The 55,201-nt window shown below is 70.0% G+C and carries 56 protein-coding genes (2 of these 56 cut by a window edge); 35 read left to right on the plus strand and 21 right to left on the minus strand.

The window, feature by feature from the left end; all coding sequences use genetic code 11:
- Together OG2516_RS11095 and OG2516_RS11100 are read right to left on the minus strand one after the other, a co-directional pair.
- A protein-coding gene (locus OG2516_RS11095) for a diacylglycerol/lipid kinase family protein (RefSeq protein ID WP_007255763.1) crosses the window boundary here: on the minus strand, positions 1 to 97 show its start. 842 nt of this gene lie to the left of the window's left edge; the window shows 97 of its 939 coding nt (coding positions 1-97); its start codon is at positions 95 to 97; its stop codon lies beyond the left edge, outside the window.
- 11 nt (positions 98 to 108) lie between these two features.
- The gene (locus OG2516_RS11100; protein WP_007255764.1) at positions 109 to 2,586 is read right to left on the minus strand and encodes a vitamin K epoxide reductase family protein; all 2,478 of its coding nucleotides are present in this window, start codon (positions 2,584 to 2,586) and stop codon (positions 109 to 111) included.
- 99 nt (positions 2,587 to 2,685) lie between these two features.
- Between OG2516_RS11100 and OG2516_RS11105 the strand changes: the two genes are divergently transcribed.
- A complete protein-coding gene (locus tag OG2516_RS11105) occupies positions 2,686 to 3,474 on the plus strand; it encodes an efflux RND transporter periplasmic adaptor subunit (protein WP_007255765.1) in 789 nt (262 codons plus the stop codon).
- A 39-nt stretch (positions 3,475 to 3,513) separates the two neighbouring features.
- Here the strand turns inward: OG2516_RS11105 and OG2516_RS11110 are convergent, their stop codons facing one another.
- Complete coding sequence (locus OG2516_RS11110) at positions 3,514 to 4,455, minus strand: substrate-binding domain-containing protein (protein ID WP_040615141.1); 942 nt, start codon at positions 4,453 to 4,455, stop codon at positions 3,514 to 3,516.
- Positions 4,456 to 4,681: 226 nt separating this feature from the next.
- On the opposite strand from OG2516_RS11110, the gene OG2516_RS11115 reads away from it, so the two are divergent.
- From OG2516_RS11115 to OG2516_RS11125, 3 genes are all read left to right on the plus strand, one after another.
- Positions 4,682 to 6,283: an ATP-binding protein gene (locus OG2516_RS11115; RefSeq protein ID WP_083788521.1), complete on the plus strand. Its 1,602-nt coding sequence runs from the start codon at positions 4,682 to 4,684 to the stop codon at positions 6,281 to 6,283.
- Positions 6,284 to 6,353: 70 nt separating this feature from the next.
- Positions 6,354 to 7,655 (plus strand): ATP-dependent protease ATPase subunit HslU, encoded by a 1,302-nt coding sequence (hslU, locus tag OG2516_RS11120; protein WP_007255768.1) that lies wholly within the window; start codon positions 6,354 to 6,356, stop codon positions 7,653 to 7,655.
- Positions 7,656 to 7,702: 47 nt separating this feature from the next.
- Positions 7,703 to 8,926: an MFS transporter gene (locus OG2516_RS11125; RefSeq protein ID WP_040615143.1), complete on the plus strand. Its 1,224-nt coding sequence runs from the start codon at positions 7,703 to 7,705 to the stop codon at positions 8,924 to 8,926.
- Here OG2516_RS11125 and OG2516_RS11130 read toward each other — a convergent pair.
- Genes OG2516_RS11130 through OG2516_RS11140 form a run of 3 tightly spaced genes read right to left on the minus strand, consistent with a single transcriptional unit; the run spans position 8,909 to position 11,180 of the window.
- Complete coding sequence (locus tag OG2516_RS11130) at positions 8,909 to 9,499, minus strand: Smr/MutS family protein (protein WP_007255770.1); 591 nt, start codon at positions 9,497 to 9,499, stop codon at positions 8,909 to 8,911. The genes OG2516_RS11125 and OG2516_RS11130 overlap by 18 nt on opposite strands.
- On the minus strand, positions 9,496 to 10,521 hold the full coding sequence (gene mltA / locus OG2516_RS11135) for a murein transglycosylase A (protein WP_007255771.1): 1,026 nt from the start codon (positions 10,519 to 10,521) through the stop codon (positions 9,496 to 9,498). The genes OG2516_RS11130 and mltA overlap by 4 nt, the downstream gene beginning before the upstream one ends.
- Positions 10,518 to 11,180: a Tim44/TimA family putative adaptor protein gene (locus tag OG2516_RS11140; protein ID WP_007255772.1), complete on the minus strand. Its 663-nt coding sequence runs from the start codon at positions 11,178 to 11,180 to the stop codon at positions 10,518 to 10,520. The genes mltA and OG2516_RS11140 overlap by 4 nt, the downstream gene beginning before the upstream one ends.
- A gap of 130 nt (positions 11,181 to 11,310) precedes the next feature.
- Here OG2516_RS11140 and OG2516_RS11145 point away from each other — a divergent pair, with 130 nt between their 5' ends.
- Both OG2516_RS11145 and secB read left to right on the plus strand, forming a co-directional pair.
- Positions 11,311 to 11,817 carry an FxsA family protein gene (locus OG2516_RS11145; protein WP_007255773.1) on the plus strand — a complete coding sequence of 169 codons (507 nt, stop codon included), beginning with the start codon at positions 11,311 to 11,313 and terminating at the stop codon, positions 11,815 to 11,817.
- Positions 11,818 to 11,879: 62 nt separating this feature from the next.
- Positions 11,880 to 12,443, plus strand: a complete 564-nt coding sequence (gene secB, locus OG2516_RS11150; RefSeq protein WP_007255774.1) for a protein-export chaperone SecB — start codon at positions 11,880 to 11,882, stop codon at positions 12,441 to 12,443.
- A 3-nt stretch (positions 12,444 to 12,446) separates the two neighbouring features.
- Here secB and dnaQ read toward each other — a convergent pair whose 3' ends face one another.
- The 4 genes from dnaQ to OG2516_RS11170 are packed head-to-tail and all read right to left on the minus strand — an operon-like array spanning position 12,447 to position 15,163.
- Positions 12,447 to 13,139, minus strand: coding sequence for a DNA polymerase III subunit epsilon (dnaQ, locus tag OG2516_RS11155; RefSeq protein WP_007255775.1), 693 nt, complete (start codon positions 13,137 to 13,139; stop codon positions 12,447 to 12,449).
- Positions 13,132 to 13,737, minus strand: coding sequence for a dephospho-CoA kinase (coaE, locus tag OG2516_RS11160; protein WP_007255776.1), 606 nt, complete (start codon positions 13,735 to 13,737; stop codon positions 13,132 to 13,134). The genes dnaQ and coaE overlap by 8 nt, the downstream gene beginning before the upstream one ends.
- The gene (locus OG2516_RS11165) at positions 13,734 to 14,567 is read right to left on the minus strand and encodes a shikimate dehydrogenase (protein ID WP_007255777.1); all 834 of its coding nucleotides are present in this window, start codon (positions 14,565 to 14,567) and stop codon (positions 13,734 to 13,736) included. The genes coaE and OG2516_RS11165 overlap by 4 nt, the downstream gene beginning before the upstream one ends.
- Positions 14,564 to 15,163 carry a Maf family protein gene (locus OG2516_RS11170; protein ID WP_007255778.1) on the minus strand — a complete coding sequence of 200 codons (600 nt, stop codon included), beginning with the start codon at positions 15,161 to 15,163 and terminating at the stop codon, positions 14,564 to 14,566. The genes OG2516_RS11165 and OG2516_RS11170 overlap by 4 nt, the downstream gene beginning before the upstream one ends.
- 528 nt (positions 15,164 to 15,691) lie before the next feature.
- On the opposite strand from OG2516_RS11170, the gene rho reads away from it, so the two are divergent.
- The 6 genes from rho to OG2516_RS11205 are packed head-to-tail and all read left to right on the plus strand — an operon-like array spanning position 15,692 to position 22,456.
- The gene (gene rho, locus OG2516_RS11180) at positions 15,692 to 16,963 is read left to right on the plus strand and encodes a transcription termination factor Rho (RefSeq protein ID WP_007255780.1); all 1,272 of its coding nucleotides are present in this window, start codon (positions 15,692 to 15,694) and stop codon (positions 16,961 to 16,963) included.
- Positions 16,964 to 16,993: 30 nt separating this feature from the next.
- Positions 16,994 to 18,262, plus strand: a complete 1,269-nt coding sequence (gene mnmE, locus OG2516_RS11185) for a tRNA uridine-5-carboxymethylaminomethyl(34) synthesis GTPase MnmE (RefSeq protein WP_007255781.1) — start codon at positions 16,994 to 16,996, stop codon at positions 18,260 to 18,262.
- 12 nt (positions 18,263 to 18,274) lie between these two features.
- A complete protein-coding gene (gene mnmG / locus OG2516_RS11190; RefSeq protein WP_007255782.1) occupies positions 18,275 to 20,143 on the plus strand; it encodes a tRNA uridine-5-carboxymethylaminomethyl(34) synthesis enzyme MnmG in 1,869 nt (622 codons plus the stop codon).
- Entirely contained in the window at positions 20,143 to 20,757 is a 615-nt protein-coding gene (gene rsmG / locus OG2516_RS11195) for a 16S rRNA (guanine(527)-N(7))-methyltransferase RsmG (protein WP_040615147.1), read from the plus strand. Before mnmG ends, rsmG begins: the two co-directional genes overlap by 1 nt.
- A complete protein-coding gene (locus OG2516_RS11200; protein ID WP_007255784.1) occupies positions 20,750 to 21,547 on the plus strand; it encodes a ParA family protein in 798 nt (265 codons plus the stop codon). The genes rsmG and OG2516_RS11200 overlap by 8 nt, the downstream gene beginning before the upstream one ends.
- An 18-nt stretch (positions 21,548 to 21,565) precedes the next feature.
- Positions 21,566 to 22,456: a ParB/RepB/Spo0J family partition protein gene (locus OG2516_RS11205; RefSeq protein WP_007255785.1), complete on the plus strand. Its 891-nt coding sequence runs from the start codon at positions 21,566 to 21,568 to the stop codon at positions 22,454 to 22,456.
- Here OG2516_RS11205 and hemW read toward each other — a convergent pair.
- From hemW to rph, 3 genes are read right to left on the minus strand one after another with little or no spacing between them, the layout of a single operon-like run.
- Positions 22,453 to 23,562 (minus strand): radical SAM family heme chaperone HemW, encoded by a 1,110-nt coding sequence (gene hemW / locus OG2516_RS11210; RefSeq protein ID WP_007255786.1) that lies wholly within the window; start codon positions 23,560 to 23,562, stop codon positions 22,453 to 22,455. The two genes, OG2516_RS11205 and hemW, sit on opposite strands and share 4 nt — an antisense overlap.
- 31 nt (positions 23,563 to 23,593) lie before the next feature.
- The gene (gene rdgB, locus OG2516_RS11215; protein WP_007255787.1) at positions 23,594 to 24,202 is read right to left on the minus strand and encodes an RdgB/HAM1 family non-canonical purine NTP pyrophosphatase; all 609 of its coding nucleotides are present in this window, start codon (positions 24,200 to 24,202) and stop codon (positions 23,594 to 23,596) included.
- On the minus strand, positions 24,202 to 24,912 hold the full coding sequence (gene rph, locus OG2516_RS11220) for a ribonuclease PH (RefSeq protein WP_007255788.1): 711 nt from the start codon (positions 24,910 to 24,912) through the stop codon (positions 24,202 to 24,204). Before rph ends, rdgB begins: the two co-directional genes overlap by 1 nt.
- Before the next feature lie 153 nt (positions 24,913 to 25,065).
- Here rph and hrcA point away from each other — a divergent pair, with 153 nt between their 5' ends.
- Together hrcA and grpE are read left to right on the plus strand one after the other, a co-directional pair.
- Positions 25,066 to 26,100, plus strand: coding sequence for a heat-inducible transcriptional repressor HrcA (gene hrcA, locus OG2516_RS11225; RefSeq protein ID WP_217598183.1), 1,035 nt, complete (start codon positions 25,066 to 25,068; stop codon positions 26,098 to 26,100).
- A gap of 10 nt (positions 26,101 to 26,110) precedes the next feature.
- Positions 26,111 to 26,731 (plus strand): nucleotide exchange factor GrpE, encoded by a 621-nt coding sequence (grpE, locus tag OG2516_RS11230; protein WP_007255790.1) that lies wholly within the window; start codon positions 26,111 to 26,113, stop codon positions 26,729 to 26,731.
- A gap of 62 nt (positions 26,732 to 26,793) precedes the next feature.
- On the opposite strand, the gene mutS is transcribed toward grpE, so the two are convergent.
- A complete protein-coding gene (gene mutS, locus OG2516_RS11235) occupies positions 26,794 to 29,442 on the minus strand; it encodes a DNA mismatch repair protein MutS (protein ID WP_007255791.1) in 2,649 nt (882 codons plus the stop codon).
- Between the two features lie 137 nt (positions 29,443 to 29,579).
- Here mutS and OG2516_RS11240 point away from each other — a divergent pair, with 137 nt between their 5' ends.
- Positions 29,580 to 31,841 (plus strand): NADP-dependent malic enzyme, encoded by a 2,262-nt coding sequence (locus tag OG2516_RS11240; RefSeq protein ID WP_007255792.1) that lies wholly within the window; start codon positions 29,580 to 29,582, stop codon positions 31,839 to 31,841.
- The gene (locus tag OG2516_RS11245) at positions 31,838 to 32,704 is read left to right on the plus strand and encodes a ribokinase (RefSeq protein WP_007255793.1); all 867 of its coding nucleotides are present in this window, start codon (positions 31,838 to 31,840) and stop codon (positions 32,702 to 32,704) included. Before OG2516_RS11240 ends, OG2516_RS11245 begins: the two co-directional genes overlap by 4 nt.
- Before the next feature lie 3 nt (positions 32,705 to 32,707).
- Here OG2516_RS11245 and msrA read toward each other — a convergent pair whose 3' ends face one another.
- Positions 32,708 to 33,373, minus strand: a complete 666-nt coding sequence (gene msrA / locus OG2516_RS11250) for a peptide-methionine (S)-S-oxide reductase MsrA (protein WP_007255794.1) — start codon at positions 33,371 to 33,373, stop codon at positions 32,708 to 32,710.
- Between the two features lie 120 nt (positions 33,374 to 33,493).
- Here msrA and OG2516_RS11255 point away from each other — a divergent pair, with 120 nt between their 5' ends.
- Entirely contained in the window at positions 33,494 to 34,390 is an 897-nt protein-coding gene (locus OG2516_RS11255; protein WP_007255795.1) for a D-amino acid aminotransferase, read from the plus strand.
- Positions 34,391 to 34,466: 76 nt separating this feature from the next.
- Here OG2516_RS11255 and OG2516_RS11260 read toward each other — a convergent pair whose 3' ends face one another.
- Entirely contained in the window at positions 34,467 to 35,687 is a 1,221-nt protein-coding gene (locus OG2516_RS11260; protein ID WP_007255796.1) for an argininosuccinate synthase, read from the minus strand.
- Between the two features lie 118 nt (positions 35,688 to 35,805).
- Between OG2516_RS11260 and OG2516_RS11265 the strand changes: the two genes are divergently transcribed.
- A complete protein-coding gene (locus OG2516_RS11265) occupies positions 35,806 to 36,600 on the plus strand; it encodes a hypothetical protein (protein WP_007255797.1) in 795 nt (264 codons plus the stop codon).
- On the opposite strand, the gene OG2516_RS11270 is transcribed toward OG2516_RS11265, so the two are convergent.
- On the minus strand, positions 36,570 to 37,031 hold the full coding sequence (locus OG2516_RS11270) for an NUDIX hydrolase (RefSeq protein WP_007255798.1): 462 nt from the start codon (positions 37,029 to 37,031) through the stop codon (positions 36,570 to 36,572). The genes OG2516_RS11265 and OG2516_RS11270 overlap by 31 nt on opposite strands.
- 71 nt (positions 37,032 to 37,102) lie before the next feature.
- Here OG2516_RS11270 and hslO point away from each other — a divergent pair, with 71 nt between their 5' ends.
- The 7 genes from hslO (at position 37,103) to OG2516_RS11305 (ending at position 45,324) form a co-directional block, all read left to right on the plus strand.
- Positions 37,103 to 38,089, plus strand: coding sequence for an Hsp33 family molecular chaperone HslO (gene hslO / locus OG2516_RS11275; RefSeq protein ID WP_007255799.1), 987 nt, complete (start codon positions 37,103 to 37,105; stop codon positions 38,087 to 38,089).
- Positions 38,086 to 38,667: a CoA pyrophosphatase gene (locus OG2516_RS11280; RefSeq protein WP_007255800.1), complete on the plus strand. Its 582-nt coding sequence runs from the start codon at positions 38,086 to 38,088 to the stop codon at positions 38,665 to 38,667. Before hslO ends, OG2516_RS11280 begins: the two co-directional genes overlap by 4 nt.
- Positions 38,664 to 39,815 (plus strand): CCA tRNA nucleotidyltransferase, encoded by a 1,152-nt coding sequence (locus OG2516_RS11285; protein WP_007255801.1) that lies wholly within the window; start codon positions 38,664 to 38,666, stop codon positions 39,813 to 39,815. The genes OG2516_RS11280 and OG2516_RS11285 overlap by 4 nt, the downstream gene beginning before the upstream one ends.
- Before the next feature lie 66 nt (positions 39,816 to 39,881).
- Positions 39,882 to 41,741 (plus strand): ABC transporter ATP-binding protein, encoded by a 1,860-nt coding sequence (locus tag OG2516_RS11290; protein ID WP_007255802.1) that lies wholly within the window; start codon positions 39,882 to 39,884, stop codon positions 41,739 to 41,741.
- Positions 41,738 to 43,591: an ABC transporter ATP-binding protein gene (locus OG2516_RS11295; RefSeq protein WP_007255803.1), complete on the plus strand. Its 1,854-nt coding sequence runs from the start codon at positions 41,738 to 41,740 to the stop codon at positions 43,589 to 43,591. The genes OG2516_RS11290 and OG2516_RS11295 overlap by 4 nt, the downstream gene beginning before the upstream one ends.
- Positions 43,592 to 44,752, plus strand: a complete 1,161-nt coding sequence (locus tag OG2516_RS11300) for a class I SAM-dependent RNA methyltransferase (protein ID WP_007255804.1) — start codon at positions 43,592 to 43,594, stop codon at positions 44,750 to 44,752.
- 77 nt (positions 44,753 to 44,829) lie between these two features.
- The gene (locus tag OG2516_RS11305) at positions 44,830 to 45,324 is read left to right on the plus strand and encodes a L,D-transpeptidase family protein (RefSeq protein ID WP_007255805.1); all 495 of its coding nucleotides are present in this window, start codon (positions 44,830 to 44,832) and stop codon (positions 45,322 to 45,324) included.
- Between the two features lie 41 nt (positions 45,325 to 45,365).
- Here OG2516_RS11305 and dalA read toward each other — a convergent pair whose 3' ends face one another.
- Entirely contained in the window at positions 45,366 to 45,947 is a 582-nt protein-coding gene (gene dalA / locus OG2516_RS11310) for a divisome-associated lipoprotein DalA (protein ID WP_040615155.1), read from the minus strand.
- Positions 45,948 to 46,126: 179 nt separating this feature from the next.
- Between dalA and OG2516_RS11315 the strand changes: the two genes are divergently transcribed.
- Positions 46,127 to 46,693, plus strand: coding sequence for a L,D-transpeptidase (locus tag OG2516_RS11315; RefSeq protein ID WP_007255807.1), 567 nt, complete (start codon positions 46,127 to 46,129; stop codon positions 46,691 to 46,693).
- A gap of 87 nt (positions 46,694 to 46,780) precedes the next feature.
- Entirely contained in the window at positions 46,781 to 46,987 is a 207-nt protein-coding gene (locus tag OG2516_RS11320; protein WP_007255808.1) for a hypothetical protein, read from the plus strand.
- On the opposite strand, the gene hemH is transcribed toward OG2516_RS11320, so the two are convergent.
- Together hemH and OG2516_RS11330 are read right to left on the minus strand one after the other, a co-directional pair.
- Positions 46,974 to 48,047 (minus strand): ferrochelatase, encoded by a 1,074-nt coding sequence (gene hemH / locus OG2516_RS11325; protein ID WP_007255809.1) that lies wholly within the window; start codon positions 48,045 to 48,047, stop codon positions 46,974 to 46,976. The genes OG2516_RS11320 and hemH overlap by 14 nt on opposite strands.
- 49 nt (positions 48,048 to 48,096) lie before the next feature.
- The gene (locus OG2516_RS11330; RefSeq protein ID WP_007255810.1) at positions 48,097 to 48,924 is read right to left on the minus strand and encodes a methyltransferase domain-containing protein; all 828 of its coding nucleotides are present in this window, start codon (positions 48,922 to 48,924) and stop codon (positions 48,097 to 48,099) included.
- A 29-nt stretch (positions 48,925 to 48,953) separates the two neighbouring features.
- Between OG2516_RS11330 and OG2516_RS11335 the strand changes: the two genes are divergently transcribed.
- From OG2516_RS11335 to OG2516_RS11355, 5 genes are read left to right on the plus strand one after another with little or no spacing between them, the layout of a single operon-like run.
- A complete protein-coding gene (locus OG2516_RS11335) occupies positions 48,954 to 49,667 on the plus strand; it encodes a ComF family protein (RefSeq protein WP_007255811.1) in 714 nt (237 codons plus the stop codon).
- A gap of 30 nt (positions 49,668 to 49,697) precedes the next feature.
- A complete protein-coding gene (gene grxC / locus OG2516_RS11340) occupies positions 49,698 to 49,952 on the plus strand; it encodes a glutaredoxin 3 (protein WP_007255812.1) in 255 nt (84 codons plus the stop codon).
- Positions 49,949 to 50,779: a carbon-nitrogen hydrolase family protein gene (locus tag OG2516_RS11345; protein ID WP_007255813.1), complete on the plus strand. Its 831-nt coding sequence runs from the start codon at positions 49,949 to 49,951 to the stop codon at positions 50,777 to 50,779. Before grxC ends, OG2516_RS11345 begins: the two co-directional genes overlap by 4 nt.
- Entirely contained in the window at positions 50,776 to 51,219 is a 444-nt protein-coding gene (locus OG2516_RS11350) for a MarR family winged helix-turn-helix transcriptional regulator (RefSeq protein ID WP_007255814.1), read from the plus strand. Before OG2516_RS11345 ends, OG2516_RS11350 begins: the two co-directional genes overlap by 4 nt.
- Positions 51,216 to 52,010, plus strand: a complete 795-nt coding sequence (locus OG2516_RS11355; protein WP_007255815.1) for a GNAT family N-acetyltransferase — start codon at positions 51,216 to 51,218, stop codon at positions 52,008 to 52,010. The genes OG2516_RS11350 and OG2516_RS11355 overlap by 4 nt, the downstream gene beginning before the upstream one ends.
- Here the strand turns inward: OG2516_RS11355 and ubiG are convergent.
- Positions 52,007 to 52,753, minus strand: coding sequence for a bifunctional 2-polyprenyl-6-hydroxyphenol methylase/3-demethylubiquinol 3-O-methyltransferase UbiG (gene ubiG / locus OG2516_RS11360; RefSeq protein ID WP_007255816.1), 747 nt, complete (start codon positions 52,751 to 52,753; stop codon positions 52,007 to 52,009). The genes OG2516_RS11355 and ubiG overlap by 4 nt on opposite strands.
- A gap of 66 nt (positions 52,754 to 52,819) precedes the next feature.
- On the opposite strand from ubiG, the gene pip reads away from it, so the two are divergent.
- The 3 genes from pip to OG2516_RS11375 all read left to right on the plus strand — a co-directional run.
- Entirely contained in the window at positions 52,820 to 53,815 is a 996-nt protein-coding gene (gene pip / locus OG2516_RS11365) for a prolyl aminopeptidase (protein WP_007255817.1), read from the plus strand.
- Entirely contained in the window at positions 53,812 to 54,699 is an 888-nt protein-coding gene (locus tag OG2516_RS11370) for an ABC transporter substrate-binding protein (RefSeq protein WP_007255818.1), read from the plus strand. The genes pip and OG2516_RS11370 overlap by 4 nt, the downstream gene beginning before the upstream one ends.
- A gap of 163 nt (positions 54,700 to 54,862) precedes the next feature.
- On the plus strand, positions 54,863 to 55,201 hold the 5' end (the start) of the coding sequence (locus OG2516_RS11375; RefSeq protein WP_156799316.1) for a beta strand repeat-containing protein. 15,627 nt of this gene lie beyond the right edge of the window; the window shows 339 of its 15,966 coding nt (coding positions 1-339); it begins with the start codon at positions 54,863 to 54,865; the stop codon falls past the right edge of the window.

Consider the following 55,201-nt stretch of genomic DNA (forward strand, 5'->3'; position numbering starts at 1 on the left):
GCGAGTTGCGGCCCGACTTCGGGTTGACGAGCAGGCAGATCGGGCCTTCGCTTGGAGCGCTGCCACTCGGTCGCGGCGTCTCGGGGGGCGTGTGCATGTTCACCTCTGTCACCTCACGAACCGCTGCCAGCTGCCGTAGGTCGAGTTGCCCACGTCACCGCGCGGGATGCTCAGCGCGATCAGCGCGAGGCCGAACAGCGCCTCGACGAGCAGCAGGCCGAAGCCGGCGCCGGTCATGAACGGCGCGAACAGCAGCACGACGCCGAGCAGCACGTTGAGGAACCGCGCCAGCCGCGCGACGGCGGCGAGGGCGGCGGCGGAGACGGTCAGCACCAGCGCGCCGACCACGTGGTTGACGGCGGCGAGGCCGTTGTCCCAGCCGATCAGGAGCGGCGACAGCATGAGCAGCACGGCCAGCGCCATCGAGGCGCCGAGGGTCCAGGGGAAGGTCATGCCGCCGGAGAGCATCTCCTTGATGATGACCTTGGGCGGGCGGTTGAAGTCGTCCTCGCTCTGGTCGTCCGGCCCCTCGTCGGTGTCGCCCAGGAAGAACACCTTGAGCCACGGCTGCCCGGCCCGGTGGCGGCGGCGCAGGAACTGGCCCGTCGCGACGAGCTCGTCGACCGAGTAGGGGATCTGGATCAGCATCGCGGCGGCGGCGACGAGGCAGAGCGCGCAATAGGTGCCGATCAGGATCGGCTGGATCACGATGAAGAAGATCGACACCGCGCCCAGCGGCACGATCATGATCCCGAAGATCACCGTCAGCCACGGCATCGTCCGCCAGCGCCGGCTCGAGCCGATCACGCCCACGACGATCTCGAGCGCGTAGGTGAGCGCGCCGAGGCCGGCGTCGGGCACCGGCCACGATTCGGAGACGGAGGAGGTCACGACGGACTCGCTGCCATTCTTGCCCGGCTCCGTGCCGGGGAAGAACGGATCCCACACGCCGTCGATCGTCTCGAGCTGGTAGGCGGTCAGGTAGCGCGAGATCAGCAGGCCGACGATGGCGAGGATGATGACGGGGATGCGCTGGAACCAGTCGGAGGGCGAATAGCTCCAACCCTTGGGAATGGTCGGGCCGGTCATCAGCGCGGTCGGCGAGACGCCCGGCGGCGGGCCGACGGCGAGAGCGAGGATCGGGATCAGCATCCCGATCAGCGTCGCATTGAGATAGCCCGCGCCGTTCTCGGTCCAGAACAGCAGCGGCGCGAACATCACCCACACCCCGACCGCCGCGGCGACCCAGCGCGCGAGCCCGTTGCGCCAGGACAGAGCCAGAAGCGACGCGACGATCAGCACCGTGCCCGCGACCATGTCGCTCAGGATCATGCCGACATGGTTGTAGCCCAGGAGCGGCGGCGAGGTCAGCAGCCAGACGCCGAGCCCCGCATTGACCCAGTGCGCCCACAGCCCCTGCCGGTGCCGCCACTGCACCTCGGCCTCGTAATCCTGCCGCAGCTTGTCGGGATCGTCGACGCGCTCTTCGGCGGAGCGCATCCAGATCGGCAGACGGATCTTGTTGGCGCGATACCAGCCGGGCGGATCGGACTTGAGGTTGGCGACGATCTTCTCGAGCCCATCGCTGATATGGTGCTCGGGCTCCCAGTCGAGCAACTCGCGGGCGCGGTCGATGTCGAGGCTGAAGTGGTCGCTCGCGAGGTCGATCATGAACGGCCGGATGAACGGCGCCTCGCCCTCGTCGAGCGCATCGGGGATCACCGGCTCGGCCCTCGTCTCGATCCAGGCGCCGACCTTCGCGAGCGGCTTGGGCAGGCTGATCGTCCGCCACGTGTCTTCGCCGTGGATCAGCGCGCCGATGCGGTTCTGCAGCGCCCGGTAGCCCATCGGCTGCGGCTCGCCCACGAGGATCGCGCAATCATCGGGCAGCTCGGCGCGGCGGTCGACCACCCGGCGCATGGCGTCGCGCATGTCGTCGGCGTGGATGAAGGCCTGCCCCGCGTCGAGGTTGCCGGCGTAGACGTGGCTCTTGATGTCACGCTCGTAGATCCGCGCGATCTGCTGGGTCAGGGTCGGGACGGCGGTCTCGTCGTCGTAGAGCCCGGCAAGGTGGAGCCGCACCGTCTTGATCCCGCCGCGCTCCTCGCGGATCACCTTCTCGGCCTCCGCCTTGGATTGCGGGTAGGCCCAGTCGGGCGAGACGGGCGTGTCCTCGTCGATCCGCTCGCCGACGTCGCCGGCCTCGTGGATCAGCATGGTGCCGGAATAGACGAACTGCTCGACGTCGAACTCCTGCAGGTGGCGCAACAGCCGCCGCGTGCCCTCGACGTTGACCTCGTCGTAAAGGGGAGACTTCTCGCCGGTGAAGTCGAAGTAGGCGGCGAGGTGGATCACCGAGGCGATCTTGCTGCCGTGCCGCTCCTTCAGCTTGCGGAAGGCGAGCTCCATGGAGGCGTCGTCGGTGAGGTCGCCTTCGACCATCTCGCACGGGTCGGTGTCGTCGGCACTGCGATCGAAGCCGACGACGCGGTAGTCGGGCTCGAGCGCCTCGACGAGCGCCGTGCCGACGGCGCCGCCGGCGCCGGTGATGAAGACGAGGGGTTTTTGCTGGTCGATCTGAGGCATGTCGCCTGACAACGCGGCGACTGGCGGGATGGATGCATGTTGAACCGGCCGATCTGCGAAATTCTTGCGCCGCCGCGTCGGCCCGTGCAACCTCGGCCCATGAAGCCCCTTCTGTTCCTGCTGCTCCCTGGCGCAGCCGCCGCCGCGCCGCTCGACTGCCTGATCGAGCCGCGCGCCATCGTCGAGATCGCCGCGGCCGACGAAGGGCGGATCGAGGAGGTGCTCGTCGCGCGGGGCGACAGGGTCGCGGAGGGCGACGTTCTGGTGCGGCTCGACGACGAGATGCAGCGTCTGCAGCTCGCCACCGTCCGGAGCCGCGCGGAGTCCGACCTCGAGGTCCGCGCCGGCGAGACCCGGCTCGAGCTGCGCGAGACGGAGCTCGCCCGCGCCACCCAGCTCGCCGCGCGCAATGCCGGCGCGGCGACGGCCGTGGACGAGGCGCGCATCGAGGTGGCGCTGACGGAGATCGCCATCGAGGAGGCCCGGCTGGCCCGGACCCTTGCCGGGATCGAGGCGGAGCAGGCGGAGGCCCTGCTCGAGCGGCGGGTGGTGCGCAGCCCCTCCGACGGCATCGTCGTCGCCGTCGAGGCGGCGCGGGGCGAGTATGCCGGCCAGCAGGCGATCCTCGTGACGCTGGCGCAGATCGACCCGCTGCACGTGGAAGTCTTCGCGCCGCCGCAATATTTCAACCGGCTCTCGCTCGGCGACAGTTACATGGTGCGCCAGACCACCCCGCTCGAGGGCGCGTACATGGCGACGGTTTCGGTGGTCGATCAGATCTTCGACGCCGCCTCCAACACCTTCGGCGTGCGGCTCGACCTGCCCAACCCCGACGGCACCATCCCCGCCGGCACCCGCTGCACCGTCGACTTCGACCTGCCCGAGTGAACCGCGCTGGCCGGGCTGAAGCCCGGCCTACGGGCGGTGTCACTGTGTCTGGTAGGCGGCGACGGTGTCGGGGGTGACGAGCTGGGGCGGGATCAGGATAACCCGTTCGACGGGATCGCCCGCCGAGAGGTTGAGCGCCGCGGCGAGGGCGGCGGCCCCCTGCCCGGCCGCGTCCTCGATGACGGTGACGTCGAGATCGCCCTTGGCCACCGCCTCCAGCGCAGCCGGCGTGCCGTCGATGCCGCCGACGATGATGTCCTGCATCGACCACTCCGCCGCCTTCATCGCATCGATCGCGCCCAGCGCCATCTCGTCGTCGTTGGCGACGACCGCGTCGAAGGGCTCGCCTGTCGAGAGCCACGCGGTCATCAGGCCGTCGGCCTCGGCGCGGCTCCAGCCGGCGCTCTGCTCGGCGACGATCCCGAGCATGACGTCGCACGCGCCGTTGCCCAACACGTCGTGGATGTCCTGCGTGCGCACCGCGGCCTCGCCGGAGGGCGCGCCCGTCATCACGTAGATAGGGGCCGGATCGGTGCCCTGCGCGCCGAGCAGGCGGCAGACCTCCGCGATCTCCAGCAGGCCGGCCCCACCCGGGTCGGAGCCGACGTAGGACTGGCTGTCCGGCAGCTGGCCGACATTGCCCGGCTCGCGGTTGACGAAGACGAGCGGCACGCCGGCGGCCTGCGCGACTTCGGTCATGGCCGCCGCGGCGGCAGGCTCGACGATCTGGACGATGACGGCGTCGACGCCGGCGGCGAGGAAGCCGTTGACCTGGTCGAGCTGCGTCGCGGAATCGTTCGCGGCGTTCTCGACGACAAGATCGACGCTCATCAACTGGCCGGCCTGCGCGACCATGCTTTCGCGCAGCATGGTCGGGATGGTGCCGTCGAACTGGGCCATCGACGCGCCGATGGTCTCGGCGCAGGCGGCGCCGCCGGTCACTATCGCGACTGCGGCCACGGAAATCAGCGATCTATGCATGTCGTGCTCCTCGGGGGATCGGCTGTTCAAAATGTGTCGCGATATCGTGGCAGGTCTATGGCGACGAAGGCGCGGCAGACACCTTTGGCGCGACCCGACGCTCTCGAGGACACGCCGGTTCCAATCGTCCGGGGAAACGCTAACCGCTTGATCTTCAAAGGTCTGCAGCCGTTGCCCACCGCGCCCGGCCGGTGCTACCTTGAGGCGAACAGCACCCGGGACCCAGATGTCAGACTCCGTCAACGCGTCGGCCCGCCCTGCCCTTGCGGGCGAGCAATTGAGCGATGCGGAGCGCATTGTTGCGCTCGAGGCGGAGGTCGTCGCGCTCCGGCAGGCCCAGACGCGGCTGAATCGCGCGCTCGAGGCCGCGGAGATCGGCATCTGGGAACTCGAGATCGACCCCGACCGAGCGTGGCGCTCGTCGCAGCACGACAAGGTCTTCGGCTATCCCGAGCTGCTCGACGAGTGGAGCTTCGACCGCTTCCTGTCGCACGTGATCGAGGAAGACCGCGCCTTCGTGCGGGAGAGCTTCAAGTCCCGGGTCGAGGCGGGGCTGCCGTGGGACTTCCAGTGCCGCATCCGGCGCGCCGACGGGCAGATCCGCTGGATCGCGGCGGAGGGCGCGCCGACGCTCGACGGCGACGGCAAGGTGCTGCGGCTGCACGGGGTCGTCGCCGACATCACCCGCGCGAAGGAGGCCGACCAGCGCCTCGCGTCGGCGCAGCGGATGGAGGCGCTCGGTCAGATGGCGGGGAGCCTCGCGCACGACTTCTCCAACATCATCGGCATCATCCGCCTCTCCGCCGAGGTCGCCGGGCTGGCGAAGGACCCGGAGGATGTGCGCGCCCGGCTCAACGCGATCCTCGAGGCCGCCGACCGGGGCAGCGCCCTGACCGCGCGCACCCTCGCCTTCGCCCGGCAGGAGCCGGGCCTCAGCCAGGCGACGCGGCTGCGCGAGCTCGTGGACAATCTCGTCCAGCTGCCCGCGAGCCGCGCCGGCGAGGTCATCGACTACGTCGTCGACATCGATCCGCAGGTCTGCGTCGAGTGCGATCCCGGCCAGCTCGAGAACGCGCTGTTCAACCTCGTGCTCAACGCCCGCGACGCCTTCGCCCGCTCGGGAACGGGCAGCCGCATCACCATCTCGACCGCACCGGGCCCGCGCGAGGGGATGGTGGAGATCGTGGTGCGCGACGACGGCCCCGGCATGAGCGACGACGTCCTCGAGCGGGCGGCCGATCCGTTCTTCACCACCAAGCGCGACGCCGGGGGCACCGGGCTCGGCCTCAGCAGCGTCGCCGCCTTCGCCGCCGCGGCGGGAGGTGCGCTGATCCTGAGCTCGCGGCCCGGCGAGGGCACGGTGGCGCGTTTCTCCCTGCCCGAGGCCCACGCGCAGCGGCGCCCCGCGACGCAGGACGACGCGCCGCCGGCCGCCGAACCCGTCGATCTGCGGATCCTGGTGGTGGAGGACGAGGAGAAGCTCGGGGAGGCGCTCGACATCGCGCTGAGCGGCATGGGCCATCGGGTGCGCGTCGTCTCCGACGGCCCGGCGGCGCTCGCGGCGCTCGGCACCGAGACGTTCGACGTGCTGCTGACCGACATCCTGCTGGCGAACGGTCCCAACGGCTTCGAGGTCGCGTCGGCGGCGCGGGAACGGCAGCTGGGCATTCCGGTGATCTACATGAGCGGCTACGCCGACCACTCCCACCACCCCGACGCCCCCGCGGGGCCGTTCCTGCGCAAGCCCATCGGGCGCGAGCACCTGCGCCGGGCGCTCGCCGAACTGGCCGCCGCGCACGAGGCCGAGCTGCGGTCCCGCTCCGCCTAACACCGTCCCGGCTTGGAATCTCGCGGGCAATGCGTATGTCTCGCAGCGAACATGCGCCCGAAGGAGCCCCATGACCGACCTCACCCCCCGCGAAATCGTCTCGGAGCTGGACCGTTTCATCATCGGCCAGAAGGACGCCAAGCGCGCCGTCGCCGTTGCGCTGCGCAACCGCTGGCGGCGCAAGCAGCTCGGCCCGGACCTGCGCGACGAGGTATATCCGAAGAATATCCTGATGATCGGCCCCACCGGCGTCGGCAAGACCGAGATCAGCCGCCGCCTCGCCAAGCTGGCACGGGCGCCGTTCATCAAGATCGAGGCGACCAAGTTCACCGAGGTCGGCTATGTCGGCCGTGACGTGGAGCAGATCGTGCGCGATCTCGTCGACACCGCGATCATCGACACCCGAGAGCACATGCGCGAGGACGTGAAGTCGCGCGCCCATGCCGCCGCCGAGGAGCGCGTCATCGCCGCCGTCGCCGGCGAGGGCGCGCGCGAGGGCACGAAGGAGATGTTCCGCAAGAAGCTGAAGGCCGGCGACCTCGACGACACGATGATCGAGCTCGAGGTGGCCGACACGTCGAACCCCTTCGGCATGGAGATCCCGGGCCAGCCCGGCATGATGCCGGGGATGAACCTCGGCGACATGTTCGGCAAGGCGTTCGGGCAGCGCACGGTGAAGAAGCGGATGACGGTCGCCGAGAGCTACGAGACGCTGATCGCCGACGAGGCCGACAAGCTGCTCGACGACGAGATCGTCAAGAAGGCCGCGCTCGAGGCGGTGGAGCAGAACGGCATCGTCTTCCTCGACGAGATCGACAAGGTCTGCCGCAACTCCGACGCCCGCGGCGCCGACGTCTCCCGCGAGGGCGTGCAGCGCGACCTGCTGCCGCTGATCGAGGGCACCACGGTGTCGACCAAGCACGGCCCGGTGAAGACCGACCACATCCTGTTCATCGCCTCGGGCGCCTTCCACATCGCCAAGCCCTCCGACCTGCTGCCCGAGCTGCAGGGCCGCCTGCCGATCCGGGTCAACCTGCGGGCGCTGACCGAAGGCGACTTCGTGCGCATCCTGACCGAGACCGACAACGCCCTGACCCGCCAGTACGAGGCGCTGATGGCGACGGAGACGGTGGCGGTGAGCTTCACCGACGAGGGGATCGCGGCGCTGGCCAAGATCGCGGCGGACGTCAACGAGAGCGTCGAGAACATCGGCGCGCGCAGGCTCTACACCGTCATGGAGCGGGTCTTCGAGGAGCTGTCCTTCACCGCGCCCGACCGGGGCGGCGAGACGGTGACGGTCGATGCGGCCTTCGTCGAGGAACACCTGGGCGAGCTGACGCGCTCCACCGACCTGAGCCGATACGTCTTATAAGCGTCCGGGGGCTTCCCTTTCCCGCCGAACAGGCAGAGGAAGCCCCCATGCCATTGTTCAAATTCGTTCGTGAGAACGCGGCATTCCTGCTTGCGGGCATGCTCGTTGCGTTCACCTCGTCCTACGGACAGACCTTCTTCATCTCGATCTTCGCGGGGGAGATCCGGGCCGAGTTCGGCCTGAGCCACGGCCGCTGGGGGCTGATCTACACGCTCGGCACGACGCTGTCGGCGGTGACGATGATCTGGGCCGGGATGCTCACAGACCTGTTCCGGGTCCGCCAGCTCGGCCTCGTGATCTTCCCGATCCTCGCGCTCGCCTGCCTGTCGATGGCGACGGTGCCGGGGGCGGTGCTGCTGATCTTCGTGATCTACCTGCTGCGGCTGATGGGGCAGGGGATGATGAGCCACCTCGCGGCCGTGGCCATGGCACGCTGGTTCGTGCGGCGGCGCGGAACGGCGCTGTCGATCTCGTCGATGGGCTTCGCGCTCGGGCAGGCGATCCTGCCGATCATCTTCGTCGCGCTGCTCGCGGTCTGGGACTGGCGGACGCTCTGGCTCGTCGCGGCCGGCCTGGTGCTGCTGGCGCTCCCGGTGGTGCACCGGCTGCTGCGGCTGGAACGGACCCCGCAGGCGATCGCCAAGGAAAGCGAGGCCTCGGGCATGGACGGGCGGCACTGGCGGCGCAGCGAGGTGCTTCGGCACCCGCTGTTCTGGCTGATGGTCCCGGCGCTAATGGGGCCGCCGACATGGGGCACGGCGCTGTTCTTCCAGCAGGTCCACCTGGCAGAGGTGAAGGGCTGGTCTCTGGCGGCTTGGGTGTCGCTGATGCCGCTCTTCACCGTGACGCTGATCGCGGCCAACTTCGCCTCCGGCCTCGCCGTCGACCGCTTCGGCACGACGCGCATGGCGCGGCTGTTCATGCTGCCCTTCGCGCTGGCCTTCCTCGTGCTCGGCCTCTCCGGCTCGCTCTGGAGCGCGGCGCTGGGGCTGATGATCTTCGCGACGGGGCAGGGGATGCAGGCGACGGTGCCGCCGGCCTTCTGGGCGGAATACTTCGGCACCCGCCACCTCGGCTCGATCAAGGCGGTGGCGTCGGCGATCATGGTGTTCGGCTCGGCCGTCGGTCCGGGGGTGTCGGGCGTGCTGATCGACGCCGGCTACGACTTCGACCGGCAGATGCTGTTCATCGTCGGCTACTTCCTGTTCGCCGCCGCGCTCGCCTGGATCGGGCTCGGCCGGGCGCGCAGCGCGCTACCGGCGGCGGCGTAGGTAGACGTAGAACGCGCCGTGGCCGCCGTGGCTGACATGGGCCTCGGCGATGTCGAGCACCAGCGGCGCGAGCGGCTGCATCCGCAGCCATTGCGGCACCTGGTGGCGCAAGACGCCGGTGCGGGTGGGGATCGGGCCGCCGCGGTCACGCGGCTTGCCCTTGCCGGTGATGACCAGCACCAGCCGCTTGCCCGCCGCGTGGGCGCGCAGGATGAAGTCGAGCAGCTCCGGGTGCGCTTCCGACAGCGTCATCCCGTGCAGGTCGAGCCGGCCCTCGGGGCGCATCTTGCCGCGCTTGAGCCGGGTGTGGGTCTTGCGGTCCATCGCGGGCGGCGTCGCCGCGAGGCGCTGGGACAGGCCGGCGACGAGGTCGTGGTCGCGGCTGTGATCGACCTTCGCCCCCACCTCGAAGCGCGGCAGCGGGTCGGGGGCCGAAGGCGCTTCGGGCCGCGTCAGAGCCGGTTTCGGGGGCGGCGCGGGGCGCGGGGCGGCCTTGCGCAGCGGGTCGGCGGTCTTCTTGACCCGCTCCCACAAGGCCTCCTCCTCGGGCGAGATCCGGCGCCGCCGGCTCACTCGACCGTCTCGGGCAGCATCGCGTAGGCGCGCTGGATCGGCAGCAGCACGACCATCCGCCCGCCGTCACGCACCTGCCCCGCGCGTCGCCCCGCCTCGCTGCCGGCCCCGAAGAAGACATCGGCCCGCTGCGCGCCCTTGATCGCCGAGCCGGTATCCTGCGCGACCATGAGCCGGTTCATCGGCTCCTCGCCCTGCTTCTCGATCCAGACGGGCGCGCCGAGCGGGTAGATCGACGGATCGACGGCGATGGTGCGCAGCGGCGTGATCGAGCGATTCATCGCGCCGAGCGGCCCGAGATGGCCGGGCACGTGGCTGACCTCGCGGAAGAACACGTAGCTCTCGTTGGCCCAGAGCAGCTCGCGCCCCATGGCCGGGTTCTCGCGCACGTAGTCGCGGATGACCTGCGCCGAGACCTCGTGCTGCTCGAAGACGCCGCGCGCGACGAGCTCCATGCCGATGGAGGTGTAGGGCCGCTTGTTGGCGCCGCCATAGCCGACGCGGACGACGTCGCCGTTGGTGAGGCGGATGCGGCCCGAGCCCTGCAGCTGCAGGAAGAACAGCTCGACAGGATCGTCGACCCAGACGATCTCGAGACCGCGGTCGGCGAGCACCCCCGTCTCCTCGATCTCGCGCCGCGACAGCCACGGATCCTCGCCCACCTCGGGGGGCATCTCGTAGAGCGGGTAGCGGAACCGGGCGCTGCGGTAGCGCGAGCCGCGCAGTTCGGGCTCGAAGTAGCCGGTGAAGAGCATCTCCTCGTCGTCCTCGATCAGGACCGGCGTGAAAAACAGCTCGAAGAAGGCGCGGGCGTCGGGAGTGTCGCTGGCGAGGGCGCAGAGGGTGTCCCAGTCGAGGACGCGGAAATCCATGCAGGTGTTGCGGAAGACGTCGAGCGCGGCGGCATGATCGTCCTCCGCCCAGCCTGCGAGATCTTCATACTCGAGGATCGTGTAGCTCGGCCCCGCCTGCGCGGAGCCGGCGAGCGCGAGCGCGGCGACGGCCCCGAGGGTTCGCCTCATTCCCCGGTCGCGACGAGGATCCAGTTGGGATCGTTCGCTCCCATGGTGCGCGCAAAGGTCCAGACGTCACGCTGGCGCTTGATCTCGGTCGGGCTGCCCTCGACGATGTCGCCGCCGGCGTCGCGAACGACGGAGGTGATCTCGCCGGTGAAGCGCACGGTGAGCTCGGCCTCGCGGGTGGTCTCGTCGAACTCGGCGTCCTTCAGGGTGATCTCCGAGAGGCCGACGAACGTCGCCTCCACGTGAAGCCCGCGCTCGCGGCGCTCCTCAATCACCTGCGAGAAGGCCTCGTAGACCTCGGGGCCGAGGAAGTCCTTCACCTCGGAGAGGTCGCCGTTCTCGAAGGCCATGAGGATCATCTCGTAGGCCCCGCGCGCGCCGCCGAGGAAGTCGCCGACGCCGAACGCGGGCTCGGCGCGCTTCATCCGCGCGAGCGCGTCGGCGGCATCGCTGCCGGCGTCGACATGGTCGACGATGTCGCGGTCGGGCCCGCCCTCGATCACCTCGAGGTCCGGCCGCCGCCGCAGGGCGCTGCGGTCGCTCTCCGTGACCGGCGGCTTCTCGAAGCCTTCCCGGGTCCCGAGCACGCTGCGCAGGCGCAGGATGAGGAACACGGCGATCCCCGCGAGGACGAGGAGCTGGATGATCGGAGAGTTCATATAAAGGCCTCGCTTCGGGGCGGACTTCGGTGGCAGGATCGGATCGCAGTCCTTATCTAGGGATTGCACCGGGGCCTGTCCACACGAGCAGGCCGCTCCCGGCTGCGCTGACGAAGAAATGAGGTCGCCCATGTGGCTGTTGATCGCCTTCATCGCCGTTCCGCTGATCGAGATCGCGCTGTTCATCCAGGTCGGCGGGTGGATCGGCCTCGGGCCGACGCTCGTCATCGTCGTGGTGACGGCGATCCTCGGCACGTGGCTGGTGCGCAGCCAGGGGGCCGCGGAGCTGGGGCGGTTGAAGCGCTCGCTCAACGAGCTCAACGACCCGACGGAGCCGCTGGCGCACGGCGCGATGATCCTGTTTTCCGGCGCGCTGCTGCTGACGCCCGGCTTCTTCACCGACGCCATCGGCTTCCTGCTGCTGGTCCCCGGCTTCCGGCGGCGGGTGATGGCGCAGGTGCGGGCGCGGATGTCGGCGCACGCCTCCTTCACCTACGGCCAGCGCGGCGCGGATCCGTTCGCGCAGGGCCCGGGCGGGCCGCGCCGGCCGAGCGACCGTGTGATCGACGCCGACTACGAAGAGGTCACGCCGCCGCGCAAGCCGTCCGAGGGTCCGTCGGGCTGGACGCGTCACTGAGCCGTTGAGACGGGCGGCGGGGCCTGCTACCAACGCGCGAGCCAATTTTCCCGGAGAGCAGAATGTCCGACGAGACGACCAACGGCGCCGCCGACCAGGCCCCCACCGACCAGACCAACGACCAGGCGAACGGCGAGCAGGCCAACGCGGCGCAGCAGCAGCAACAGCCGCAGATCAGCCAGCGCGTGCTCGGCCAGTTCGTGCGCGACCTGTCGTTTGAGAACATCATGGTCCAGAAGGGCGTCACCGGCGAAGTGCAGCCCGAGATCCAGGTGCAGGTGAACCTCGACGCCAAGAAGCGTCAGGCGGAGAACCAGTACGAGGTCATCACCAAGCTCAAGGTTACCTCGAAGACCAAGGAGAAGGGCGACCCGCTGTTCCTGCTCGAGCTGGAATATGCCGGGATCTTCCAGGTCGAGGGCGTGCCGGAGCAGCAGCTTCACCCCTACCTGCTGATCGAGTGCCCGCGCGTGACCTTCCCGTTCGTGCGCCGCATCGTCAGCGATGTGACCCGCGACGGCGGCTTCCCGCCGCTGAACCTCGAGATGATCGACTTCATGAAGCTCTACCGGCAGGAAGTCGCCCGCCGGGTGCAGGCGCAGCAGCAGGCCGCGCCGCAGAACTGAGCCCTAGCCGGCGAGGCGGGCCCAGAGGCTGGCTTCGCCGAGTTTCTCGATGAACGCCTGATGCGCGGCCGCCTCGGCGGCCGTGATCCGCGGCGGCAGCGGCTCGGGGCGCGGACGCGGACGCCAGTCGTCCTGCCCGGCCTCGCCGCCACCCACCTGCGACACCGACAGCGCGAAGTCCGGCTGCCGGCCCCCGATCAGCTCCAGATAGACCTCGGCCAGGATCTCGCTGTCGAGCAGCGCGCCGTGGTAGGTCCGCGCGGAATTGTCGATCCCGAACCGGCGGCAAAGCGCGTCGAGCGAGACCGGGGAGCCCGGGAACTTGCTGCGCGCCATGGCGACGGTATCGAGCGCCTGACTGTCCGGCAGGCGGGGCAGGTTGGCCCAGCCGAGCTCGGCGTTGAGGAATTTCATGTCGAAGCTGGCATTGTGGATCACCAGCCGGGCGTCGCCGACGAAGTCGAGGAAGGCGCGGCCGATCCTGGCGAAGACCGGCTTGTCGGCGAGGAACTCGTCGCCGAGCCCGTGCACCTCGAACGCCTCGCGCGGCATCGCCCGCTGAGGGTTGATGTACTGGTGGTAGGTGCGCCCCGTCGGCATGTGGTTGTCGAGTTCGACCGCGCCGATCTCGACAATGCGGTCGCCGTCCTCGGGATCGAAGCCGGTGGTCTCGGTGTCGAGCACGATCTCACGCACGGGCGATCCTCTCTCTCAATTCGGCGATCAACGCTACCACTTGTGCCTTCGCGCCTTCCAGCGTCAAGGTCTCGATGATGTGGTCGGCACGGCGGCGCTTCTCCGCGTCGGGCATCTGGCGTGCGAGGATGGCCTGAAAGTGAGCCTCGGTCATGTCGGGGCGCGCGAGGACGCGCTGCTTCTGGACCTCGAGCGGCACGGTGACGACGGCAACGCTGTCCATCGTCGCGTCCGCGCCCGTCTCGTAGAGCAGGGGGATGTCGCAGACGCTGATTTGCGTCTCTGTTTCGGCCAGAAAGCGGTTGCGGTCCGCGAGGACGAGGGGGTGCACGAGCGCTTCGATCTCCGCGAGGACCGTCGCATCCTGCGCGATCAGCTCCTTGAGCGCCTCGCGGGAGACGGCATCGTCTCGTATGGCGGCGGGGAATGCGGTGGCGATGGGGCCAACCGCCGCGCCGCCTCGGGCGTAGAGGCGGTGCACGGCGGTGTCGGCGTCCCAGACCGGCAGGCCCTCGTCGCGGAACATCGCGGCGGTGGTGGACTTGCCCATGCCGATGGACCCGGTGAGCCCGAGCGCCCAGCCCTTGCGCTTGCTCATGGCTGGATCACGCGGCGCAGCTCGTCGTCGACCTCGGGGCGCACACCGAAGAACCGCTCGAAGGCGGGCACGGCCTGGTGAAGCAGCATCCCGAGCCCGTCGACGGCGATGCAGCCCGCCGCCTCGGCGGTTTCGAGTAGGCGCGTGCGCAGGGGGGTGTAGACGAGATCGGAGACGACGGCGCCCGGCTGCAGGCCGTCGAGCGGGATGCGGAACTCGCCGGCGCCGACCATGCCGAGGGACGTGGTGTTGACCACCGTCGTCGCCTCTTCGAGCATGTTGCCCGCCTGCACCCAGTCGACCACCTGCACCCGCGCGCCGAATTCGGCCCGCAGCGCCTCGGCCTTGGGGCGGGTGCGGTTGGTCAGCAGGATGCGCGGCACCTGCGCGTCGAGCAGCGACGCGATGACCGCCCGCGCCGCGCCGCCCGCGCCAAGCACGGCGGCAGGGCCGGCGGCGGGCGACCAGGAGGGGGCGGCGTGGCGGATGTTCTCGAGGAACCCGTAGCCATCGGTGTTGTCGGCGTGGATGCGCCCGTCGGCCCCGAAGCTGAGCGTGTTGGCCGCGCCGATGAGCGTGGCGCGGTCGGACACTTGGTCGGCCAGCTCGAGCGCGGCGACCTTGTGGGGGATGGTGACGTTGACGCCGACGAAGCCGGCCTTCGGCAGCGCGCGCAGCACCGTCTCGAGGTTCTGCTCGTGAACGTCCATCGGGACGTAATCGCCCGGCAGACCATGGCGACGGAGCCAGTACTTGTGCAGGCGGGGGCTCTTGGAGTGCGCGATCGGGTGACCCAGCACGCCGGCAAGGGGGATCTTGGCCTCAGTCATGACGGCAATGTCCCGCGAAGGATGAGGTAAGACAAGAGCTCGAGCAGGGGCAGGCCGAGGACGTTGAAGTTGTCGCCGTCGATGCGGGTGAAGAGCCGCGCGCCTTCCTCCTCGAGCTTGTAGGCGCCGACGGCATGACGGACGCTCGTCCAGTTCCGCGCGACGTAGTCCTCTATATAGGCGTCGCTCAGGGGGCGCATCATCAGCCGCACCGTCCCGACATGGCGCCAGACCGGGCGGCCGTCCTCGCAGATGACGGCGGCGGAATGGAGCTGGTGGCGGTCGTTGGAAAGAGTCCGGAGCTGGTCCTCGGCTTCGCCCGGGCTTTCCGGCTTGGAGAACAGGGTGCCGCGATGATCGAGCACCTGGTCGGCGCCGATCACGAGGCGGCCGGGCTCGCGGGCGGAGACTTTCGCGGCCTTCAGCTCGGCCAGCGCGTCGGCGATGTCACGGGGGCGGGTGCCTTCGGCGAGAAGCGAATCGCGCAGGCTCGCCTCGTCGACCCGGGCGGGCTGAACATCGATCTCGAGGCCCGCATTGCGCAGCAGGGTGGCGCGGATTTCGGACCCGGAGGCGAGAATGAGCCGGTCGGACATGGTGATGACCCTGTGGATGACTTGCGGGAGAGCTGTGGCCGGGCTGTGCGCCTTCTGCCCTCCGGAGCGGATCTGCACAAGTGTCGCGCCGGCCGGGGAGACGGTCCAAGAGGTTCTCCCCGTGGAGGAGGGACAAGTCGGGGGTGTGGAGAGATTGCGACCGGGGGTGGAGTCAAGGGAGCGGGAGAGGAAATTGCGACGGCTCTTTCTCGTGTAAGATACTGTTTTGCTGCAATTTTACAGATCACCCTGCTGCGGATGGATGGCTCTGGCCGCTGTGGACAGGCCTGAGGAGAATCTCGGAGTGGACACTTGTCCAGATCTCCTACCTACAACTACTTCCTTTCTTCTTATTCTTGATTGGGAAAAGGACCCTCCGGTCGCGCGGCTGGATCCCGGCCTCCGGCGCCGGAATTGACAGGTGGGGCGAAACTGCCTAACTGGGAGCCAAGGCCCGTCCGGGCCAGGAACTTCCCATTGAGAAAGAGAGTGCGGCCCGTTCATGACGGGGTGCTTCTGCGAATTGACATGTCCCAAGACCGACTGAACCTCGCCGACCTGAAGGCGCAGAGCCCGAAGGATCTTCTCTCGCTCGCCGAGGAGCTGGAGATCGAGAACGCCTCGACGATGCGCAAGGGCGACATGATGTTCGCCATCCTCAAGGAGCGGGCCGAGGACGACTGGGTGATCGGCGGCGACGGCGTGCTCGAGGTGCTGCAGGACGGCTTCGGCTTCCTGCGCTCACCCGAGGCGAACTACCTGCCGGGGCCGGACGACATCTATGTCAGCCCCGACATGATCCGGCAGTACTCGCTGCGCACCGGCGACACGGTCGAGGGAGTGATCCAGGAGCCGAACGACAACGAGCGGTACTTCGCGCTCGTGTCGGTGGAAGCGATCAACTTCGAAGAGCCGGAGAAGGCGCGCCACAAGGTGGCGTTCGACAACCTGACACCGCTCTACCCGGACGAGCGGCTGAAGATGGAGATCGAGACCGAGGTGACGAAGGACCGCTCGGCGCGGATCATCGACCTCGTGTCTCCCATCGGCAAGGGCCAGCGCTCGCTCATCGTCGCGCCGCCGCGGACGGGCAAGACCGTGCTGCTGCAGAACATCGCGCACTCGATCGAGAAGAACCACCCGGAGTGCTACCTGATCGTGCTGCTCATCGACGAGCGGCCGGAGGAAGTGACGGACATGCAGCGGTCGGTGAAGGGGGAGGTCGTGTCCTCGACCTTCGACGAGCCGGCGTCGCGGCACGTGGCGGTGTCCGAGATGGTTATCGAGAAGGCGAAGCGGCTCGTGGAGCACAAGCGGGACGTGGTGATCCTGCTCGACTCGATCACGCGCCTCGGCCGGGCCTTCAACACGACGGTGCCATCGTCGGGCAAGGTGCTGACGGGTGGTGTGGACGCGAACGCGCTGCAGCGGCCGAAGCGCTTCTTCGGTGCCGCGCGCAACATCGAGGAGGGCGGGTCGCTGACGATCATCGCGACCGCGCTGATCGATACCGGCTCGCGGATGGACGAAGTGATCTTCGAGGAATTCAAGGGCACCGGTAACTCCGAGATCGTGCTCGACCGGAAGGTCGCCGACAAGCGGGTCTTCCCGGCGATGGACATCCTGAAGTCCGGCACGCGGAAGGAAGAGCTTCTGACGGACAAGGTCGACCTGCAGAAGACCTACGTGCTGCGGCGGATCCTGAACCCGATGGGCACCACCGACGCCATCGAGTTCCTGATCTCGAAGCTCAAGCAGACCAAGTCGAACGCCGAGTTCTTCGAGTCGATGAACACCTGACGGGGCGCGGCTGCGGCCGCGGGTTCTGGTATGGACACCATCTTCGCACTGGCGAGCGCGCGCGGCCGCGCCGGCGTCGCTGTCGTGCGCCTGTCCGGGCCGCAGGCGCGGGCGGCGGTCGAGCGGCTCGCGGGGCCGCTGCCGGAGGATGGGCGGACGCTGCGCAAGTTGCGCGACGGTGCGGACGAGCTCGACGAGGCGCTGGTGCTGGTCTTCCCGGAAGGGCGGAGCTTTACGGGTGAGGAGGTCGTGGAGCTGCATCTGCACGGCAGCCTCGCCGTCATCTCAGCCGTGCTGCAGCGGCTGGGGCAGGATCGGCGGCTGCGGATGGCGGCGGCGGGAGAGTTCACCAACCGTGCCTTCGTGAATGGACGGCTCGACCTGGCGCAGGTCGAGGGGCTTGCGGACTTGATCGACGCGGAAACGGAGGTCCAGCGCAAGCAGGCCGTGCGGGCGCTCGACGGGGCGCTCGGGCGGAAGGCGGAGCTTTGGCGGGCGCAGCTGATCCGGGCGGTAGCACTGGTGGAAGCGACCATCGATTTCGCCGACGAGGATGTGCCGGAGGATGTGAGCGCCGAGGTTGCCGAACTAGTGGAGGGGGTGCGGACTGACTTGGCTTCGGAGGCGCGTGGCGTCGGAATTGCGGAGCGTGTGCGAGCTGGCTTCGAGGTGGCCATCCTGGGAGCGCCCAATGTCGGTAAGTCGACCTTGTTGAACGCGCTGGCGGGGCGGGAGGCGGCGATTACCTCCGAGGTGGCGGGGACGACGCGGGATGTCATCGAGGTCCGGATGGAGTTGGCGGGCCTGCCGGTAACCGTTCTCGATACGGCGGGGCTTCGGGAGGCGACGGACCAAGTCGAGCGCATCGGCGTCGAGCGCGCACTGGCACGGGCGGAGCAGGCGGATTTGCGGGTTCATCTGGTCGATGGGGGGCAGAGCCCGGCGAATGTTCGTGCGGACGATATCGTTGTGCAGGCAAAGGCCGACCTGCGAGGGGAGGGGGTCTCCGGCCTCACCGGCGCGGGTGTGGATAAGCTGGTGGCGGAACTCGGCCAGCGGCTGTCGGCCCGGGTGCCGGACGGCGCCGTAGCGGTGCGAGAGCGGCACAGGTTGGCGATGGAGCGGGCCGCCGAGGGGCTGGCGTCGGTGGTTCGGCAGATCACGTTGCTGGAAGAAATGCCGGACCTCTTGGCGGAAGAGCTCCGGGGTGCTATCCGGGCGATTGACTCGCTGGTGGGCCGAGTGGACGTGGAGCAAGTCCTCGGCGAAATCTTCTCCAGCTTTTGCATCGGAAAGTGAGGAGCGTTTCACGTGAAACATTCTTCGTACGACGTCGTCGTGATCGGCGGCGGTCACGCCGGCAGTGAGGCCGCGCACGCGGCCGCCCGGCTCGGCTGCTCCGTGGCGCTTGTCACGCTGTCGGCTGCCGGCATTGGCGTCATGTCCTGCAATCCGGCCATCGGCGGGCTCGGCAAGGGACATCTCGTCCGTGAGATCGACGCCCTCGACGGGGTCATGGGGCGGGTCGCAGACGCGGCGGGCATCCAGTTCCGCCTGTTGAACCGACGCAAAGGCCCCGCTGTGCAGGGGCCGCGCGCGCAGGCGGACCGCAAGCTGTACCGGCACGCGATGCAGGATGCCCTCGCCGCTCAGCCGAACCTCAGGATTTTCGAAGGCGAGGCCGTGGATCTGCTTGTGAAGGCAGGGAAGGTCGACGGGGTCCGACTGGCCGACGGTGGTGAGGTCGCAAGCAAGGCGGTCATCCTGACGACCGGAACCTTCTTGCGAGGCGTCATCCACATCGGCGACGTCGCGCGCCCCGGAGGTCGAATCGGCGAGAGCCCCTCCGTGAGGATGGCGGAGCGGATCGACGAGTTCGGTCTGCCGCTCGGCCGTCTGAAGACCGGCACACCGCCGCGGCTCGATGGCCGTACGATCCGCTGGGACGTGCTGGAGATGCAGCCGGGCGACGATGAGCCGACGATGTTCTCGTTCCTCTCATCGCAGCCGACGGCGCGGCAGATTTCCTGCGGCATCACGCACACGAACGAGCGCACGCACGACATCATTCGCGACAACCTCTCCCGCTCCGCGATGTATGGCGGCCACATCGGCGGGACGGGGCCACGCTATTGTCCGTCGATCGAGGACAAGGTGGTCCGGTTTTCCGAGAAGCCGTCGCACCAGGTCTTCCTGGAGCCGGAAGGCCTCGATGATCCGACGGTCTATCCGAACGGCATATCGACCTCGCTTCCCGAGGATGTGCAAGACGCTTACGTCCGGTCCATCACCGGGCTTGAAGACGTGAAGATCCTGCAGCCCGGCTACGCGATTGAATACGACTATGTCGATCCGCGCGCGCTCCGGCCGACGCTGGAGGTGAAGGATGTCGCGGGGCTTTATCTCGCGGGGCAGATCAATGGCACGACGGGCTACGAGGAAGCCGCCGCTCAGGGGCTCGTCGCGGGCCTGAGCGCCGGTGCGGCCGCCCTCGGGCGGGAGCCGCTGACCTTCAGCAGGACGACGTCCTACATCGGCGTCATGGTCGACGACCTGATCACCCGCGGTGTCAGCGAACCCTACCGCATGTTCACCTCGCGTGCCGAGTTCCGTTTGTCGCTGCGCGCGGATAACGCCGATCAGCGGCTGACGGAGCAGGGTCGGCAGGCGGGCTGTGTTGGTGAGGAGCGTTGGAGCAGCTACAGCCGGAAGCGGGATGCGCTGGCGACTGGTCGCCGGGAGCTCGAGCGGCGGACCTTCAAGGCGCGCGATCTTGCGGGCCGCGGGGCCAATCTCAATTCTGATGGCGCGGCCCGATCCGGCACCGAAGCGCTCGCGCTCACCGATATCAGCTTCGAGGACCTGATCGCGCTCGATCCAGAGCTCGCAACGGTCGCTCCGGATATCCAGCGCCAGCTCAAGAACGATGCGCTCTACGCCAACTATATCGAGCGGCAGGCGCAGGATATTGCAGCGCTTCGGCGGGACGATGCGCAGGTGCTTCCGGAGAAGCTGGACTACCGCGAGATACAGGGGCTTTCGAATGAGTTGGCTGAGAAGCTCAACCATAGCCGTCCCGCCACGATCGCTCACGCCTCGCGGATCGAAGGGATGACTCCGGCGGCTCTCCTGATCCTTCTCGCGAAGATCAAGCGTGATCACCTGGCGAAGACGGCCTGATGCCGCAGGTCGCGGGTGTAGATGTTTCACGTGAAACAGCGGACCGGTTGACCGAGTTCGCGCAGCTCGTGGCGAAGTGGAACCCGCGCATCAACCTCGTCTCCAAAGGTTCCCTGGCCGACCTCCACGACCGGCACATCGCGGACTCGATCCAGCTCTACCGGCACATTCCACCGGAGGTCGAGTCATGGGCGGATTTGGGAAGCGGCGGCGGCTTCCCTGGGATCATCCTGGCCATCTTGGCCAAGGGTACGCGCTCGAGCCCGATCGAGGTCACCCTCGTCGAGAGCGACCAGCGCAAGGCGACCTTCCTGCGAACGGCCTCCCGCCAGCTGGATCTCGCGGTGAACGTCGCGACGTCCCGGATCGAGGATCTCCCCCCCATGAACGCGCACGGCCTCAGCGCCCGCGCACTCGCCCCGCTGACGAAGCTCCTCGATTACGCCGCCCGTCACCTCTCCCCCGATGGCTTCGCGCTGTTCCCGAAGGGCGAGACCGCGGCGAAAGAAATTGCCACTGCGGAGGCCGACTGGTCCTTTGACCTCGAGCAGATCCCCAGTATCACCAATCCCGAAGCAGTCATTCTCAAGCTGAAGAGGATCAAGCGTGTCTGACCCGACCCGCCCGCGCGGCCCCCGGATCATCGCGATCGCCAACCAGAAGGGCGGCGTCGGCAAGACGACCACGGCGATCAACCTCGGCGCCGCGCTGTCCCACGCCGGTCACACGGTGCTGATCGTCGACATCGATCCGCAAGGCAACGCCTCGACCGGCCTCGGCGTGGAGGCGGATGCGCGCGAGACCTCGATCTACGACGTGCTCCTCGGTGAAGCCGAACTGGCTGACACGATCCGCAGCACCGAGGTCGGTGATCTCCTGATCATCCCGGCTACCACAGATCTCAGCTCTGCCGACATCGAGCTGATCTCCACCGAGAAGCGCAGCTTCCTCCTGCACGACGCGCTCCGCCAGCCCGCCGTCGACCGCTTCGCGCTCGACTACGTGCTGATCGACTGCCCGCCGTCCCTGAACCTGCTCACCGTCAACGCTCTTGTCGCGGCCGATTCGGTGCTGGTCCCCCTCCAGAGCGAGTTCTTCGCGCTCGAAGGCCTTTCGCAGCTCATGCTGACGGTCCGCGAAGTCCGCGAGACCGCCAATCCGCGCCTGCGCATCGAGGGGGTGGCCCTGACGATGTACGACAAGCGCAACAACCTCTCCCAGCAGGTCGAGGAGGACGCGCGGGAGAATCTCGGCGATCTCGTGTTCCAGACCGTGATCCCACGCAATGTTCGCCTGTCGGAGGCCCCGTCCTTCGCCATGCCCGTGCTTGACTACGACCCGTCCAGCCGCGGCGCGCAGGCCTACCAGGCCCTCGCCGCCGAGCTTATTGCCCGTAATGACTGACCGAGGAAGGACAGGCAGATGCCCATCGACCGCCCGAAAACCCGTGGCCTCGGCCGTGGCCTCTCCGCTCTGATGGCCGACGTCTCGCCGGAGGGCCCGGCGCAAGACGCCCCGCGCCGCCCCGACGCACGGCTGCCGATCGAGCGCGTGCACCCGAACCCCAACCAGCCGCGCCGCAGCTTCAATGCCGACGCACTGGCCGAGCTTGCCTCCTCCATCGCCGAGAAGGGAATCATCCAGCCCCTCATTGTCCGCCCCGCGCCGGGGCGCGAAGGCCATTACGAGATCGTCGCCGGCGAGCGCCGGTGGCGGGCCGCGCAGCAGGCGAAGCTGCACGAGGTGCCCGCGCTCGTCCGTGATTTCGACGACACCGAGGTGCTTGAGGTCGCCATCATCGAGAACATCCAGCGCGCCGATCTCAATCCGGTCGACGAAGCCGCCGGTTACCGCCAGCTCATGGACCGCTTCGGCCACACCCAGGAGCAGCTCGCGACGGCTCTCGGCAAGAGCCGCAGCCACATCGCCAACCAGCTCCGCCTCCTGACGCTGCCACCGCCGATCCAGACGTTGATGATCGAGGGTGCCCTCAGCTCCGGCCACGCGCGCACGCTGGTCGGCCACGAAGATGCCGAGGCCATGGCGCAGAAGATCGTTCGCGAAGGCCTGTCCGTGCGCGAGGCGGAGAAGCTGGTGAAGAAGTCGCGCGAAGGTGGATCAGAGCCAAAACCGCCGACCCGCCGGAGCGAGAAGGATGCCGATACCCGGCAGATCGAGGCGGAGCTCAGCGCGGCTCTCCGGATGGCCGTCTCGATCGACCACAGGCCGGGAACGGAGGGCGGTACCCTGACCATCCGCTACAACAACTTCGGTCAGCTCGACGACCTGCTGCGGGCGCTTTCCGGAGGCTAGTTCAGGAGCTCCCGCAACACACCGTTCAACACCGGCCACCCGGCCGGTGTAAGCCGCAGCCGTCCGCCGGTCAGCTCGACGAAGCCGCCATCGACCAGCCCGCGCGCTGCAGCGACGTCGAATCCCAACGCCTCGACGCGCGCGAGGTCCACACCCTCGCGCAGCCGCATCCCCATCAGCAGCACTTCCGCCAGCTGCGCCTCGGCGTCCAGTGCCTCTCGTGCAACGTCGCCGTGCCCCGTCGCCTCCACCTGCGCGAGCCAGGCGCCCGGGGCACGCAGCGCCTCCGTCGCGATGCGCCGGCCGTCGACGGTGATGCGGCCATGGGCTCCCGGTCCGACGCCGACATAGTCACCGTATCGCCAATACACGAGGTTGTGCCGGCTCTCCGCCTCCGGCCGCGCATGGTTGGAAACCTCGTAGTTCTCCATTCCCGCAGCCGCGCAGACCTCCTGCGTCACCTCCCACAAATCCACCGCCCGGTCCTCGTTCGGCAGTCCGGCCAGCTTCCCGGCGCGGTAGCGGTCGCCGAACGCCGTCCCTTCCTCGATCGTCAGCTGGTACAGCGACAGATGATCCACGGCCATCGTCAGCGCCTGCTCCAGCTCCGCCCGCCATGCGGCCAACTCCTGGTCCTGCCGCGCGTAGATCAGATCGAAGCTCACCCGCGGAAACACGTCCCGCGCCAGTTCAAACGCGGCGCGCGCCTCGCGCATGTCATGCAGCCGCCCGAGCCGCCGCAGGTCCGCATCGTTCAGGGCCTGGACCCCGAGCGACACCCGGTTCACCCCCGCGTCGCGGTAGCCTCGGAAGCGGCCGGCCTCGACGGAGGTCGGGTTCGCTTCCAGCGTCACTTCGGGGTCGTTCACCATCGGCCATGCCCGCCGCACCGCCTGCAGGACGGTGTCGACCGTCTCGGGCAGCATCAGGCTCGGTGTCCCGCCTCCGAAGAACACGCTGCGCAGCAGCCGTGGCCCCGTCTCCTCGCGGTAGCGCGCGATCTCGCTCGCGAGCGCCCGGGCCCAGCGGGTCTGGTCGATGCCAGAGACGACGTGGGAGTTGAAGTCGCAGTACGGGCACTTGGCCTGGCAGAACGGCCAGTGCACGTAGAGGCCGAAACCCCCGTGCTCCCAATCCTCAGGCAAAGCAGCCCGCGATCAGCTGCTCGAACGCGCGGCCCCGGTGCGAGATCCGGTTCTTCTCCCAGCGGTCCATCTCGCCGAGCGTGACGTCGTGGCCCTCGGGCTGGAAGATCGGATCGAACCCGTGCCCCTGCGTGCCGCGCATCGGCCACACGATCCGTCCCGGCAGGACGCCCTCGAACATCTCGTCGTGCCCGTCCGGCCAGGCCAGCACCAGCGTACAGCGGAACGCGGCCCGGCGCGGCTCCGGCGCGTCGAGCGCCTCGAGCTCGCGCCAGACCCGTGTCATCGCCATCTCGAAGTCACGGCCGTCGGGCGTCTCGGCCCAGTCCGCCGTGTGCACCCCGGGCGCCCCGTCCAGCGCCTCGACGCTGATCCCGCTGTCGTCCGCCAGCGCCGGCAGGCCCGTCGCCGCGACGGCGGCGCGGGCCTTGATGCGGGCGTTGCCGACGAAGGTCTCCTCGGTCTCCTCCGGCTCCGGCAGTTCGTGGTCGGCGTTCGACGTCAGGCTCACCCCGTAGGGCGAGAGCAGATCGGCGATCTCCTCGAGCTTGCCGCGGTTGTGCGTCGCGACGATCAGTTCGGTGCCGGTGAAGCGCCGCATCAGCCGACGGCCGCCAGCTGCAGCGCCGCGAGCTCGCCGACGCCTCTCTCGGCCAGCCCGAGCAGCTGCTCCAGCTCGTCGCGCGAGAAGGTCGCGCCTTCCGCCGACATCTGCACCTCGATCATCCGGCCGCCGGTCATCACGAAGTTGCCGTCGACACCGGCGACGCTGTCTTCCGGGTAGTCGAGGTCGAGCACCGGCTGGCCGGCATAGATGCCGCAGCTGACGGCCGAGACAGGATCGCCCAGCGGGTCGGAGGTCACGTCGCCCGCCTGCATCAGCTTGTTCACCGCCAGCCGCAGCGCCACCCAGCCGCCGGTGATCGAGGCGCAGCGCGTGCCGCCGTCGGCCTGCAGCACGTCGCAATCCACGGTGATCTGCCGCTCGCCCAGCGCCGCCCGCTCGACGCCGGCGCGCAGCGAGCGGCCGATGAGCCGCTGGATCTCGACGGTGCGCCCGCCCTGCTTGCCGGCCGTCGCCTCGCGTCGCATCCGGCTCCCGGTGGAGCGCGGCAGCATCCCGTACTCCGCCGTCACCCAGCCGAGACCGGTGTTGCGCAGGAACGGCGGCGGGCGGTCCTCGATGGAGGCGGTGCAGAGGACGTGCGTGTCGCCCATCTTGATGAGGCAGGAGCCCTCGGCGTGCTTGGTGACGCCGGTCTCGATGGTGACGGGCCGCATCTGCCCGAGGTCGCGTCCGGAAGGCCGCATTGGCATTCTCCTGTGAAAAGGTCGCGGCGACGTCTACGCGAGCGACGGCCGGATTTCCAACCCTGATTGACCTCGCCCGCCGCCTCGTTTTAATTGGCGCGCTTCACGCGCACCGAGGACCCCTTGACCGACCAGAGAGCCATATTCGACGAGATGACCGACCGCTCCCGCGAGGTGTTCCGCCGCGTGGTCGAGGGCTATCTCGAAACGGGCGCGCCCGTCGGCTCGCGCTCGCTGACCCGGACGATGTCGGAGAAGGTCAGCGCCGCGACGGTGCGCAACGTGATGCAGGATCTCGAGTATCTCGGCCTGCTCGGCTCGCCCCACGTGAGCGCCGGCCGGGTGCCGACCCAGCTCGGCCTGCGGATGTTCGTCGACGGCCTGCTCGAGGTCGGTGACCTCTCCGGCGAAGACCGTGCCCGCATCGACGAGACCCTGACCTCCAACAGCGACGACGTCCCCGCACTGCTCGACCGTGTCGGCTCCGCGCTCTCGGGCATGACCCTCGGCGCCAGCCTCGTCCTCGCGCCCAAGCACGAGGCGCCGGTCAAGCATATCGAGTTCGTCTCGCTCGCGCCCGACCGCGCCCTGGTGGTGTTGGTGTTCGCCGATGGCCACGTGGAGAACCGCGTCTTCACGCCGCCCCCCGGTCAGACCCCGTCGTCGATGCGCGAGGCGGCCAACTTCGTCAACGCGCTCGCCCAGGGCCGCACCCTCGCCGAGCTCGGAACCGCCATGCAGCGCGAGATCGCCAACCGGCGGCGCGAGATCGACACGCTCGCCGCCGACCTCGTCGAGAGCGGTCTGGCGATCTGGGAGAACAAGGGCGAATCGACCGAGCGCCTGATCGTGCGCGGCCGGGGCAACCTGCTCGACGAGAGCGGCGAGCCGGGCGACCTCGAGCGGATCCGCGAGCTGTTCGACGACCTCGAGCGCAAGCGCGACATCGCCGAATTCCTCGAGCTCGCCGAGGAGGGCGAGGGGGTGCGGATCTTCATCGGGTCCGAGAACAAGCTTTTCTCACTTTCGGGTTCCTCTCTGGTGGTGAGTCCCTATATGAACGCGGATCGAAAAATCATCGGCGCCGTGGGCGTCATCGGGCCGACCCGTCTCAACTACGGACGGATCGTGCCCATCGTTGATTACACAGCACAGTTGGTCGGCCGCATCATCGCCGACCGGGCCTAAGGACATGACGATGGCAAAGCCGAAGACCGAGCAGGAATTCATGGAAGAAGTGGCCGCCGAGCTGCGCGGCGACAGCGAGGCCGCCGACGAGGTCTACGAGTCCGCGCCCGAGGCGCAGGAGAGCGACGAGGCCGCGCCCGCGGGCGACGCCGCCGCCGGGGCCGACGAGCTGGAAGCGCTGCGCGCCGAGCGCGACGATCTGAAGGACCGCTTCGTGCGTGCGCTCGCCGACGCGGAGAACACCCGCAAGCGCGCCGAGCGCGACCGCCGCGAGGCCGAGACCTACGGCGGCTCCAAGCTCGCCCGCGACATGCTGCCGGTCTACGACAACCTCTCCCGCGCGCTCGAGACGGCGACGGAGGAGCAGAAGGAAATCAGCAAGGCGCTGCTCGAAGGCGTCGAGCTGACGATGCGCGAGCTGCTGAACGTCTTCAAGAAGCACGGAATCGAGCCGATCTCGCCCGAGGTGGGCGACAAGTTCGACCCGCAGATGCACCAGGCGATGTTCGAGGCCCCGGTCCCCGACACCAAGGCCGGCGACATCATCCAAGTCATGGCGACGGGCTTCCTCCTGCACGACCGCCTTCTGCGGCCCGCGCAGGTCGGCGTGAGCAGCACGCCCGCGTCCTGACGCGGCCGGGACGGTGCCGGGCTGAAGCCCGGCTTACCGGACCATTGCCCGTAGGCCGGGCTTCAGCCCGGCTTGCCCCCCACCATCGCCTTCAGCTCGTAGACCAGCGCCAGCGCGTCCCGCGGGCTCAGCTCGTCGGGCAGCACCTCCTCGAGGCGTGCCTCGACGCCCGACGGTTTCACGGGGGACACCGGGGCCGGCGGCGGGGCGGCGGCGAAGAGCGGCAGGTCGTCGATCACCGCCCGCCGCGCGCCGCCACCCTCGCGCTCGCCGGCCTCCAGCGCCTCGAGCACGACCCGCGCCCGCTCGATCACGCTGTCCGGCAGCCCCGCCAGCCGCGCGACCTGCACCCCGTACGACCGGTCCGCCGTGCCGCGACGGACCTCGTGCAGGAAGACCACCTCGCCTTCCCATTCCTTCACCGCGACCGTCGCGTTCTCCACCCCCGCGAGCTTGCCCGCCAGGGCCGACATCTCATGGTAGTGCGTCGCGAACAGCGCCCGGCAGCGGTTGACCTCGTGCAGGTGCTCGAGCGTCGCCCAGGCGATCGACAGTCCGTCGTAGGTGGCGGTGCCGCGGCCGATCTCGTCGAGGATCACCAGCGCGCGGTCGTCGGCCTGGTTCAGGATCGCGGCGGTCTCGACCATCTCGACCATGAAGGTCGACCGCCCGCGCGCGAGATCGTCCGACGCGCCGACCCGGCTGAACAGCTGGCTGACGATGCCGACATGCGCGCTCTCCGCCGGCACGTAGGCGCCTGCCTGGGCGAGCACGGCGATCAGCGCGTTCTGGCGCAGGTAGGTGGACTTGCCCGCCATGTTGGGGCCGGTGAGCAGGTGGATCGGGGCTTCGCCGAGGTCGCAGTCGTTGGCGACGAACGGCGCGCCGTCGCGCCGCAGCGCCTCTTCTACGACCGGGTGCCGCCCGCCACAGACCTCGAAGGCGCGGCTGTCGTCGACCACCGGCCGGCACCAGTCCCGCGCCCGCGCCAGGTCGGCGAGGCCGCAGGCGAGGTCGATCTCCGCCAGCGCGCGCGCCAGCTCCGAAAGCCGCGCGGCCTCGTCGAGCATCGCTTCTCTCAGGCTGGCATAGAGCCGCTTCTCGATCTCCAGCGCCCGCGCGCCCGCGTTCAGGATCTTGGTCTCGAGCTCCGACAGCTCCACCGTCGTGAAGCGGACCTGGCTGGCCGTGGTCTGGCGGTGAATGAAGCTGTCGGACAGCGGTGGCGCGAGCATCTTCTCGGCGTGTGTGGCGGTGGTCTCGATGAAGTAGCCGAGCACGTTGTTGTGCTTGATCTTCAGGCTCGCGATCCCGGTCTGGCGCGCATACTCCGCCTGCATTCCCGCGATGACCGAGCGGCCCTCGTCGCGCAGCCGGCGCGCCTCGTCGAGGTCCGGGTCGTGCCCCGGCGCGACGAAGCCGCCGTCGCGCGCGAGCAGCGGCGGCTCCGCGACCAGCGCCGCTTCGAGCAGCGCCAGCAGCATGTCGTGCCCGACCAGGTCGCGCGCGGCGTCGGCCAGCAGCTCGGGCAGGTCGCGCCCCTCGAGCAGCCCGGCGATCTCCACCGCCTGCGCCAGCGAGTTGCGCAGCCCCGCCATGTCGCGCGGGCCGCCGCGCTCCAGCGCCAGCCGCGACAGGGCGCGGTCGATATCGGCCACACCGCGCAGCGCCTCGCGCAGTGGTTCGGCGAGGGTGGCCTCCTCGACCATCGCGGCGACAGCCGCCTGCCGGTCGCGGATCCGGTCGAGCTGGCACGAGGGCGCCGAGAGCCGCCGCTCGAGCAGGCGCGCGCCGCCGGCGGTGACGGTGCGGTCGACCGCACCAAGCAGCGAGCCCGCGCGCCCGCCGGTCATCGCCGAGGTCAACTCCAGTGAGCGCCGGGTGGCGGCGTCGATCTGCATCGCCGCCCGCGCACCCTCCTTCACCGGCGGACGCAGCAGCGGCAGCTTGCCGCGCTGGGTGATCTCGAGATACGCCACCAGCCCCGCCAGCGCCGAGATCTCGGCGCGCGTGAACGTCCCGAACCCCTCGAGCGAGCCGACCCGGAAGATCTCGCAGAGCCGTCGCTCGCCGGAGGTGGAATCGAACGACGTCGCCCCGAGCGGCGTCACGGCGGCGCCCAGATCAGAGACCATCTCGGCGTAATCCGCCTCGATCGTCTCCGCCAGCAGCACTTCCCGCGCCCCCAGCCGCGCCAGCTCCGGCCCCAGCCGCATCGCCGAGCAGGTCATCACCGACAGCGCTCCCGTGGAGATGTCGACCCACGCCAGCGCGCCCTCGTCGCGTACCGTGGCGTAGGCGGCAAGGAAGTTGTGGCGACGCGCGTCGAGCAGGCTTTCCTCGGTCAGCGTGCCGGGCGTCACCAGCCGCACCACGTCGCGCTTCACGACCGACTTCGCGCCCCGCTTCTTCGCCTCCGCCGGGTCTTCGAGCTGCTCGGCGATGGCGACGCGGAAGCCCTTGCGGATCAGCGTCAGCAGGTAGCCCTCGGCGGCGTGGACCGGCACCCCGCACATGGCGATGTCCTCGCCCAGGTGCTTGCCGCGCTTGGTCAGCGCGATGTCGAGCGCCTCGGCCGCGGCGACGGCGTCGTCGAAGAACATCTCGTAGAAGTCGCCCATCCGGTAGAACAGCAGCGAGTCCGGGTTCGCCTGCTTGATCTCCAGGTATTGCGCCATCATCGGCGTCACGCCGCCCGCCGCTGTGCTCATGCTGTGCCCCCAGACGCTGGCCCAAAGCCTTGGGCGGCGACCCTACAAAGCCCCGGATCCGGGCGAAAGCCGAAATAACGCCAGTTGCCCCCGCGCCCGTTCGCCCGCTAACAACAAGGGCCGACAGGGAGGATACCATGGCCAAGGCCCGCTTCACGCCCGAGGATGCGCTCGCGTTTCACATGGAACCGTCGCCCGGGAAGTGGGAGGTGCAGCCCACCGTCCCGATGACGACCCAGCGCGACCTGTCGCTCGCCTATTCGCCCGGCGTCGCCGTCCCGTGCGAGGCGATCGCCGCGAACCCCGAGCTGGCCTACGATTACACCAACAAGGGCAACCTGGTGGCGGTGATCTCCAACGGCACCGCGGTGCTGGGGCTCGGCAACCTCGGCGCGCTCGGCGGCAAGCCGGTGATGGAAGGCAAGTCGGTGCTGTTCAAGCGCTTCGCCGACGTCAACTCGATCGACATCGAGCTCGACACCGAGGATCCGGACGCCTTCTGCGACGCGGTGCGGCTGATGGGGCCGACCTTCGGCGGCATCAACCTCGAGGACATCAAGGCGCCCGAGTGCTTCATCATCGAGCAGCGGCTCAAGGAAGAGATGGACATCCCGGTCTTCCACGACGACCAGCACGGCACCGCGGTGATCTGCGCCGCCGGGCTGATCAACGCGCTGCACATCTCGAACAAGAAGATCGAGGACGTGAAGATCGTCCTCAACGGCGCCGGCGCGGCGGGCATCGCCTGTATCGAGCTGCTGAAGTCGATGGGCGCGCGGCCCGAGAACTGCATCGTCTGCGACACCAAGGGCGTGATCTACCAGGGCCGCACCGAGGGGATGAACCAGTGGAAGTCGGCGCACGCGGTCAAGACCGACCTGCGCAGCCTGGAAGAGGCGATGGACGGCGCCGACGTGTTCCTCGGGGTCTCCGCCAAGGGCGCGGTGACCGAGAAGATGGTCGCCTCGATGGCCGACAACCCGGTGATCTTCGCGATGGCCAACCCAGATCCCGAGATCACCCCCGAGGAGGCACACGCGGTGCGGGTCGACGCCATCGTCGCCACCGGGCGGAGCGACTATCCCAACCAGGTCAACAACGTGCTGGGCTTCCCCTACCTGTTCCGCGGCGCGCTCGACATCCACGCCCGGGCGATCAACGACGAGATGAAGATCGCCTGCGCCGAGGCGCTTGCGGCGCTGGCGCGCGAGGACGTGCCCGACGAGGTCGGCGTCGCCTACGGCCGCAAGCTCGCCTTCGGGCGCGACTACATCATCCCCACGCCGTTCGACCCGCGCCTGATCTACCGCATTCCCCCCGCCGTCGCCCGCGCCGGCATGGAGACCGGCGTCGCCCGGCGGCCGATCATCGACATGGACGGCTACGAGACCGCGCTGAAGGGCCGGATGGACCCGACCGCGAGCATCCTGCGCGGCATCTACGCCCGCGCCCGCGCCGCGCAGGGCACGGTGCTGTTCGCCGAGGGCGACGATCCGCGCGTGCTCAAGGCGGCGGTGCTCTACCAGCGCTCGGGATACGGGCGCAGCCTCGTCGTCGGCCGCGAGAGCGACGTGAAGACGAAGCTGGAGGCCGAGGGCCTCGCCGACGCGGCGCGCGAGCTGACCATCGTCAACGCCGCCAACACCGACCACCTGGAGACCTACAAGCGCTTCCTCTACGAGCGGCTCCAGCGCAAGGGCCACGACCAGCAGGACGTCCACCGCCTCGCGGCGCGCGACCGCCACGTCTTCGCGTCGCTGATGCTCGCGCACGGCCATGCCGACGCGATGGTCACCGGGGCCACGCGCAAGTCGGCACACGTGCTCGAGCTGATTAACCACGTCTTCGACGCCGGCCCCCACGACGGCGCGGTCGGCGTGTCGGCGGTGCTGGCGCGCGGACGGATCGTGCTGATCGCCGACACGCTGGTCCATGAATGGCCCGACGAGACCGACCTCGCCGTCATCGCCGAGCGCGGCGCCGCTGTCGCGCGCACGCTGGGGCTGGTGCCGCGGGTGGCGTTCGTCAGCTTTTCCACCTTCGGCTACCCGGTCTCCGAGCGCGCCACCAAGATGCACCAGGCCCCCCGCGTGCTCGACGCGCGCGGCGTGGACTTCGAGTACGAGGGCGAGATGACCGTCGACGTCGCGCTCAACACCCGCGCCGCCGAGCACTACCCGTTCAGCCGCCTTACCGGCCCGGCCAACGTGCTCGTCGTCCCGGCGCGGCACTCGGCGTCGATCTCGGTCAAGCTGCTGCAGGAGATGGGCGGCGCGACGGTGATCGGCCCGATCCTCGCCGGGGTGCACAAGCCGATCCAGATCTGCTCCACCGTCTCGACGGTCACGGACATCCTCAACATGGCCGTCATCGCGGCCAGCAAGGTCGACGACAGATGACCGTTCTCAACCTTGGCTCGATCAACATCGACATCGTCTTCGCCGTCCCGCACATCCCCGCTCCGGGCGAGACGCTCTCCTCCACCGGTCGCGAAGTGTTCCTCGGCGGCAAGGGCACCAACATGTCGGTCGCGATCGCCCGCGCCGGCGGCACGGTGCGCCACATCGGCGCCGTCGGCCCTGACGGCGGCTGGACCGTCGAGCGGCTGCGCGCGGCGGGAGTCGATATCGGCTTCATCGCGGAGCTCGAGGAGGTGACGGGGCAGGCGCTGATCGCGGTCGATGCCGATGGCGAGAACACGATCATTCTCTATCCCGGCGCAAATCGCGCCCTGCGCCACGATGCGGTCATGGCGGCGCTCGCCGAGGCCGGGCCGGGCGACAGGCTGCTGCTTCAGAACGAGACCAACCTGCAGGCCGAGGCGGCGCGCGAGGCCAAGGCCCTCGGCCTCGCCGTCACCTATGCCGCCGCGCCGTTCGACGCCGACGCCGTGAAGGCCGTGCTCCCGACGCTCGACATGCTGTTCCTCAACCGCGTCGAGGCCGAGCAGCTCACGCAGGCGACGGGGCAGGCCCCGGCCGACCTCGGCGTGCGCGACGTGGTCATCACCCTCGGCGCCGACGGCTGCGACTGGATCGGCCCCGGCGGCGTGCAGCACTTCGATGCCGTCCCGGTCGAGCCCGTCGACACCACCGGCGCGGGCGACACCTTCACCGGCTACACCCTCGCGGCGCTGGAACGGGGTCTGTCCATGCCCGCCGCGCTCGAACTGGCGGGGCGGGCCGGGGCGCTGATGGTGACGCGCCACGGCACCTCCGACGTGATCCCGACCCTCGACGAGGTCCGGGCCTTCGCCGGCTGACGGTCAGGGCAGGAACGGCGCGTCGTCGCCCCAGAGCTCGCGGATACGCTCGTCGCGGCGGCAGCCCTCGCGGTAGAACTTGTAGGCGCTGGCCTGGCTCTTCGGTCCGCCGCGCGTCAGGACGATCTGCTCGCCCTTGTAATAATCCTGGTGGTAGTCCTCGGCCTCGTAGAACTCGGCCAGGTCCAGGATCGGCGTCACGATCTCCTGCCCCAGCTCGGCCTCCGCCGCCGCCTTGGCCGCCTCCGCCATCTGGCGCTCTTCCTCGGAAGCGACGAACACCGCTGTCCGGTAGCTCTCGCCCCGGTCGCAGAACTGCCCGCCGGCGTCGGTGGGATCGATCGAGCGGAAGAACAGGTTGAGCAGCCGCCGCCGGTCGACGACGTCGCTGTCGTACATGATCTCGACCGCCTCGTAGTGCCCGGTGCCGCCGCGCGTCACCTCCCGGTAAGTCGGGTTCTCGACGCTGCCGCCGGTGTAGCCCGACACGGCTTCGGTCACGCCCGTGACCCGCTCGAAGTCGGCCTCGACGCACCAGAAGCAGCCCCCGGCGACGGTGAGGGTGGAGTCGGCCTGCGCCAGCGCCGGCCCGGCCTGGAGCCAGGCCCCGGCAGCGACGGCGGCGGAAAGCAGAAGCCCGCGCAGGGGCTGGTTGTTCAGGTTCGGCATGTGGTCCTCCTTTGGCCGTGTAGCTGTGCCGCAGACACGGCCCCGGCAACACAAGGAGCCGTGCGGTCACGGCGTTATTACTTCTTGGAACATCCCCGCCCCGGGCCTAGCGTGCCGGAGATGACCGACACGAGCACCCACGCCGCCGAGGAAGACGCCCGCAACGAGCGCGTGCTCGTCTGGGTCAACGGCGCGCTCAAGCCGCGGCCGGAGGCGGTCGTCAACGTCTACGATTCCGGCTTCATGCTCGGCGACGGCGTCTGGGAGGGGCTGCGGCTCTACGACGGGCGCTGGACCTTCGTCGACGAGCACCTGGACCGGCTGTTCGAGGCGGCCCGCGCCATCGACCTCGATATCGGCATGCGCCGCGACGAGGTCGTGGCGGCGCTTCACGAGACGCAGCGCGCCAACCGGATGACCACCGACGCCCACGCGCGCCTGATGGTGACGCGCGGGCTCAAGCACCGCCCGTTCCAGCACCCGTCGCTGTCGCGGAGCGGGCCGACGGTCGTGATCGTGATGGAGCATTCCCGCCCCGCCATCGGCCGCCCCATCCGCCTCGCCACCGTGCCCCACCTGCGCGGCCTGCCGATGAGCCAGGACCCGAAGCTCAACTCGCACTCCAAGCTCAACTGCATCCTCGCCTGCATCGCCGCCGAGAAGGCCGGGGCCGACGAGGCGCTGATGCTCGACGTCCACGGCTTCGTGAACACCACCAACGCCTGCAACTTCTTCATCGTGCGCAGGGGCGAGGTCTGGACCTCGACGGGCGACTACTGCATGAACGGCATCACCCGCCGCAAGGTCATTGAGATCTGCCGAGCGAACGCCATCCCCGTCTTCGAGAAGAACTTCTCGCTCGTCGAGACCTACGGCGCCGACGAGGCCTTCCTCACCGGCACCTTCGGCGCCCAGACCCCGGTCGGCGTCATCGACGGCCGCACCATCGGCACCGGCGAGGCCGGCCCGGTGACGCAGCGGATCCGTCAGCTTTACAAGGCCCTCGTCGCGCCCTGACAAGCCGTCTCTGTCCTCGAAGTATCCCGGGGGGAGTCGCCGCAGGCGGCGGGGGGCAGCGCCCCCCTGCCACGTGTCAGCCCTTGAGCCGCCGCTTGCGCGCGGCCACCAGCTTCAGCCGCAGCGCGTTGAGCTGGATGAAGCCGGCCGCGTCGGTCTGGTCGTAGGCGCCGAGGTCGTCCTCGAACGTGACGTGCGCCTCGGAATAGAGCGAGTTGTCCGACCAGCGCGCCACGGTGCGGGCGGCGCCCTTGTAGAGCTTGAGCCGCACGGTGCCGGAGACGAGCTCCTGGCTCCGGTCGATCAGCGCCTGCAGCATTTCGCGCTCCGGGGAGAACCAGAAGCCGTTGTAGATCAGCTCGGCGTAGCGCGGCATGATCGAGTCCTTCAGGTGCCCCGCGCCGGAATCGAGCGTGATCTGCTCGATGCCCCGGTGCGCCTCCAGCAGGATCGTGCCGCCCGGCGTCTCGTAGACGCCGCGGCTCTTCATGCCGACGAAGCGGTTCTCCACGAGGTCGAGCCGTCCGATCCCGTGCTTGCCGCCGAGCTCGTTGAGCCGGGTCAGGATCGTCGCGGGCGAGAGCTGCTCGCCGTCGATCGCCACCGCGTCGCCCTTCTCGAAGGTGATCTCCACCATCTCGGGCGTATCGGGCGCGTCCTCCGGGTTCACCGTGCGCTGGTAGACGTAGTCGGGCGCCTCGTCGGCGGGGTTTTCCAGCACCTTCCCCTCGGAGGACGTGTGCAGCAGGTTGGCGTCGACGGAGAAGGGAGCCTCGCCGCGCTTGTCCTTGGCGATCGGGATCTGGTGCTTCTCGGCGAACTCGATGAGCCGGGTGCGCGAGGACAGGTCCCACTCGCGCCACGGCGCGATGACCTTGATGTCGGGGTCGAGCGCGTAGGCGGCCAGCTCGAAGCGGACCTGGTCGTTGCCCTTGCCGGTCGCGCCGTGGGCCACGGCGTCGGCGCCCTCGGCGGCGGCGATCTCCACGAGGCGCTTGGAGATCAGCGGCCGGGCGATGGAGGTGCCGAGCAGGTAGAGCCCCTCGTAGAGCGCGTTGGCGCGGAACATCGGGAAGACGAAGTCGCGCACGAACTCCTCGCGCAGGTCCTCGATGTGGATGGAGCTCGCGCCCATCATCTCGGCCTTCTTGCGCGCGGGCTCGAGCTCTTCGCCCTGGCCGAGGTCGGCGGTGAAGGTCACGACCTCGCAGCCGTACTCCGTCTGCAGCCATTTCAGGATGATCGAGGTGTCGAGGCCGCCGGAATAGGCAAGCACGACCTTCTTGGGCGCGGGCATCACAGTCTCCGTCTCTGAACCTGGCGCGGGGTAACGTCTATTCAGGGGCAGGGCAAGCTGGCCGCTTGACCGTCGTCGCCGGGCGGGGTCTGGTTGCCGCGACAACGGGAGGGTGAGCATGTCGGTCCAGATCGTGCGCCATGCGGTGCTGATGGTGCTGAACAATTTCCAAGACGCGATCAAGGCATCGGTCGCGCCGATCCTGATCGGCGTCGCCGTCGTGGTGGGCCTGTCGATGGCGCTCGGCACCGACCTGCGGCTGCTGCTCGCCGCGGCGTCGACGCCGGGCGGGGCGGACACCTTCGACGAGACGGCCCTGCTCAACCCGGGCAGCGCGCTGCTGATCCTGCTGGTGATGCTGCCGCTGGCGCTGTTCATCCTCGGCTGGGTCGCCGTCACCTGGCACCGCTTCATCCTGCTGGAGGAGTATCCCGACCCGGTGCCCGCCGTGTCGGGGCGGCCGATCTGGCCCTACGTGGGCAAGTCGGTGGGGCTGGCCGTGGTGCTGATGCTGGTCTTCATCCCGCTCTCACTGGTCGTCGGTCTGGTGGCGACGCCGCTGGTGATGCTCAACGAGTTCTTCGGCGCGGCGCTCGCCGGCATCCTGCTGGGCGTGGTGTTCAGCTACTTCTGGCTGCGCTGGGCGCTGATCCTGCCGGCGGCGGCGATCGGGCGGCCGATGTCGATGGGCGAGAGCTGGCGGATCACCAAGCCGCTCTCGAGCGACATCGTCGGCGTGTCGCTGTTGCTGGCGCTGCTGAACTTCGCGCTGAGCCTCGTCGCGCTGCCGTTCGGGGGCGGGGTGGTCGGCACGGTGCTGGCGCTGGTGGTGGACTGGTTCACGATGATGGTGGGCCTGAGCGTGCTGACGACGCTGTTCGGTCACCTCGTCGAGAAGCGCGCGCTGGTCTGAACGAAGCGGGCGAGCGCGTCGCGCTCGCCGGGGTTGTCGAGCCGGTCGAGCGCCTCGTCGGGCGTCAGCCACAGCGCGCTGTGGCCCGCCTCGAGCGGCGGGCCGAGGCGGCGGACGGGGCGGGCGACGTAGAGGTGGCAGACCTTCTCGGCCCAGAAATCGTAGTCCGGCATCCAGGCGAAGCGGCGGAACGAGCCGATCCGGCGCGGCCGCGCGATCGACCAGCCGGTCTCCTCGAAAACCTCCCGGTGCAGCGCCCGGACCGTCGCTTCGCCCGGGTCGATGCCGCCGCCGGGAAACTGCACCTCGGGCACCGGCTCGGCCTGGAACGTCACGAGCAGCCGGCCGTCACGCGGCAGCAGCGCGTAGACGCCGGGGCGATGCCGGTAGCGCAACCCCGCTATGGCGGGCTGTCCGTAGCGGCGCATCATGGGGTTTCACCTCGGCTTGTGACACTTATATGGACGCGGTATGCCAATCCCCGTCAGGTTAGGAAAGCCACATGACCCTCGGCTCTCAGATTGCCTGGGACGATACCGTCCTGCCGTTTCAGCTCGACCGCTCGGACATCCGGGGCCGGATCGCCCGGCTCGACGGGGTGCTCGATTCCGTCCTCGCCCAGCATGACTACCCGCCCGTCATCGAGGCGCTCGTCGCCGAGATGGCGCTGCTCACCGCGCTGATCGGTCAGACCATCAAGCTGCGCTGGAAGCTGTCGCTCCAGGTGCGCGGCGACGGTCCGGCGCGCCTGATCGCCACCGATTACTACGGTCCGAGCAAGGACGGCGAGCCGGCGCGGATCCGGGCCTATGCCAGCTACGACAAGGACCGGCTCGACGAGGCCGGCGACGCTTTCGCGCAGATCGGCAAGGGCTATTTCGCGGTGCTGATCGACCAGGGCGAGGGGATGACGCCATACCAGGGGATCACGCCCATCGCGGGCGGCTCGCTTCGGGCCTGTGCAGAGACGTATTTCGCCCAGTCCGAGCAGCTGCCGACGCGGTTCTCGCTGAGCTACGGCCAGTCGTCCGTGCCCGGCGGCGTCGAGAGCTGGCGGGCCGGGGGCGTGATGCTGCAGCACATGCCCAAGGCCTCGCCCCACGCCACCGGCGGCGGGTCGGGCGAAGAGGGGCTGCTCGCGGCGAGCGATATCGTCGAGGGCGACGACGAGGAGAACTGGAACCGCGCCAACATCCACCTCGACACGGTCGAGGATCTCGAGCTCATCGGCCCGTCGGTGCAGCCGACGGAGCTGCTCGTGCGGCTGTTCCACGAGGAAGCGCCGCGGGTGTTCGATCCGCAGGCGGTCAAGTTCGGCTGCACCTGCTCGGCCGACCGCGTGCGCCAGTCCCTGTCGATCTACTCGGCCAAGGACATCGCCTACATGACGACCGACGAGGGCAGGGTCACCGCCGATTGCCAGTTCTGCGGGGCGCACTACGAGTTCGACCCGGCCACCCTCGGCTTCCAGGCGACGAAAGAGCCGTGAGCCGGCTGCGGGAGCGCCTCGCGGACGCCCTCGCCAAGCCGAGCGACGGCTCGTCCGACTACGACCTGAACCCCGACACCGTTCTACCCGCCGGGCGCGAGCTGCGTCCGGCGGGGGTGCTCATGGCGATCACGCCCGCCGAGACGGTCCTGCTGACCGTGCGCTCGCCGAAGCTGAAGCACCATCCCGGGCAGGTCTCGTTCCCCGGGGGCAAGCAGGAGCCGACCGATCCGGCGCCGGTCGATGCGGCGCTGCGCGAGAGCGAGGAGGAGATCGGGCTGCCGCACGGGCGCGTCGAGATCCTCGGCGCGCTTCCGGTGCACGAGACGGTGACGGGCTTTGCCGTGTCGCCGTTCGTGGGGCTGGTAGACGGGGAGTTCGAGCCACGCCCTGAGGCGGGCGAGGTGGCGGAAGTCTTCGAGGTGCCGTTCGCGGTCCTGACCGACTTGGGCCGGTACAGGGTCGAATGTCGCGCCTGGCGCGGGCTGGTGCGGCGCTACTGGGTGGTGCCCTTCGGCCCCTACTACATCTGGGGCGCGACGGCGCGGATGCTGCGCGGACTGGCGGTGCGGCTGTGACCCGGCTCGAGGCGGAGTGGCTGACGCGGCCGGCGTCCCGGGTGGTCTGCAACCTGCTGACCGACGCGGGCTATCAGGCCTGGTTCGTCGGCGGTTGCGTGCGCAACGCGCTGATCGGCGCGCCCGTGAGCGACCTCGATCTCGCAACTAACGCCCATCCCGAGCGGGTGCTGGCGCTGGCCGAGGCGGCGGGGCTGAAGGCGATCCCCACCGGCATCGCGCACGGCACGGTGACGCTGGTGGTGGAGGGCGCGCCCTACGAGGTCACCACCTTCCGCCGCGATGTCGAGACCGACGGGCGGCGCGCGGTGGTGGCCTTCGCCGACAGCCTCGAGGAGGATGCCCGTCGCCGCGACTTCACCATGAACGCCCTCTACGCCGCCCCCGACGGCACCATCGCCGACCCCATCGGCGGGCTGCCCGACCTGCGGCGGCGGCAGGTGCGCTTCATTGGCGACGCCGAGGCACGCATCCGCGAGGATTACCTCCGCATCCTGCGCTTCTTCCGCTTCCACGCCTGGTACGGCGACGCCGGCGCGGGGCTGGATGCCGACGGGCTGGCGGCCTGTGCGCAGCATGTCGAGGGCGTCGCCGGGCTATCGCGCGAACGGATCGGGCACGAGATGCTCCGCCTGCTCGCCGCGCCGGATCCCGCGCCCGCCGTCGCCGCGATGGAGGCCTGCGGGGCGCTGGCGCAGGTGCTGCCCGGTGCGGGAGCGGGGCAGCTCGCGGTGCTGGTCGATCTCGAGGAGCGGGCGGGGCTCGCGCCCGGTTGGCCGCGCCGGCTCGCCGCGCTGGGCGGGCAGGACGCCGACACGGCGCTGCGGCTCTCCAAGGACGAGGCGAAGCGGCTGCGTACCCTGCGCGAGGCGCTGGGTTCGGAGGCCGGCCCGGGCGAGCTCGGCTACCGCCTCGGCGCGGCGGTGGCGCTCGACGTGCTGGCGCTGCGCGGCGCGATGGAGGTGCGGCCCGTCGCCCCCGAGGACGCCGACGCCACCCGCCACGGGGCAAAGCAGACCTTCCCTCTCACCGCCGCCGACCTCATCGACCGCCACCAGGGCCCGGCGCTGGGCCAGGCGCTGCGCGACGCGGAGGCGCGCTGGATCGCCAGCGGCTTCGCCCTCGGCCGCGAGGCGCTGCTCGCCTGAGGCGGTGACAGGTTTCCCAAGCGAACCGATCGGTCTATATGCCGGTGGCAACCCGAGAGGCCCGTCGTGTTCCGTTTCTTCGAAAGCCTCGTCGATCCCTATACGCCGTATGAGGACGTCGACCGCCCCCCGCAGCGGCTTTGGCCGTTTCTGAAGGACTACCTGCGCCCGTTCCGCAAGATGCTGGGCTGGACTGCGTTCGTCGCCGGCGTCGTCGCGGCCATCGAGGTCTGGCAGATCTGGTATCTCGGCCGCTTCGTCGACGTGCTGACCACGACGCCGCGCGGCGAGGTCTGGGCGCTCTACGGCGTGGAATTCGTCGCCGTGGCGCTGTTCCTGCTGCTGATCCGGCCGGTGATCTACTCGATCCACGCGATGCTGCTGAACAACACGATGGTGCCCAACCTCGGCGCGCTGGTGCGCTGGCGCTCGCACCGGCACGTGCTGCGCCAGTCCGTCGGCTGGTTCGAGAACGACTTCGCCGGGCGCATCGCCAACCGCATTGCCCAGACGCCGACCGCCACCGTCGAGGCGGTGTTCCAGGTGTTCGACGCCGTCAGCTACGCCGCCGCCTACACCATCGGCGCGGCCGTCCTGCTGTGGGGCGCCGACCCAATCCTGCTGTGGCCGCTCGGCTTCTGGCTGCTGCTCTACATCGGGCTGCTGCGCTGGACGGTGCGCCGGGTCGAGCCGGCGGCGAAGGCGAGCTCGGACGCGCGCTCTGAATTCACCGGACGGGTGGTGGACAGCTACACCAACATCAACTCGGTGAAGATGTTCGCCCACCACGACACCGAGGTCGATTACGCCAGGGGCGCGATCGACAAGACCTTGCACACCGTCAGGAACGAGCAGCGGATCTTCTCGAAGATGGACATCGGCCTGACGGTGATCAACGGCGTGCTGCTCGTCGCCGTGGTCGGCTGGGCGACGCTGATCTACCTCAACGGCAACGCCACCGTCGGCATCGTCGCCGCCGCCTCGGCGCTGACGCTGCGGCTGTCGGCGATGACCGGGTGGATCATGTTCGCCGTGACCAACCTGTTCCGCAACCTCGGCATCGTCGCCGAGGGGATGGAGACGATCAGCCAGCCCGTCACCCTCACCGACGCGCCCGATGCGCGGGAGCTGGCGGTGACGGAGGGCCGGCTCGACGTTCGCGGGCTGAGCCACCATTACGGCAAGCGCACCGGCGGGCTCGACCGGGTGACCCTGTCGATCCCGCCGGGGCAGAAGGTCGGGCTGGTCGGCCGCTCGGGGGCGGGCAAATCGACCCTCGTGAAGCTGCTCCTGCGGTTTTACGACGCCGAGGCCGGCCGGATCGAGATCGACGGACAGGACATCTCGCGCGTCACGCAGGACAGCCTGCGGCGCGCCATCGGCATGGTCCAGCAGGACAGCGCGCTGCTGCACCGCTCGGTGCGCGACAACATCCTCTACGGCAATCCCGGCGCGAGCGAAGAGCAGATGATCGAGGCCGCGCGCCGCGCCGAGGCGCACGACTTCATCCTCGGCCTCGAGGACGGAACCGGGCGCAGCGGCTACGACGCCCAGGTCGGCGAGCGCGGGGTGAAGCTGTCGGGCGGGCAGCGGCAGCGGATTGCGCTGGCGCGGGTGATCCTGAAGGACGCGCCGCTCCTCGTGCTCGACGAGGCGACGTCGGCGCTCGACAGCGAGGTCGAGGCAGCGATTCAGGAGACGCTCTACGGAATGATGGAGGGCAAGACGGTCATCGCCATCGCGCACCGGCTGTCGACCATCGCGCGGATGGACCGGATCGTGGTGATGGACGAGGGCCGCATCATCGAGGACGGACCGCACGACACGCTGCTTGCCCGAGGCGGTCTCTACGCCACCTTGTGGAGCCGGCAGTCGGGCGGGTTCCTCGGCGCCGATTTCGAGGACGACCCGGAGGCCGCCGAATGATCGCCAAAGCCTACGACAGATGGATCGGCTGGGCCTCCGGCCTGATCCAGAGCGTCCAGCCCGCCGACGGCCCGCCGCCGCAGAGCCTCGCCGCCTTCATGCGCTGGTGCCTGCGCGGCGCGTGGCCGATCCTCGGCGCGGCGATGCTGATCTCGGCCTTCACCGGCGCGTCGGAGGTGCTGACGATGTGGCTGCTCGGCCGCGCCGTCGACGCCTCGGCGACGGGCTGGGCGGCGTTCTGGGACGAATATGCGTGGCTGGTGATCCTGTCGGTGGTGACGCTGCTCATCCTGCGCCCGCTGTTCTTCGGCGCGACGGCAACGTTCCAGGCGGTCGTCATCAACCCGTCGGTCTTCACCCTGACCCTGTCGCGGCTGCACCGCTGGACGCTGGGCCACTCGGTCACGTTCTTCGACAACGACTTCGCCGGGCGGCTGGCGCAGAAGCAGATGCAGGCCGCGCGCTCGCTGACGGAGAGCGTCGTCGAGACGGTCAACGCCATCGTCTTCGGCCTCGCCTCGGCGATCGGCGCGGCGGTACTGGTCGGATCGATCAGCCTCGCCTTCGTGCCGATCCTGCTGGTCTGGCTCGCCTGCTACGCGCTGTTCCTGCGGGTCTTCCTGCCGCGCATCCGCGTGCGCTCCAAGGCGCGGGCGGCGGCGCGGGCGATGGTGACGGGGCAGGTTGTCGACACGATCACCAACATCAAGACGGTCAAGCTCTTCGCGCAGGCCGAACACGAGGACCGCGCGGCGCTGGGCGCGATGGAATCGTTCGAGGAGCGCTCGACGGAGTTTGGCCGCGTATCGACCCTGTTCCGGCTCGGGCTGGTGTTCCTCGCCGGCACGCTGCCCATCGCGTTGGTCGGCGCGGGCCTCGTCGCGGGTCCGGGCGGCGGCGTCAGCGCGGGCGACATCGCGGCGATGGGCGCGGTGGCGATCCGGCTGGCGCAGATGACCGGCTGGATCAGCTTCACCCTGCTCGCCATCTACAGCCACATCGGCGAGGTCGAGGACGCGATGCGCACCCTCACCCCGGCCCACGGCCTCACCGACAGGCCCGGCGCGCGTCCGCTCGAGGTCCGCGAGGGCGAGATCGTCTTCGACCGGGTGACCTTCGGCTACGGCCACGGCGTCGGCGGCGTGCGCGACCTGAGCCTGACGGTCCGCCCGGGCGAGAAGCTCGCCATCGTCGGCGCGTCGGGGGCGGGCAAGTCGACGCTGGTGGCGCTGCTGATGCGGCTCTACGACCCGGAGGACGGCGCGGTGAACATCGACGGGCAGGACATCGCCCACGTCACGCAGCAGAGCCTGCGGCAGGCCATCGGGATGGTCACGCAGGAGACGGCGATGTTCAACCGCTCCGCGCGCGACAACATCCTCTACGGCCGCCCCGACGCCAGCGACGACGAGCTGGCCAGCGCCGCGGAACGGGCCGAGGCGCAGGGCTTCATCGAGACGCTGCGCGACCACAAGGGCCGCACCGGCTACGACGCGCATCTCGGCGAGCGCGGCGTCAAGCTCTCGGGCGGGCAGCGGCAGCGGGTGGCACTGGCGCGGGCGATGCTGAAGGACGCGCCGATCCTGGTGCTCGACGAGGCGACGTCGGCGCTCGACTCCGAGGTCGAGGCGGCTATTCAAGCGGCGCTGGAGCGGGCGATGGAGGGCAAGACCGTCATCGCCATCGCGCACCGGCTCTCGACCATCGCCGGGATGGACCGGATCGTGGTGCTCGACGAGGGCCGCATCGTGGAGGAGGGCGACCACGAGTCGCTGCTCGCGGAGGGCGGCCTCTACGCACGCTACTGGACCCGGCAATCGGGCGGCTTCGTGCGCGAGGCGGCGGAGTAGATGGCGGCCGCAGCGGCAGCGCGGGCGGGGCAGATCGCGCTGCCGGGCGACGAGATCGACGGCGAGGGCAACGTCACCGCCCGCACCTCGCCGCACCGCCAGACGCCGCCGTGCCCACACTACCACCTCTGCGGGGGCTGCGCGCTGCAGCACGCCGACGACGCCTTCGTCGCCGAATGGAAGATCGGCCGGGTGGTGCAGGCGCTCAAGGCGCGCGGGCTCGAGGCGGAGATCGCCGGCATCGCCACCTCGCCCCCGTTCTCGCGACGCCGCGCCAAGCTGTCGGGGCGGCGGATGAAGAAGCGCAGCCTCGTCGGCTTCCACGCGCGCGCGTCCGACGTGCTGGTCGAGGTGCCGCAGTGCCAGATCCTGCGCCCCCGGCTCGTCGCGCTGGTGCCCGCGCTCGAGGCGCTGATGCCGCTGATCGGCTCGCGCAAGGGCGAGGTCGATTTCACCGTCACCGACACCGCGAACGGCCCCGACCTGCACATCGGCAACGGCAAGGAGCTGACGGCCGAGCTGCGCGTCGCGCTCGCCGCCTTCGCGCAGGATCAGGGCCTGTCGCGGCTCGTCTACCGCGAGGAGCCCATCGTCACCCGCCTGCCGCCGGTCCAGACCTTCGGTCGCGCCGCCGTCGCGCCGCCGCCGGGGGCGTTCCTGCAGGCCACGGCCGACGGCGAGGCGGCGCTGCTCGACGTGGTGCGCGCGGCGGTCGGCGACGCGGAGCGGGTGGTGGACCTGTTCGCCGGCTGCGGCACCTTCAGCCTGCCGCTCGCCGAGCGCGCCGAGGTCCACGCCGTCGAGACCTACGCGCCGATGCTCGCCGCCCTCGACCGGGGCTGGCGCGAGACGGGCGGCGGGCTCAAGAGGGTCACGACCGAGGCGCGGGATCTGTTCCGCAACCCGCTCATCGCCGACGACCTCGCCCGCTTCGACGCCGCCGTCATCGACCCGCCCCGCGCCGGCGCGCAGGCGCAGGTCGCCGAGCTCGCCCGGTCGCGCCTCACGCGGATCGCCATGATCTCCTGCAATCCCGTCACCTTCGCGCGCGACGCGCAGACGCTGGTGGAGGCGGGCTTCCGCCTCGGGCCGATCACCGTCGTCGACCAGTTCCGCTGGTCCACCCACGTCGAGCTTGCATGCGCGGTCACACGCCTGTGATGGCCTGACCAGCTAGGCGGCTCCCCCGCTTTCGGCTATAGCGGCGAAAAAGCTCGTAGCAGGCGCGGGGCAGGCACATGAACGCGATCCGACTGGTTCTCCTGATGGTGGGGCTGACGCTGCTCGCGTCGTGCGCGCCGAGCAAGTTCCGCACCTACAACGGACCGCCGGTGACTTCCGTGCAGGTCTGGAAGACCGACCGGGTGATGGCGCTGATGAGCGGCACCCGGGTGCTCAAGACCTACGACTTCGAGATGGGTTTCGCGCCGCAGGGCCACAAGTACTTCGAGGGCGACGGGCGCACGCCGGAGGGCGTCTACTACATCGACCGCCGCAACCCGAACAGCGACTACCATCTCTCCATCGGCATCTCCTATCCCGACGAGGAAGACATCGCGCGCGCCCTCGAGGCCGGTCTCGAGCCGGGCGGCGACATCTTCATCCACGGCACGCCGAAGCTCTTCGCGGACCGCACCGACTGGACCGCCGGGTGCATCGCGGTGAGCAACGACGCGGTGGAGGAGATCTACGCGATGGTGCAGGACGGCACGCCGATCGTGATCTATCCCTGAGACGGACGCGGGGCCGGGCTGAAGCCCGGCCTACGCCTCCCTCACTCCGTCGTCACCGCCGCCGGGATCGGCGAGGGCGCCGGCGCGGGAATCGCCGTCGAGCCGAGTACCAGTGTCCACCAGAGCTTGCCCGCCGGCTCCTGATGCCAAGCGAAGCCCAGCTCCCGGGCGCGCGGGTCGAGGATCACCGCGCGGGTGTCGGGCTGCTGCATCCAGGCGGCGAGGGTCTCGAGCTCGGTCTCGTAGGTCTCGGAGATCGCCTCGCCGAGGATCAGGCCCGGGTAGCCCACGCGCCGGGCGCGGTCGAGCGGCGACGAGCCGTCGGAGCCGAAGTGCCAGGGCCGGTTCTGCCTCGCCATGTCGCGCGAGTGGGAGGCCGCGGCGGTGTCGAGGGCGCGGCTGTAGGTGACGAAGCCGAGCCCGGCGCCCTGGCGCAGCGCGTTGACGCCGTCGAGCAGGCGGACCTTCACCTCGGCGGCGTCGGCCTCCTCGATCCGGTAGACCTGCGGCAGCGGCATCCCGTCCGGCCCGAGCCGCGCCTGCGGAGCCGGGCCGTCGAGCCCGCCGCCGCCGCAACCCGCCAGCGCCACGAGCGCCCCGACCGTCGCCAAGATCCGCCTCATCGCCCGTCCCCCTGCCTGCTACGCGTCTTCCGCTTACCCCCTCGCCCGTTGCCGTTCAAACCCACATCGCCCGCGACGGCGCGCCGTGACGGTGGCGTGAATTGCGCGGGCGCGGCGGGCTGCCGTAGAAGGCGGGCAACGACCAAGACCGACAGGAGGCCAGGTTGACCCGGAGCAGGATGACCCGCCGCGGCTTTCTCGCGGCCAGTGTCGCGAGCGTCGGCGCCGCCGCCGTGGCGCAGGAGAACTCGACCGAGATCGAGCAGGACATCTCGCAGACGATCCGCCGCAACATCTCGAGCTTCCGCTCGCTCGACTGGCGGCCCTACTTCACCAGCCTCGAGAACGGCGCGATCCTGTGCGACATCCAGAGCCGGGCGCTGCACTACTGGTCGCCGGATGCCGCGATCTACAAGCTCTATCCCACCTCCGTGCCGCTCAGCGACGACCTGACCCGCCTCGGCCGGACGGAAGTGGTGCACAAGGTGGAGGGGCCGGAATGGCGGCCGACGCCGTCGATGCGCGCCAACAACCCGGACTGGCCGACCTATGTCGGCCCCGGTCCGGACAACCCGCTCGGGACCCACGCGCTCTACCTGTCGTGGCAATATTACCGCATCCACGGCACCCACGACACGCGCAAGATCGGCCGGCGCAGCTCGAACGGGTGCATCGGGCTCTACAACGAGCACATCGCCGAGCTGTTCGGCCTCGCCGCGGTGGGCACGCAGGTACTGTTGATCTGACGGGTTGATCTGGCCGGCGCGAGCGTGAACAGTCGCGCTCACGGTCCCCCGGCTGGCGGAGGGCCGCCAGCCCACCCGGAGGGATCCATGACACGCCTCAGCCTCGCCGCCGCCCTGGCCCTCGCCGCCACCACCGCACAGGCCGACGGGCCGGCGGACCCGATCGTGCTGGTCCCCGATGCGCCGCCGCCGCTGACCATCGAGGAAGCCAACCGCGGCAGCTCGTTCCCGGCCGAGACGCTGGTGCTGCTCGCCTTCCTCGGCATCATCGCGGTGGCGGTCAGCCCGGAATAGGGTCGAGCCAGCCCTTCAGGTTGTCCTCGATGACGCCGCAGAGCGCGGCGATGTGCGCCGCGTCGTCGTTGAGGCAGGGGATGTAGGTGAAGCTCTCGCCGCCGGCCTCGAGGAAGCTGTCGCGGATCTCCTCGTTGATCTCCTCGAGCGTCTCGATGCAGTCCGCCGAGAACGCCGGCGCGCAGACCGCGATGCGCTTCTTGCCCGCCTTCGCGAGCCGCGCCACCTCCTCAACGGTGTAGGGCTTGAGCCACTCCTCCGGGCCGAACTTCGACTGGAAGGTCGTGGCGATCTCGTCGTCGCCCCAGCCGAGCCGCTCCTTCAGCAGGCGCGTCGTCTTCTGGCACTGGCAATGGTACGGATCGCCCTCCCGCAGGTAGCGCTCGGGCAGGCCGTGGTAGGAGCAGAGCAGGACGTCGGGCCGCGCCTCAAGCTCGGCGTAGGCGCGCTCGACGGAGGCGGCGAGGGCGTCGATGTAGGTCGGCTCCTCGAAGTAGGGCGGCACCACGCGGGCGACCGGCTGCCACTTCTCGCGCATCAGCGCGGCGAAGAACGCGTCGTTGGCCGTCGCCGAGGTCGCGCCAGCATAGTGCGGGTAGAGCGGGAAGAACAGGATCCGGTGGCAGCCCTGCGCGATCAGCGCCTTCACCTTCGACTCCGTCGAGGGGTTGCCGTAGCGCATGCAGTAGTCGACGACGGTCTCGTCGCCGAAGCGCGTGCGTAGGGTGGCGGCGATGGCGGCGGTCTGCTGCTTGGTGATCGTCGCGAGCGGGCTCTCGTCGGCCTCCTCGTTCCAGATCGAGCGGTAGGCCGCGCCCGAGGTGAACGGGCGCTTGGTGAGCACGATGGTCTGCAGGATCGGCTGCCACACCCAGCGCGAGTAGTCGATCACCCGCTTGTCGGAGAGGAATTCGTTGAGGTAGCGCCGCATCGACCAGTAGTCGGTGCCGTCGGGCGTGCCGAGATTGGCCAGCAGGATGCCGACCTTCTCGCGCGGAAGCTTGGGGTGGTCGTCGGGGGCGTGGGGGGGCCGCACGGCCGTTGGCTGGTTGTCGAGCACTCGGGCCTCCTGTCGCTGTGGTCCAGAGATAACCGCTGCCCTCGGCGGGTCAATCGTCCTGCGGCCCGAGCGGTCGTTCGGTCGCACCGAGCGCGTCGGCGAGGCGGGTCCTGGCGGAGCCGGGGCGGAGCGGCTGCGGCTGGCTCTCGGCCGGCGCCCAGCCGGTCAGGGTGACGATTTCGAAGGTGGCGTCGACGCGCCCGTCGGTGACGAAACGCTCCGCGTAGAGCCCCATCGCCTCGAGCAGCACCGCGCGGCGGGTCGGGCGGCGCAGGCGGCCGGCGAGGGCGTTCTGTTCGCCCATCGCGCGCAGGTCGCGCATCAGGTGGAGCGGGGTCTCGTAGCTGACGGGCAGGTGGGTCACGTCGGCGACGGGCAGGGCGAAGCCGGCGCGGTGCAGCAGCCCGCCGAGATCCCGGACCTCCCCCATCGGTGCGACGCGCGGCGACAGCCCACCGGTGACGCGGCTCTCGGCCTCCGCCAGGCAGGCGCGCAGCTCGTGCAGGGTCTGCCCCGCGAACAGGGTCGCCACCAGCAGCCCGTCGGGGCGCAGGGCGTGGCGGCACTGGACCAGCTGGCCGACCGGGTCGTCGGCCCAGTGCAGGGCGAGGCCATGGATCACGAGGTCGTGCGCGCCGGGCGCGAGGGCGAGGGTGTCGTCGTCGCCGACGACCGCCGCGCCGGGCAGCCGGCCCTGCCACACCTGCGGCCAGCCGGTCACGATCGCGGGCGCGGTAAACTGCCTGTTAACCTCTTGCAGCCTTTCCTCGACCTCGTCGGCGACGGTCTCCTGCAGGAACAGGGCCGGATCGGCGGCGGCGCGGCGGCGGTGGTGCTGCAGCGCGATGCGGTCGGTGAGGCGGGGAGCATCGGTCATCGCCGCTGATCTAGGCGAGGAGCGACGGGATGCAAAGCCTGCTGCGCGCGATCTACCCGGCCCAGTGCCTGCTCTGCGAGGAGCTGACGGTGGAGGAGCAGGGGCTCTGCCCGGCCTGCTGGGCGCGCACGCCGTTCCTGTTCGGGCTGGTGTGCGACCTGTGCGGCACGGCGCTGCCCGGGGTCGACGAGGGCGTGCCGGTCCATTGCGACGACTGCCTGCGCACCGCGCGGCCGTGGGACAGGGGGCGGGCGGCGCTGCGCTACGACGAGGCGGCGCGCGAGCTGGTGCTGCGGCTCAAGCGCGCCGACCGCACCGAACTGGCCCGGCCGGCGGCGCGCTGGCTGGGGCGCGCGGCCGCGCCCCTGCTCGAGCCCGCGCCGCTGCTGGTGCCGGTGCCGCTGCACCGGACCCGGCTGCTCGGGCGGCGCTACAACCAGTCCGCCCTGCTGGCGCAGGCGCTGGGCCGCGAGCTGGGCCTGCCCGTCGCGCCCGACCTGCTGGTGCGCCGGGTTCGCACCCGCCCGCTCGCCGGGCGCTCCCATGCCGAGCGCTTCGCCCTCCTCGCCGACGCCATCGCGCTGCACCCGCGCCGCCGGCTCGAGGAAGGCGGCGCGGTGCTGCTGGTGGACGACGTGATGACCTCCGGCGCGACGCTCGCCGCGAGCACCGAGGCGCTGCGGGCGGCCGGCGCGGGCCGGGTCTGCGTGCTGACACTGGCCCGCGCCGTCAAAGATGCCTAAGTCGGGGAGGAGACCCGAAAGGATCAAATCATGGCCAACATCGAGATCTACACCACCCAGACCTGCGGCTACTGTCACGCCGCCAAGCGCCTGCTGACCCAGAAGGGCGCGGGCTACACCGAGATCGACGCCTCCGACCCGGCACGCCGGGCCGAGATGACCCAGCGCGCGAAGGGCGGCCGCACGGTGCCGCAGATCTTCATCGGCGACACCCATGTCGGCGGGTGCGACGAGCTGTTCGCCCTGGAGCGGGCCGGCAAGCTCGACGCGCTGCTGGCGGCGTGAGGGCCGCGCTGCTCCAGATCACCGGGTCGGACGACCCGCAGGACAACCTCGCCACCGTCCTCGACGCCATCGGCCGTGCCGCGGGCGAGGGGGCCGGGTTCGTGCTGACGCCGGAAGTGACGAACTGCATCAGCGCCAGCCGTTCGCGCCAACAGGCGGTGCTGCGCCCGGAGGCCGACGACCGCGTCCTCGCCGGGGTGCGCGACGCGGCGGCGGCGCGGGGGATCTGGATCGCGCTCGGCTCCATCGCGGTGAAGACCGACGATCCCGACGGCCGCTTCGCCAACCGCTCGCTGCTGATCGGGCCCGACGGCGGCATCGTGGCACGCTACGACAAGATCCACATGTTCGACGTCGCCGTCTCCGAGACCGAGACCTACCGCGAGAGCGCCGGCTACCGCCCCGGCAGCCGCGCGGTGCTGGCCGAGACGCCGTTCGGCAAGGTCGGGCTGACGATCTGCTACGACGTCCGCTTTCCGCACCTCTACCGGGCGCTCGCCGGGGCCGGGGCGGAGATCATCCTCGTGCCCTCCGCCTTCTCGCCCGTCACCGGCGCGGCGCACTGGGAGCCGCTGCTGCGCGCGCGCGCCATCGAGACGGGCGCCTACATTCTCGCCGCCGCCCAGACCGGCACCCATCCAGCCGCCGAGGGCCGGCAGCGGAGCACCTACGGCCACGCGCTGGCCGTCGGCCCGTGGGGCGAGGTGCTGACGGATCTCGGGGACGCGCCCGGCATCGGGTTCGTCGACATCGACCTCGCCGCCGTCGCGGAGGCGCGGCGCAAGGTGCCGGCGCTCACCCACGACCGGGAGTTCGAGGGGCCGTGAGCGCATCGTCCGACAACCTCGCGGTGACGCTGTTCTCCGAGATCATCAGCGTCGAGCAGCTCGCGCGCACCTCGGTGGCCAAGGTTCTGCCCAAGGGCATGGAGCTGAGCCAGTTCGCCGTGCTCAACCACCTCGCCCATACCGGGCAGGAGCGTACGCCCGCACAGCTCGCCCGCAGCTTCCACCTCACCCGCGGCGCGATGACCAACACGCTGGGCAAGCTCGAATGGGCCGGCTGGGTCCATATCCGGCCCGACTGGGACGACGCCCGGCGCAAGCTGGTGTCGATCTCCCCCGCCGGGGTCGCGGCGCGCAACGCGGCGCTGGCGGCGATCACGCCGCTGATCGCCGACGTGGTCGAATCGGTCGGAGCCGACAAGGTCCGGGCCGCGCTGCCGGTGCTGCGCGAGCTGCGCCAGCGGCTGGCGGTGTCGGAGTGAGCGCGCCGCTGGTCTCGCTCGGCCTCGCCAGCGAGCTGCTGGTGATGAGCGGCGCCTCGGAGGTCGAGACGTACCCCGACCGGATCGTGCTGCGCACCCCGTCGGAGCCGACCTACTGGTTCGGCAATTGCGTGATCTTCCGCAGTGACAGGGTCGATCCGGAGCCGCAGATCGCGCAGTTCCGCGCCGATTTCCCCGATGCGGCGCACGTGGTGCTGCAGTGGGACGCGCCGACGATGAAGCTGGGGCCGGGGCACGCGCGGCTGGCGGAGATGGGCTTCGAGGTCGAGGCCGACGACGTGCTGACCCGCGACACGACGCCCGAGGCGGGCGCGGTGCCTGAGGGCTTCCTGCTGCGCGAGATCGTCAGCGACGACGACTGGACGCAGGTGGTGGCGCTGCAGGCGGCGACGGGCGAGGCGGCGGGGCAGGGCGGCCCGGGCCATGCCGATTACATCGCCCGCCGCTACGCCACCGCGCGGCGGCAGGTGGCGGAGGGGCTGGGCGCGCGCTTCGGGGCGTTCGACGGCGCGACGCTGGCCGCGGATCTCGGCATCTTCCACGATGCGCGCACCGCCCGCTACCAGAACGTCGCCACCGCGCCCGCCTACCGCCGCCGCGGACTCTGCGCGGCGCTGGTGCGCCATGCGGGGCGCTGGGCGCGGCAACGCGCGCCGGAGGCGGTGCTGGTGATCGTCGCCGAGCCCGATGGCGACGCGGGCCGCGTCTACCGCCGCTGCGGCTTCGCGCCGAGCGAGCGGCTCGTCTCGGCGCACAAGCCGGGGTACTAGGCCGGCTTCGTCGAGGCGGTGACGTAGTTCACCGACAGATCGCGGTCCGACAGCCGCCACGACCAGGTGAGCGGGTTGAAGACGAAGCCCTTGCGGTCGACCGGCTCGAGCCCGGCCTGGCGCAGCAGCTCGAACAGCTCGTCGGGCGTGATGAACTTCTCCCACTCGTGCGTGCCCTTGGGCAGCCAGCGCATCACCCACTCCGCGCCGACGATCGCCATCGCGAAGCTCTTGGGGTTGCGGTTGATCGTCGAGCAGATGTGCAGCCCGCCCGGCTTGAGCAGCTCGCGGCAGGCGGTGAGGTAGCCGAGCGGGTCGGCGACGTGTTCGACGACCTCCATGTTGAGCACCACGTCGAACTGCTCGCCGGCCTCCGCCATCGCCTCGGCGGTGGTGTGGCGGTAGTCGATCTCCAGCCCCGACTGCTCGGCGTGGATCCGCGCGACGGGGATGTTGCGCGGCGCCGCGTCGGCCCCGACGACCTCGGCCCCCAGCCGGGCCATCGGCTCGCAGAGCAGGCCGCCGCCGCAGCCGATGTCGAGCAGCCGCAGGCCCGCGAACGGCTCGGCCGCCGTCAGGTCGCGACCATTTTCGGCGGCGATCTGGGCGGTGATGTAGTCGAGCCGGCAGGGGTTGAGCATGTGCAGCGGCTTGAACTTGCCGTCCACGTCCCACCACTCGGCGGCCATCGCCTCGAACTTGGCGATCTCGGCGTCGTCGACGGTGTTGGTGGCGGTTTGCATCGCATACTCCGATTTGTCATCTCGAGCCGGGGTGATCCCGCCTGAAATAGCCTATATAGGACGGGAATGGACAAGGTCTCAGGACACAAGCGCGCGGCGTCGCACCTCTACCCGCCGATCGATCCGTTCGATCAGCGGATGCTGGACGTGGGCGACCGGCATCGGATCTACGTCGAGCAATGCGGCAACCCGAACGGGCTGCCCGTCGTCGTCCTGCACGGCGGCCCCGGCGGCGGCTGCTCGCCCGCGATGCGGCGCTACTTCGATCCCGAAATCTACCGCATCGTCCTGTTCGACCAGCGCGGCTGCGGCCGCTCGCGGCCCCATGCCAGCGTCGAGAACAACACGACGTGGCACCTCGTCGCCGATATTGAGCGCATCCGCACCGTGCTCGGGATCGACCGCTGGGTCGTCTTCGGCGGCTCCTGGGGCGCGACGCTGGCGCTGATCTACGCGCAGGAACACCCCGAAAGCGCGCTCGCGCTGGTGCTGCGCGGCGTGTTCCTGATGACCCGCCGCGAGCTCGACTGGTTCTATGGCGGCGGCGCGGCGCAGTTCTGGCCCGACCTGTGGCAGCGCTTCGCGGGGCTGATCCCCGAGGAGGAGCGGGGCGACCTGATCGCCGCCTACCACCGGCGGCTGTTCTCGGGCGACGTGATGTCGGAGACCCGCCACGCCCGTGCCTGGGCGAGCTGGGAAAACGCGCTCGCCTCGATCGACAACGACGGCTCCGGCGGCGAGAGCCCGGCGGACTACGCCCGGGCCTTCGCGCGGCTCGAGAACCACTACTTCGTCAACGAGGGCTGGCTCGGGCCCGACCGGCAGATCCTCGACCGGATGGACCGGCTGGCCGACGTGCCCGGCTGGATCGTGCAGGGCCGCTACGACATGATCTGCCCGCCGCTCTCGGCGTTCAAGCTGGCCGAGGCGTGGCCCGACGCGCGGCTGAAGCTGGTCGGCAAGGCGGGGCACGCGCTGTCGGAGGCGGGGATCAGCCAGGAGCTGGTGCGGATCATGGACCTGATCGCGCTCCGCCGGGCGACGCTGGAGGACGTTTTTTGAGCGGCGCCGCCAACCGGGCGCGGCGCCAGCTGCTGGCGACCGGTCTCGCCGCGGCGGTGTTCGCGGCGTCGGGCGTGCCGGTGCGCGCGGCGGCGCGGCGGGGCGGTACCCTGCGCGCCGGGCTCGGCGGCGGCAGCGCGAGCGACAGCTGGGACGGCGCGGGGCACGAGGGCCTGTTCATGCAGGCCGTCGGCGCGGGCGCGGTGTTCGACACTCTGACCGAGGTCGCCGCCGACGGCACCCTGCGCGGCGAGCTTGCCGTGGGCTGGGAGCCGCTGGAGCAGGCGCGGGTCTGGGACGTGACGCTGCGCGAGGGCGTGCGCTTCCACGACGGCGCGCCGTTCACCGGCGCCGACGTGGTCGCCACCTTCGCCCGCCTCGGCGCCACCGGCCCGCTCGCGCAGGTCTCCGACATCGCTCTGGAGGGGCCCTCGCGGGTCCGGCTCGTGCTCGAGACCGCGAACCCGAACTTTCCCTACGAGCTCTCCGACCCGCGCCTGATCGTGCAGCCCGGCGGCGTGGTCGGCCCCGTCGGCACGGGCCTCTACCGCGCCGTCGCCTTCGAGCCCGGCCGCCGATTCGTCGGCCGGCGCGTCGACGGGCACTGGCGCGACGGGCAGGCCGGGTGGTTCGACCGGGTCGACGTGCTGGCGTTCGATCCGGCCGCCGTGCGCCTCGCCGCCCTGCGCTCGGGCCGGGTCGACGCCATCGACGGCGTAGAGCTGCACGCGGTGGGGATGCTGCGCGCGGCGGGCGATCACGCGCTGCAGGAGGCCGGGAGCTGGCTGCAGGCCGTCTCGCACCGCGTCGGCGTGCCGCCGCGCGTCGGCACCTCCCGCCCGATGGACGATGCCCGCTTCCTGGAGCGGTGGTGGGCCGCCTGAGCGCGATTTTGATGCGGTTCCGCCCCATCCGAAATTAACAAAAAATGTATCCTTGCTGCACAGCCCGAAGCCACGAAGCGGGCATGGCGGCTTGACGGATGTTGAACCGGACCCCCATAGAGTTCCCACGGCGTGCTTTACGCCGCGTACGCGGGGGGCGGTGATGAAAGATCTGGCAGGGGCCGGGGTCGGCACGGAAGACAACATGGCCGACATGATCCGCGAGATCCGCGCGCTCGAGAAGCGGGTTCTGCTGGACGCCAATCTCGAATGGTCCATCGGCGCCTCCGACATCGTCAGCCTCGGCCTCGAGGGCATGGCCAGCCTGTTCGAGGACCAGTTCGAGGAGATCTCGACCTTCTTCGAGGACTTCCGCGACGCGTTCGAATCCGCCGAGGCGCTGCTGTCGTCGGTGGTGGAAACCGCCGACAGCGCCGGCGGCGCGTCTCCCGAGCTGTCGGCGATGGTGGAGACGATCAAGTCGGCGGTGGACAGCGTGCGC

Origin of the sequence: Oceanicola granulosus HTCC2516 (assembly GCF_000153305.1) — a bacterium.
Lineage (GTDB): Bacteria > Pseudomonadota > Alphaproteobacteria > Rhodobacterales > Rhodobacteraceae > Oceanicola > Oceanicola granulosus.

Bases quoted from the DNA above. Each gene is read 5' to 3' on its own strand.
- OG2516_RS11100 (WP_007255764.1), bottom strand. From the start codon at position 2,586: ATGCCTCAGATCGACCAGCAAAAACCCCTCGTCTTCATCACCGGCGCC.
- OG2516_RS11105 (WP_007255765.1), top strand. From the start codon at position 2,686: ATGAAGCCCCTTCTGTTCCTGCTGCTCCCTGGCGCAGCCGCCGCCGCG.
- OG2516_RS11110 (WP_040615141.1), bottom strand. From the start codon at position 4,455: ATGCATAGATCGCTGATTTCCGTGGCCGCAGTCGCGATAGTGACCGGC.
- OG2516_RS11115 (WP_083788521.1), top strand. From the start codon at position 4,682: ATGTCAGACTCCGTCAACGCGTCGGCCCGCCCTGCCCTTGCGGGCGAG.
- hslU (WP_007255768.1), top strand. From the start codon at position 6,354: ATGACCGACCTCACCCCCCGCGAAATCGTCTCGGAGCTGGACCGTTTC.
- OG2516_RS11125 (WP_040615143.1), top strand. From the start codon at position 7,703: ATGCCATTGTTCAAATTCGTTCGTGAGAACGCGGCATTCCTGCTTGCG.
- mltA (WP_007255771.1), bottom strand. From the start codon at position 10,521: ATGAGGCGAACCCTCGGGGCCGTCGCCGCGCTCGCGCTCGCCGGCTCC.
- OG2516_RS11140 (WP_007255772.1), bottom strand. From the start codon at position 11,180: ATGAACTCTCCGATCATCCAGCTCCTCGTCCTCGCGGGGATCGCCGTG.
- OG2516_RS11145 (WP_007255773.1), top strand. From the start codon at position 11,311: ATGTGGCTGTTGATCGCCTTCATCGCCGTTCCGCTGATCGAGATCGCG.
- secB (WP_007255774.1), top strand. From the start codon at position 11,880: ATGTCCGACGAGACGACCAACGGCGCCGCCGACCAGGCCCCCACCGAC.
- coaE (WP_007255776.1), bottom strand. From the start codon at position 13,737: ATGAGCAAGCGCAAGGGCTGGGCGCTCGGGCTCACCGGGTCCATCGGC.
- OG2516_RS11165 (WP_007255777.1), bottom strand. From the start codon at position 14,567: ATGACTGAGGCCAAGATCCCCCTTGCCGGCGTGCTGGGTCACCCGATC.
- OG2516_RS11170 (WP_007255778.1), bottom strand. From the start codon at position 15,163: ATGTCCGACCGGCTCATTCTCGCCTCCGGGTCCGAAATCCGCGCCACC.
- rho (WP_007255780.1), top strand. From the start codon at position 15,692: ATGTCCCAAGACCGACTGAACCTCGCCGACCTGAAGGCGCAGAGCCCG.
- mnmE (WP_007255781.1), top strand. From the start codon at position 16,994: ATGGACACCATCTTCGCACTGGCGAGCGCGCGCGGCCGCGCCGGCGTC.
- rsmG (WP_040615147.1), top strand. From the start codon at position 20,143: ATGCCGCAGGTCGCGGGTGTAGATGTTTCACGTGAAACAGCGGACCGG.
- OG2516_RS11205 (WP_007255785.1), top strand. From the start codon at position 21,566: ATGCCCATCGACCGCCCGAAAACCCGTGGCCTCGGCCGTGGCCTCTCC.
- rdgB (WP_007255787.1), bottom strand. From the start codon at position 24,202: ATGCGGCGCTTCACCGGCACCGAACTGATCGTCGCGACGCACAACCGC.
- rph (WP_007255788.1), bottom strand. From the start codon at position 24,912: ATGCGGCCTTCCGGACGCGACCTCGGGCAGATGCGGCCCGTCACCATC.
- hrcA (WP_217598183.1), top strand. From the start codon at position 25,066: ATGACCGACCGCTCCCGCGAGGTGTTCCGCCGCGTGGTCGAGGGCTAT.
- grpE (WP_007255790.1), top strand. From the start codon at position 26,111: ATGGCAAAGCCGAAGACCGAGCAGGAATTCATGGAAGAAGTGGCCGCC.
- mutS (WP_007255791.1), bottom strand. From the start codon at position 29,442: ATGAGCACAGCGGCGGGCGGCGTGACGCCGATGATGGCGCAATACCTG.
- OG2516_RS11240 (WP_007255792.1), top strand. From the start codon at position 29,580: ATGGCCAAGGCCCGCTTCACGCCCGAGGATGCGCTCGCGTTTCACATG.
- OG2516_RS11245 (WP_007255793.1), top strand. From the start codon at position 31,838: ATGACCGTTCTCAACCTTGGCTCGATCAACATCGACATCGTCTTCGCC.
- msrA (WP_007255794.1), bottom strand. From the start codon at position 33,373: ATGCCGAACCTGAACAACCAGCCCCTGCGCGGGCTTCTGCTTTCCGCC.
- OG2516_RS11255 (WP_007255795.1), top strand. From the start codon at position 33,494: ATGACCGACACGAGCACCCACGCCGCCGAGGAAGACGCCCGCAACGAG.
- OG2516_RS11260 (WP_007255796.1), bottom strand. From the start codon at position 35,687: ATGCCCGCGCCCAAGAAGGTCGTGCTTGCCTATTCCGGCGGCCTCGAC.
- OG2516_RS11265 (WP_007255797.1), top strand. From the start codon at position 35,806: ATGTCGGTCCAGATCGTGCGCCATGCGGTGCTGATGGTGCTGAACAAT.
- OG2516_RS11270 (WP_007255798.1), bottom strand. From the start codon at position 37,031: ATGATGCGCCGCTACGGACAGCCCGCCATAGCGGGGTTGCGCTACCGG.
- hslO (WP_007255799.1), top strand. From the start codon at position 37,103: ATGACCCTCGGCTCTCAGATTGCCTGGGACGATACCGTCCTGCCGTTT.
- OG2516_RS11295 (WP_007255803.1), top strand. From the start codon at position 41,738: ATGATCGCCAAAGCCTACGACAGATGGATCGGCTGGGCCTCCGGCCTG.
- OG2516_RS11300 (WP_007255804.1), top strand. From the start codon at position 43,592: ATGGCGGCCGCAGCGGCAGCGCGGGCGGGGCAGATCGCGCTGCCGGGC.
- OG2516_RS11305 (WP_007255805.1), top strand. From the start codon at position 44,830: ATGAACGCGATCCGACTGGTTCTCCTGATGGTGGGGCTGACGCTGCTC.
- dalA (WP_040615155.1), bottom strand. From the start codon at position 45,947: ATGAGGCGGATCTTGGCGACGGTCGGGGCGCTCGTGGCGCTGGCGGGT.
- OG2516_RS11315 (WP_007255807.1), top strand. From the start codon at position 46,127: ATGACCCGCCGCGGCTTTCTCGCGGCCAGTGTCGCGAGCGTCGGCGCC.
- OG2516_RS11320 (WP_007255808.1), top strand. From the start codon at position 46,781: ATGACACGCCTCAGCCTCGCCGCCGCCCTGGCCCTCGCCGCCACCACC.
- OG2516_RS11330 (WP_007255810.1), bottom strand. From the start codon at position 48,924: ATGACCGATGCTCCCCGCCTCACCGACCGCATCGCGCTGCAGCACCAC.
- OG2516_RS11335 (WP_007255811.1), top strand. From the start codon at position 48,954: ATGCAAAGCCTGCTGCGCGCGATCTACCCGGCCCAGTGCCTGCTCTGC.
- grxC (WP_007255812.1), top strand. From the start codon at position 49,698: ATGGCCAACATCGAGATCTACACCACCCAGACCTGCGGCTACTGTCAC.
- ubiG (WP_007255816.1), bottom strand. From the start codon at position 52,753: ATGCAAACCGCCACCAACACCGTCGACGACGCCGAGATCGCCAAGTTC.
- pip (WP_007255817.1), top strand. From the start codon at position 52,820: ATGGACAAGGTCTCAGGACACAAGCGCGCGGCGTCGCACCTCTACCCG.